This is a genomic window from Frigidibacter sp. MR17.24, assembly GCF_037095655.1.
Classification (GTDB): Bacteria; Pseudomonadota; Alphaproteobacteria; order Rhodobacterales; family Rhodobacteraceae; genus Frigidibacter.
The window spans coordinates 1,315,131-1,370,685 of record NZ_JBAWKE010000001.1; the positions used below are offsets into that span (position 1 = coordinate 1,315,131).

51 protein-coding genes, 3 pseudogenes and 1 other annotated feature (2 of these 55 only partly in view) are annotated in these 55,555 nt (G+C 69.1%); of the genes and pseudogenes, 20 read left to right on the forward strand and 34 right to left on the reverse strand.

The annotated features are described in order from the left end of the window. The 12 genes from V8J39_RS06185 to V8J39_RS06240 form a co-directional block, all read right to left on the reverse strand. On the reverse strand, window positions 1-703 hold the 5' portion of the coding sequence (locus tag V8J39_RS06185; protein ID WP_336459964.1) for a methyl-accepting chemotaxis protein. 662 nt of this gene lie to the left of the window's left edge; the window shows 703 of its 1,365 coding nt (coding positions 1-703); the start codon lies at window positions 701-703; the stop codon falls past the left edge of the window. Window positions 704-784: 81 nt separating this feature from the next. Continuing rightward, window positions 785-1,657, reverse strand: coding sequence for an ATPase (locus V8J39_RS06190; RefSeq protein WP_336459965.1), 873 nt, complete (start codon window positions 1,655-1,657; stop codon window positions 785-787). 39 nt (window positions 1,658-1,696) lie between these two features. Beyond that, on the reverse strand, window positions 1,697-2,629 hold the full coding sequence (locus V8J39_RS06195; RefSeq protein ID WP_336459966.1) for a DMT family transporter: 933 nt from the start codon (window positions 2,627-2,629) through the stop codon (window positions 1,697-1,699). 28 nt (window positions 2,630-2,657) lie between these two features. Next, complete coding sequence (locus V8J39_RS06200) at window positions 2,658-3,584, reverse strand: DMT family transporter (RefSeq protein ID WP_336459967.1); 927 nt, start codon at window positions 3,582-3,584, stop codon at window positions 2,658-2,660. A 396-nt stretch (window positions 3,585-3,980) separates the two neighbouring features. Then, window positions 3,981-5,057, reverse strand: a complete 1,077-nt coding sequence (locus V8J39_RS06205; RefSeq protein WP_336460214.1) for an ABC transporter ATP-binding protein — start codon at window positions 5,055-5,057, stop codon at window positions 3,981-3,983. Between the two features lie 26 nt (window positions 5,058-5,083). Further along, window positions 5,084-5,896: an ABC transporter permease gene (locus V8J39_RS06210; RefSeq protein WP_336459968.1), complete on the reverse strand. Its 813-nt coding sequence runs from the start codon at window positions 5,894-5,896 to the stop codon at window positions 5,084-5,086. A 13-nt stretch (window positions 5,897-5,909) separates the two neighbouring features. Then, window positions 5,910-6,806: an ABC transporter permease gene (locus V8J39_RS06215; protein WP_336459969.1), complete on the reverse strand. Its 897-nt coding sequence runs from the start codon at window positions 6,804-6,806 to the stop codon at window positions 5,910-5,912. A 216-nt stretch (window positions 6,807-7,022) separates the two neighbouring features. Further along, window positions 7,023-7,808 carry an iron ABC transporter ATP-binding protein gene (locus V8J39_RS06220; RefSeq protein WP_336459970.1) on the reverse strand — a complete coding sequence of 262 codons (786 nt, stop codon included), beginning with the start codon at window positions 7,806-7,808 and terminating at the stop codon, window positions 7,023-7,025. After that, a complete protein-coding gene (locus tag V8J39_RS06225) occupies window positions 7,805-8,788 on the reverse strand; it encodes an iron chelate uptake ABC transporter family permease subunit (protein WP_442902564.1) in 984 nt (327 codons plus the stop codon). Before V8J39_RS06225 ends, V8J39_RS06220 begins: the two co-directional genes overlap by 4 nt. Window positions 8,789-8,792: 4 nt before the next feature. After that, complete coding sequence (locus tag V8J39_RS06230) at window positions 8,793-9,761, reverse strand: ABC transporter permease (RefSeq protein ID WP_336459972.1); 969 nt, start codon at window positions 9,759-9,761, stop codon at window positions 8,793-8,795. A gap of 7 nt (window positions 9,762-9,768) precedes the next feature. Then, entirely contained in the window at window positions 9,769-10,668 is a 900-nt protein-coding gene (locus V8J39_RS06235) for a siderophore ABC transporter substrate-binding protein (RefSeq protein WP_336459973.1), read from the reverse strand. Window positions 10,669-10,876: 208 nt separating this feature from the next. Beyond that, window positions 10,877-11,674, reverse strand: coding sequence for a gamma-glutamyl-gamma-aminobutyrate hydrolase family protein (locus tag V8J39_RS06240; RefSeq protein WP_336459974.1), 798 nt, complete (start codon window positions 11,672-11,674; stop codon window positions 10,877-10,879). A gap of 218 nt (window positions 11,675-11,892) precedes the next feature. Between V8J39_RS06240 and pepN the strand changes: the two genes are divergently transcribed. From pepN to V8J39_RS06255, 3 genes are all read left to right on the forward strand, one after another. Continuing rightward, the gene (gene pepN / locus V8J39_RS06245) at window positions 11,893-14,493 is read left to right on the forward strand and encodes an aminopeptidase N (protein ID WP_336459975.1); all 2,601 of its coding nucleotides are present in this window, start codon (window positions 11,893-11,895) and stop codon (window positions 14,491-14,493) included. Window positions 14,494-14,620: 127 nt separating this feature from the next. Continuing rightward, window positions 14,621-15,505: a lysophospholipid acyltransferase family protein gene (locus tag V8J39_RS06250; RefSeq protein WP_336459976.1), complete on the forward strand. Its 885-nt coding sequence runs from the start codon at window positions 14,621-14,623 to the stop codon at window positions 15,503-15,505. A gap of 313 nt (window positions 15,506-15,818) precedes the next feature. Then, a complete protein-coding gene (locus V8J39_RS06255) occupies window positions 15,819-16,382 on the forward strand; it encodes a manganese efflux pump MntP (RefSeq protein ID WP_336459977.1) in 564 nt (187 codons plus the stop codon). 113 nt (window positions 16,383-16,495) lie between these two features. On the opposite strand, the gene V8J39_RS06260 is transcribed toward V8J39_RS06255, so the two are convergent. Further along, window positions 16,496-17,116 carry a transglycosylase SLT domain-containing protein gene (locus V8J39_RS06260; RefSeq protein WP_336459978.1) on the reverse strand — a complete coding sequence of 207 codons (621 nt, stop codon included), beginning with the start codon at window positions 17,114-17,116 and terminating at the stop codon, window positions 16,496-16,498. 280 nt (window positions 17,117-17,396) lie between these two features. Here V8J39_RS06260 and gatB point away from each other — a divergent pair, with 280 nt between their 5' ends. The 3 genes from gatB (at window position 17,397) to V8J39_RS06275 (ending at window position 20,598) form a co-directional block, all read left to right on the forward strand. Continuing rightward, on the forward strand, window positions 17,397-18,908 hold the full coding sequence (gene gatB / locus V8J39_RS06265) for an Asp-tRNA(Asn)/Glu-tRNA(Gln) amidotransferase subunit GatB (protein ID WP_336459979.1): 1,512 nt from the start codon (window positions 17,397-17,399) through the stop codon (window positions 18,906-18,908). A 240-nt stretch (window positions 18,909-19,148) separates the two neighbouring features. Further along, a complete protein-coding gene (locus tag V8J39_RS06270; RefSeq protein ID WP_336459980.1) occupies window positions 19,149-19,760 on the forward strand; it encodes a DUF4177 domain-containing protein in 612 nt (203 codons plus the stop codon). Between the two features lie 196 nt (window positions 19,761-19,956). After that, window positions 19,957-20,598 carry a J domain-containing protein gene (locus tag V8J39_RS06275; RefSeq protein WP_336459981.1) on the forward strand — a complete coding sequence of 214 codons (642 nt, stop codon included), beginning with the start codon at window positions 19,957-19,959 and terminating at the stop codon, window positions 20,596-20,598. Window positions 20,599-20,758: 160 nt separating this feature from the next. Here V8J39_RS06275 and V8J39_RS06280 read toward each other — a convergent pair whose 3' ends face one another. Beyond that, complete coding sequence (locus tag V8J39_RS06280; protein ID WP_336459982.1) at window positions 20,759-21,532, reverse strand: SDR family NAD(P)-dependent oxidoreductase; 774 nt, start codon at window positions 21,530-21,532, stop codon at window positions 20,759-20,761. Window positions 21,533-21,824: 292 nt separating this feature from the next. On the opposite strand from V8J39_RS06280, the gene cobS reads away from it, so the two are divergent. From cobS to V8J39_RS06310, 6 genes are all read left to right on the forward strand, one after another. Then, window positions 21,825-22,811: a cobaltochelatase subunit CobS gene (gene cobS / locus V8J39_RS06285; RefSeq protein ID WP_336459983.1), complete on the forward strand. Its 987-nt coding sequence runs from the start codon at window positions 21,825-21,827 to the stop codon at window positions 22,809-22,811. 90 nt (window positions 22,812-22,901) lie between these two features. Further along, the gene (cobT, locus tag V8J39_RS06290) at window positions 22,902-24,785 is read left to right on the forward strand and encodes a cobaltochelatase subunit CobT (RefSeq protein ID WP_336459984.1); all 1,884 of its coding nucleotides are present in this window, start codon (window positions 22,902-22,904) and stop codon (window positions 24,783-24,785) included. Then, entirely contained in the window at window positions 24,785-26,596 is a 1,812-nt protein-coding gene (locus V8J39_RS06295; RefSeq protein WP_336459985.1) for an aminopeptidase P family protein, read from the forward strand. Before cobT ends, V8J39_RS06295 begins: the two co-directional genes overlap by 1 nt. A gap of 64 nt (window positions 26,597-26,660) precedes the next feature. After that, a complete protein-coding gene (locus V8J39_RS06300; protein WP_336459986.1) occupies window positions 26,661-27,011 on the forward strand; it encodes a DUF427 domain-containing protein in 351 nt (116 codons plus the stop codon). 131 nt (window positions 27,012-27,142) lie between these two features. Further along, window positions 27,143-28,552, forward strand: coding sequence for an FAD-binding oxidoreductase (locus V8J39_RS06305; RefSeq protein ID WP_336459987.1), 1,410 nt, complete (start codon window positions 27,143-27,145; stop codon window positions 28,550-28,552). Then, complete coding sequence (locus V8J39_RS06310; RefSeq protein WP_336459988.1) at window positions 28,549-28,944, forward strand: YybH family protein; 396 nt, start codon at window positions 28,549-28,551, stop codon at window positions 28,942-28,944. Before V8J39_RS06305 ends, V8J39_RS06310 begins: the two co-directional genes overlap by 4 nt. Here V8J39_RS06310 and V8J39_RS06315 read toward each other — a convergent pair whose 3' ends face one another. The 4 genes from V8J39_RS06315 to V8J39_RS06330 form a co-directional block, all read right to left on the reverse strand. After that, window positions 28,945-29,253, reverse strand: a complete 309-nt coding sequence (locus V8J39_RS06315; RefSeq protein WP_336459989.1) for a J-domain-containing protein — start codon at window positions 29,251-29,253, stop codon at window positions 28,945-28,947. 366 nt (window positions 29,254-29,619) lie between these two features. After that, window positions 29,620-32,442 carry a methyl-accepting chemotaxis protein gene (locus V8J39_RS06320; protein WP_336459990.1) on the reverse strand — a complete coding sequence of 941 codons (2,823 nt, stop codon included), beginning with the start codon at window positions 32,440-32,442 and terminating at the stop codon, window positions 29,620-29,622. Between the two features lie 224 nt (window positions 32,443-32,666). Further along, the gene (locus V8J39_RS06325) at window positions 32,667-34,343 is read right to left on the reverse strand and encodes a hydantoinase B/oxoprolinase family protein (RefSeq protein WP_336459991.1); all 1,677 of its coding nucleotides are present in this window, start codon (window positions 34,341-34,343) and stop codon (window positions 32,667-32,669) included. Between the two features lies 1 nt (window position 34,344). Continuing rightward, the gene (locus V8J39_RS06330; protein WP_336459992.1) at window positions 34,345-36,438 is read right to left on the reverse strand and encodes a hydantoinase/oxoprolinase family protein; all 2,094 of its coding nucleotides are present in this window, start codon (window positions 36,436-36,438) and stop codon (window positions 34,345-34,347) included. 852 nt (window positions 36,439-37,290) lie between these two features. On the opposite strand from V8J39_RS06330, the gene V8J39_RS06335 reads away from it, so the two are divergent. The 3 genes and pseudogenes from V8J39_RS06335 to V8J39_RS06345 all read left to right on the forward strand — a co-directional run bounded on the left by V8J39_RS06335 (window position 37,291) and on the right by V8J39_RS06345 (window position 39,786). Beyond that, window positions 37,291-37,680 (forward strand): hypothetical protein, encoded by a 390-nt coding sequence (locus V8J39_RS06335; RefSeq protein WP_336459993.1) that lies wholly within the window; start codon window positions 37,291-37,293, stop codon window positions 37,678-37,680. A gap of 149 nt (window positions 37,681-37,829) precedes the next feature. Further along, window positions 37,830-38,372, forward strand: a pseudogene (locus V8J39_RS06340) (integrase core domain-containing protein); the annotation flags it as partial. A 149-nt stretch (window positions 38,373-38,521) separates the two neighbouring features. Continuing rightward, window positions 38,522-39,786: pseudogene (locus tag V8J39_RS06345) on the forward strand (IS3 family transposase). Then, window positions 38,845-38,955: a sequence feature (AL1L pseudoknot), on the forward strand. (Overlaps the previous pseudogene by 111 nt.) 36 nt (window positions 39,787-39,822) lie before the next feature. Here V8J39_RS06345 and V8J39_RS06350 read toward each other — a convergent pair. Both V8J39_RS06350 and V8J39_RS06355 read right to left on the reverse strand, forming a co-directional pair. Beyond that, on the reverse strand, window positions 39,823-40,161 hold the full coding sequence (locus V8J39_RS06350; RefSeq protein WP_336459994.1) for a disulfide bond formation protein B: 339 nt from the start codon (window positions 40,159-40,161) through the stop codon (window positions 39,823-39,825). Between the two features lie 3 nt (window positions 40,162-40,164). Next, entirely contained in the window at window positions 40,165-40,329 is a 165-nt protein-coding gene (locus V8J39_RS06355; protein WP_336459995.1) for a DUF2938 family protein, read from the reverse strand. A gap of 71 nt (window positions 40,330-40,400) precedes the next feature. Between V8J39_RS06355 and V8J39_RS06360 the strand changes: the two are divergent. Further along, a pseudogene (locus V8J39_RS06360) lies at window positions 40,401-41,376 on the forward strand (IS5 family transposase). A gap of 493 nt (window positions 41,377-41,869) precedes the next feature. Here V8J39_RS06360 and V8J39_RS06365 read toward each other — a convergent pair. Next, the gene (locus V8J39_RS06365; RefSeq protein ID WP_336459996.1) at window positions 41,870-42,064 is read right to left on the reverse strand and encodes a hypothetical protein; all 195 of its coding nucleotides are present in this window, start codon (window positions 42,062-42,064) and stop codon (window positions 41,870-41,872) included. Window positions 42,065-42,323: 259 nt separating this feature from the next. Between V8J39_RS06365 and V8J39_RS06370 the strand changes: the two genes are divergently transcribed. After that, the gene (locus tag V8J39_RS06370) at window positions 42,324-43,292 is read left to right on the forward strand and encodes a hypothetical protein (RefSeq protein ID WP_336459997.1); all 969 of its coding nucleotides are present in this window, start codon (window positions 42,324-42,326) and stop codon (window positions 43,290-43,292) included. 1 nt (window position 43,293) lies between these two features. Then, the gene (locus V8J39_RS06375; RefSeq protein ID WP_336459998.1) at window positions 43,294-43,872 is read left to right on the forward strand and encodes a hypothetical protein; all 579 of its coding nucleotides are present in this window, start codon (window positions 43,294-43,296) and stop codon (window positions 43,870-43,872) included. A 280-nt stretch (window positions 43,873-44,152) separates the two neighbouring features. Here V8J39_RS06375 and V8J39_RS06380 read toward each other — a convergent pair whose 3' ends face one another. From V8J39_RS06380 to V8J39_RS06390, 3 genes are all read right to left on the reverse strand, one after another. Next, window positions 44,153-44,590, reverse strand: coding sequence for a hypothetical protein (locus tag V8J39_RS06380; protein WP_336459999.1), 438 nt, complete (start codon window positions 44,588-44,590; stop codon window positions 44,153-44,155). A 144-nt stretch (window positions 44,591-44,734) separates the two neighbouring features. Then, window positions 44,735-45,031, reverse strand: a complete 297-nt coding sequence (locus V8J39_RS06385; RefSeq protein WP_336460000.1) for a hypothetical protein — start codon at window positions 45,029-45,031, stop codon at window positions 44,735-44,737. Between the two features lie 46 nt (window positions 45,032-45,077). After that, complete coding sequence (locus tag V8J39_RS06390; RefSeq protein WP_336460001.1) at window positions 45,078-45,299, reverse strand: hypothetical protein; 222 nt, start codon at window positions 45,297-45,299, stop codon at window positions 45,078-45,080. Between the two features lie 421 nt (window positions 45,300-45,720). Here V8J39_RS06390 and V8J39_RS06395 point away from each other — a divergent pair, with 421 nt between their 5' ends. Beyond that, entirely contained in the window at window positions 45,721-46,086 is a 366-nt protein-coding gene (locus V8J39_RS06395) for a hypothetical protein (RefSeq protein ID WP_336460002.1), read from the forward strand. Window positions 46,087-46,315: 229 nt separating this feature from the next. After that, on the forward strand, window positions 46,316-46,996 hold the full coding sequence (locus tag V8J39_RS06400; protein WP_336460003.1) for a VPLPA-CTERM sorting domain-containing protein: 681 nt from the start codon (window positions 46,316-46,318) through the stop codon (window positions 46,994-46,996). 157 nt (window positions 46,997-47,153) lie between these two features. Here the strand turns inward: V8J39_RS06400 and V8J39_RS06405 are convergent, their stop codons facing one another. The 10 genes from V8J39_RS06405 to V8J39_RS06450 all read right to left on the reverse strand — a co-directional run. Then, window positions 47,154-47,402, reverse strand: a complete 249-nt coding sequence (locus V8J39_RS06405; protein ID WP_336460004.1) for a hypothetical protein — start codon at window positions 47,400-47,402, stop codon at window positions 47,154-47,156. Between the two features lie 180 nt (window positions 47,403-47,582). Then, window positions 47,583-49,199, reverse strand: coding sequence for an SGNH/GDSL hydrolase family protein (locus V8J39_RS06410; protein WP_336460005.1), 1,617 nt, complete (start codon window positions 49,197-49,199; stop codon window positions 47,583-47,585). A 186-nt stretch (window positions 49,200-49,385) separates the two neighbouring features. Then, window positions 49,386-49,712 carry a hypothetical protein gene (locus V8J39_RS06415; protein WP_336460006.1) on the reverse strand — a complete coding sequence of 109 codons (327 nt, stop codon included), beginning with the start codon at window positions 49,710-49,712 and terminating at the stop codon, window positions 49,386-49,388. Between the two features lies 1 nt (window position 49,713). Further along, on the reverse strand, window positions 49,714-50,400 hold the full coding sequence (locus tag V8J39_RS06420) for a peptidoglycan-binding protein (RefSeq protein WP_336460007.1): 687 nt from the start codon (window positions 50,398-50,400) through the stop codon (window positions 49,714-49,716). A 33-nt stretch (window positions 50,401-50,433) separates the two neighbouring features. After that, entirely contained in the window at window positions 50,434-50,733 is a 300-nt protein-coding gene (locus tag V8J39_RS06425; protein WP_336460008.1) for a hypothetical protein, read from the reverse strand. Further along, a complete protein-coding gene (locus tag V8J39_RS06430; RefSeq protein ID WP_336460009.1) occupies window positions 50,705-51,145 on the reverse strand; it encodes a hypothetical protein in 441 nt (146 codons plus the stop codon). Before V8J39_RS06430 ends, V8J39_RS06425 begins: the two co-directional genes overlap by 29 nt. Window positions 51,146-51,174: 29 nt before the next feature. Beyond that, window positions 51,175-51,531: a hypothetical protein gene (locus V8J39_RS06435; protein ID WP_336460010.1), complete on the reverse strand. Its 357-nt coding sequence runs from the start codon at window positions 51,529-51,531 to the stop codon at window positions 51,175-51,177. After that, window positions 51,531-51,986, reverse strand: a complete 456-nt coding sequence (locus V8J39_RS06440; protein ID WP_336460011.1) for a hypothetical protein — start codon at window positions 51,984-51,986, stop codon at window positions 51,531-51,533. Before V8J39_RS06440 ends, V8J39_RS06435 begins: the two co-directional genes overlap by 1 nt. Beyond that, the gene (locus V8J39_RS06445; RefSeq protein WP_336460012.1) at window positions 51,983-52,525 is read right to left on the reverse strand and encodes a hypothetical protein; all 543 of its coding nucleotides are present in this window, start codon (window positions 52,523-52,525) and stop codon (window positions 51,983-51,985) included. Before V8J39_RS06445 ends, V8J39_RS06440 begins: the two co-directional genes overlap by 4 nt. Next, window positions 52,522-55,555, reverse strand: partial view of a phage tail protein gene (locus V8J39_RS06450; RefSeq protein ID WP_336460013.1) — the 3' portion only. Its footprint extends 122 nt past the window's final position; the window shows 3,034 of its 3,156 coding nt (coding positions 123-3,156); its start codon lies beyond the right edge, outside the window; the stop codon is at window positions 52,522-52,524. The genes V8J39_RS06445 and V8J39_RS06450 overlap by 4 nt, the downstream gene beginning before the upstream one ends.

Here is a 55,555-nt window from a genome sequence, read left to right on the forward strand (position 1 = left end):
CCGAGGTCTCGGCGGTGCCGATGGTCGCGGCCATCGACGCGACCTCGCCGTTCAGGCTGTCCATCATCTGCCGGATCGCCTCGGTCGCGGCCTTGGTCTGGACCGACAGCGCGCGCACCTCTTGCGCCACGACCGAGAAGCCGCGCCCCGCCTCGCCCGCGCGCGCGGCCTCGACGCTGGCGTTCAGCGCCAGCAGGTTGGTCTGCATCGCGATCGAGTTGATCCGGGCGATCGCCGAGGCGATGTCCTCGGAGGCGCGGGCGAGCCGTTCCGAGGCGGCGCGCACGTCCTGCATCCGTTCCATCGCCTCGCCGGTCGCCGCGACCGCCTGGCCCATCTGGCCGCGGGCGGCGCCGGCGGTGTCGCGCATCGACCGCGACAGCGCCCGGCAGTCGCCCGCCGTCGCGTCGATCGACTGCACCGATCCCGACACCGCCATGCAGGCCTCGGCCACGCCCTGGGACGAGCGGCTGATGTCCTGGCTCGAGAGCATCAGCGACCCGCAGGCGACCGCAAGCTCGTTGGACTGCATCGTCAGCTCGATCGCGCGGTTCAGCCGCCCCAGCCGCTCGTCGCGCCGCTCGGCCACGAGCCGGCGCAGCGCCACCGCGGCGCGGTCACCGCCCGCGGGCGCCACCGCCGCCGCGCCCTGTGCCAGCGCATCGAGGCAATCGAGCGCCTCGGCCGAGATCTCGTGCATCATCCGCGCATCCCCGTTGCCATGGATGCGGCCAGACTAGGCCGGCGCGGTTAACGAAGTCGGAAGTGCCGCCCCGGGGCGGCCTCAGCCGCGGGCCGGGCGGCGGTCGAGCGCGAGGGCCACGAGATCGGTGAAATCGGCCGCGTCGCGCAGCTGCGCGACCTCTTCGGCGGTGACCTTCACGCCCCAGTTCTCGGCCATCGCGGCATAGCGCGGCTGGCGGTGCTCCAGCGCCCGGGCATAGGTCCAGCGCACGAAGGCGTCGGGATCGACCGAGCCTTCGGACAGGCCGGTCTCGTCGAGATAGGCCGCCCAGGCGGCGGTCAGGAAGCCGGGCTGGTAGTACATCGGCTTCGGCGCGCGGTCGAAGCGGCGCACCAGCTCGCCGGTATGGGCCTGCGACCCCTCGATCCAGACCATCAGCGTGCGCGCCGACAGCGCGGTCAGCACCTCGTCCGCCGGGTCCCAGGGATCGACGACCTCACAGATCGAGCCGCCCGAGTCGCACACGAAGTTCGGATAGCCGTAGATCGCCTGCGCCCGGTCGATGAAATGGCCGGTGTCGAGCAGCGCCGCGATCTCGGCCCGGCGGTGCTGGTCCTGGCGCAGCCGGTACTCGGCCAGGCTGAGGCCGCCCTTCGCCGGGTCGCCGGGCTTGCCGAGATAGGTCGAGAGCGGCGCGAGGTTGTCGAAGGTGATGTTCGAGGCGATGTAGACCGAGTCGGTCATCAGAAGCTCGCGCAGCAGCGGCACCTTCATCGCCTCGCGCTTGAAGTTGTCGGCGATCAGCTCGCCCATGTAGCGGGTGCCGATGCGGTAGTCGATCGAGTAGTGGAACCACCCGCCCGCGGCGCGCAGCGCGTTCGACACATGGGTCTTGCCCAGGCCCGACATCCCGAACAGCAGCACCCGGCGATGGTCCGCGGCCTCCCAGTCCCGGCGGCTGTCGTAGATCATGCGTCGCGTCCCCTGCCGGCGTCGTCCTTCCCGCGTCTCCTAGCGGGCCGGGCGCACCGCGTCACGGGGTTTATCGCGCCCCCGCCCCGCGACCAGCCGGCCGTCGATCACCGCAAGCCCCGCCGCGATCAGGCAAAACCCGGCCCAGGCCCGCAGCGGCAGCGTCTCGCCGAACATCAGCGCGCCCATCAGGATCGCCACCGGCGCGACCAGCAGCGTCACGAGGCTGGTGTTGCCCGCCCCCGCCAGCGCGATCAGCCGGAAATAGAGCAGATAGGCCAGCCCCGTCGCCGTGGTCGAGAGATAGGCGATCGCCGCCCAGTCCCGCGGCGCGGCCGCGCCCAGATCGACGCCGCTGGCCAGCGCGAAGGGCGCGACCACCAGCGTGGCGCCGCTCAGCATCCCGGCCGCGGCCACCTCGGGCGCGCAGCCGGTGGCGCCGATGCGCGCGACGACGCCGGCGAAGGCATAGCTCAGCGCCGCGCCCAGCACCGCGAGCTGCCCGACCGAGGCCGGATCGAGCGCGGCGAGCCGGTGCAGCCCGATCACCGTCGCGACCCCGGCGAAGCCGAGGCCGACGCCCGCGGCCTTGCGCAGCCCCAGCCGCTCGTCGCGGAAGGCGATGGCGGCGACGGCCACGCCGAGGATCGCGGTCGAGGCGTTGAGGATCGCGGCCAGCCCGCTGTCGATCCGGGTCTGGCCCCAGACGATCAGCGCGAAGGGCACCGCGGTGTTCATCGCGCCCATCACCACGAACATCGCCCAAGCCTGCCAGCGGCGCGGCACCGGCAGGCCGCGCGCGACCACGACCGACCACATCACCAGCGCCCCCAGCCCGACCCGCAGCGCCACGGTGGGCGCGACGCCGAAGGCCGCGACCGCGATGCGGTTGCCGGGGAACGAGCCGCCCCAGATCAGGGCGAGGGCCAGGATCTGGATCCAGGCGGCGGGGGGGATGGGGCGTTCGGACATGGTGCCTTGTCTTTCGCAGCGGCCGCGCTCAGGCGCGACCCGGAAGCTGCGCATCCGGCGGCGCCGCCGCCCGGCGGCGGCGGCCGTCGACCAGCAGGTTCACCCAGTTGGCCGCGAAGATCACCGCGCCGCCCAGGATCACCATCGGGTCGAAGGGCTCGGCATAGAACAGCGCGCCGACCACGGCGATCAGCGGCAGGCGCAGGAAGTCCATCGGCGTCACCACCGAGGCGGGCGCGAGCGACAGCGCCGTGGTCAGCGACAAATGCGCGACCAGGCCGAAGATCGACACCAGCGGCAGCATCAGCCAGTCGCGCGGCGCCGGCCAGACCGGGTGGCCGGCCGCGACCACCAGCGCCAGCGCCATCACCGCCTGCAGCACCGACATCCAGAACAGGACCGAGATCACCGTGACCTGCCGCGTCAGCCGCTTGGTGGCGATGGCCGAACCCGCGAAGCCTAGCGCCGCGCCCAGCGCCCACAGGATCCCGGGCGAGATCCCGGCGCCGCCGAAGGGCCGCGCGACCAGCAGGATGCCGCAAAAGCCCAGCATCGCCGTGCCAAGCTTGACCGCCCCCAGCCGCTCGCCCAGCACCAGCGGCGCCAGCAGCGCGACGATGATCGGATAGGAGAATTCCACCGCGAACAGCTGCGCCAGCGGGATCAGGCCCAGCGCCTTCAGCCAGGCGCCCTGCCCCGCAAGGTGCACGCCGTTGCGCAGCACCTGCAGCCCCGGCGCGCGCAGGCGCAGCTCGTTCCCGCGCCCCAGCGCGACGGCGACGCCGCCGACGATCAGGATGCCCACGACCGAGCGCCAGAACAGGATGCCGAAGGTCGTCATCCCCTCGCTCACGCCGCGCGCCGACATCGCCATCGCCGAGAAGCCGAAGATCGCCCCGGCCATCCAGAGCGCGGCGAGATAGGGCCTCTCGCGGGACAGGGTCTGGGTCGTCACGGGGAACCTCCGGGGTCGCCGCGCGCGCCAAGCGCGCCCATGGGGGCGACAGTCCCGGCCATATCGCCCCCGCGCCGCCCCGGCAAGCGCAATGGCGACATTCCGTCGCGGCCCGGCCGCGCGCGGGGGGCAAGGCCGCGTCCGCATCCCCCCGAACCGCCCGCCCCCGGACAGATGGCCCGGCGCCCCGGCCACCGCGCAGGCTCCGGGGCGGGCCGCCGGTCCGGCCGGATCTGGCCAGCCGTCCGGTCCCGGGTCAGCTCCCCGGCCTGTCCAGTGGTCTGGCCCCGCGTCTGGGCTCCGCGTCTGGCAACCAGGCGGTCCCGGCGTCGGTGGCGGCGGGCGCGGGACCGGGCGCGGGATCGGGTCAGGCCGCCGGCCGGGCGCGGGCGGCGGTCAGCGGAACAGCACCAGCGCCGTCGGGCTCCAGGCGACGCGGGTGCGGGTGCCGATGTCCAGCACCGGCCGCCCCGGCGTGTTGCGCATCGAGATCCGCACCGGCTTGTCGACCCCGTCGAGGCGGACGTCGTAATAGGTCATGTCGCCGTAATAGACGACCTCCTCGACGCTGCCCGGGGTCTCGCGCTCGGGCGCGGCCTGACCGTCGTAAAGGATCGTCAGCGTCTCGGGGCGGAAGCCCACGGTCGCGGGCTCTCCGGTGACGGCGCCCGGGGCCTGGTCGGCGGCGATCTCGGTGCGGCCAAGGCCCTGCACATCGACGGCGATCCGGCCCGCGGCCTCGGTCACGACCTCGGCGGGCAGGAAGTTCATCACGCCGATGAAATTCGCCACGTCCTTGGTCGCCGGCCGGCGATAGAGCGTCTCGGGATCGGCGAGCTGGGCGATGCGGCCCTCGAACATCACCGCGATCCGGTCCGACATCACCAGCGCCTCCTCCTGGTCGTGGGTGACCAGGATGAAGGTGATGCCGACCTGGCGCTGCAGCTTGATCAGCTCGACCTGCATGTGCTCGCGCATCTTCTTGTCGAGCGCCGACAGCGGCTCGTCGAGAAGCAGCACCTTGGGCTTGAGGATCAGCGCGCGGGCCAGCGCCACCCGCTGGCGCTGCCCGCCCGACAGCGCATGCGCCGCCCGGTCGCCGTAGCCCTTCAGGCCGACCATCGCCAGCGCCTCCTCGACCCGGGCGGCCTTCTCGGCCTTCGAGCCGGGGTCGCGGCGCAGCCCGAAGGCCACGTTCTGCGCCACCGACATGTGCGGGAAGATGGCGTAGGACTGGAACACCATGTTGGTCGGGCGCTTGTTCGCCGGGATCTCGGTCGCGTCGCGCCCGTCGATCAGCACCGCCCCCGAGGAGATGTCCTCGAACCCGGCGATGGTGCGCAGCAGCGTGGTCTTGCCGCAGCCCGACGGCCCCAGCAGCGAGAAGAACTCGCCCGCCCGGATCGTCGCGCTGATGCCGCGCAGGGCGTGGTACTCGCCGTAATACTTGTTCACGTCCCGGAACTCGATCATCGTCGGACGGGTGGGTGCGGGCGTGATCACAGGAAGCCTCCGGTATCCTTGCCGCCGGTCTTCGCGATGCCGCGGCGGCGGTAATATTCGGCCAGTGTCAGAAGGATGATCGAGAACGCCACCAGAAGCGTGCCGAGCGCCATGATGACGGGGATGTTCTTGGGGAAACGCAGCATCGAATAGATGTAGACCGGCAGCGTCACCTGGTTGCCGGCGAGGAAGAAGGCGATGATGAACTCGTCGAGCGAGATGGTGAACGAGATCAGCAGCGCCGAGACGATGCCGGGCGTGACCAGCGGCAGGATCACCAGCCGGAAGGTCGACCACTTGCCCTCGCCCAGGTCATAGGCCGCCTCTTCCAGCGAGCGGTCGAGGCTGTTGAAGCTGGCGGTCAGGATCGCGATGGCGAAGGGGGTGCAGACCAGCGTGTGGCCCATGATCACCGTGCCGAGGTTGAGCGTGAAGCCCACCCCCAGCAGCACCATCAGCAGCGAGAGCGAGATCAGGATGTCGGGCAGCACCAGGGGCAGCATGATCAGCCCCATGATCGGGCCCTTGCCGCGGAAGTCGTAGCGGGTCGAGGCGCGGGCGGCGAAGATGCCCAGCACCGTGGCCGCCACCGCCGAGGTCACCGCCACGATCAGCGAATTGGTCAGCGCCGTGCGCAGCGTGGTGTCGGCGGCCATCGCCTCGAACCACTTGGTGGTGAAGCCGCGCAGCGGGAACGAGATGATCGTCGCGTCGTTGAACGCGAAGAGCGGCAGCAGGACGATCGGGGCATAGAGAAACACGAGGTAGAGGATCGCGTAGGTCTTCAGCCCGAAGCCGTTGGATTTCATCGCATGGCCCCCCTCAGCGCGCGTTCTTCTTCAGGAACCGGCGGTTGGCCAGCACGAAGGCGAGGCTCAGAAGCCCCACCGCCGCCATCGCGACGACCGCGAGCGCCGCGCCGAGCGGCCGGTTGTCGAGCCCCAGCATCCGGTTCTGGATCAGGTTCGCGATCATCGGGATCTTGCCGCCGCCGATCACCTCGGGGGTGACGTAGTCGCCCACGGTCGGGATCAGCACGATCAGCACCGCCGCCACCACCCCCGGCATCGCCAGCGGCAGCGTGACGCGCCAGAAGGTCATCAGCCGGCTTTCGCCCAGGTCCTGCCCCGCCTCGAGCAGCGAGCGGTCGATCTTTTCCAGCGCGACGAAGATCGGCAGGATCGCGAAGGGCGCATAGGCATGGGCCAGCGTGATGACGATGGAATTGACGTTGTAGAGCAGGAAGGACAGCGGATCGTCGATCAGGCCCAGCGTCTTCAGCCCGGAATTCACCACGCCGTTGTAGCCCAGGATCACCTTCCACAGGAACACCCGGATCAGGTAGCTGGTCCAGAACGGGATGGTGATCAGGAACAGCCACAGCGACTTGCGGTTGGGCGCGACGTGGAAGCTGACGTAATAGGCCACCGGGAAGGCCAGCAGCACCGTCACCGCCGTCACCAGCACCGAGACATAGAGCGAGCGTTCGAGGATCGCGGTATACAGCCGCTCGGCGAAGATCGCGCGGTAGTTCTCGAGCGTGAAGACCCACTCGACCGAGGCCGGGACGCTGCTGTCGGTGAGGAAGGAATAGATCACCATCAGCCCGAGCGGCGCCGCCAGCAGCGCCAGCCCCACGATCAGCGTCGGCGAGATCAGCGCGAGCCCCGCGGCATCCTCGCTGCGCCGGAAGCGCTCCCACCATCCCCGCTCGTGCATGCCGGCGCTCCTTGCTGACGTCCGCCCAATCTGCACGCGCGGGCTTGGCGGGATCAAGGGGCCAAGTGCCTTCCGCGGCGCGAGGTTTTCGGGCGCAGGAGGCAGGCGCCGGTTTCTTGGGCAGGCGGCGGCAGGGAAAGCGAGGGGGCGCCGCCCCCTCTTGGCCTGCGGCCAATTCACCCCCGGGATATTTGGACCAAGGCGAAAGCGGGCGGGTCAGAGGTGGTGAAGGACCATCGGGCGGCCGTTGATCACCGCCACCTCCAGTTCCATGTCGTAGAGCGGCCCGAGGATGGCGGGGGTCAGCACCTCGGCAGGCGGGCCCTCGGCGGCGACGCGGCCGTCCTTCATCGCGATCACGTGGTCGGCCCAGGCGGCGGCATAGTTCACCTCGTGCACCACGACGACGATGCTCTTGCCCTCGTCGCGCAGGCGCCCCAGTTCGCGCATCAGCGACCGGGCATGGGACATGTCGAGGTTGTTCAGCGGCTCGTCGAGCAGGATCCAGGGCGTCGACTGCGCGAAGGTCATCGCGAGGAAGGCGCGCTGGCGCTGGCCGCCCGACAGCTCGTCGAGGAAGCGGTGCGCCATCGGCGCGAGGCCGAAGCGCTCGATCGCGGCGGTGACGACCAGGTCGTCGTCGATCCGCGGCCGGCCGCGGTGGTGCGGCCAGCGGCCGAAGGCCACCAGCTCTGCCACCGTCAGCCGGCTGGCGAGCGGCGTGTCCTGGCCCAGGATCGCGACATGGCGCGCAAGCTCCGTCGTGTCGGTGTGCGTCACGTCGCGGCCGTCGATCTCGATCCGGCCGCGGTCGCAGGGCACCAGCCGGCCGACGAGGCGCAGCAGCGTCGACTTGCCCGCGCCGTTCGGCCCGATCAGCGCCGTGACCTTGCCCGCCGGGATCGCGAGGTCGATGTCGTGCAGGATCTGCGCCGTCCCGATCCGGTGGCACAGCCCCGCGATCGCGATCCCGCGCGCGGTGTCGGTTGCGGTCCGCGTCATCTGACCTTGCCCTTCAGCAGCAGGCCGAGGAACACGAGCCCCCCGGCGAATTCGATCACCACGCTCAGCGTGCCGGCCATGCCCAGCACCCGCTCGAACAGGAACTGCCCGCCCACGACCAGCACCCCGCCCGCGAGCGCGGCCCCCGGGATCAGCCGCGCGTGCCGGGCCGAGCCCGCGAGCCAGCGCCCGAGCCCCGCGGTGATCAGCCCCAGGAAGGCCACCGGCCCCACCAGCGCCGTCGAGACCGCGACCAGCACCGCCGTCAGCGACAGCGCCGCCACCATCAGCCGGTCGTGCAGCAGCCCCAGCGACACCGCCGGATCGCGCCCCAGCGCCAGCACGTCGAGCCGCCCGGCCAGCCGTTGCGCCGCCGCCATCGCCGCGATCGCCACCGGCGCGGCCCAGGCCAGCACCACCGGGTCGATGCGGCTGAAGCTTGCGAAGCTCGCGGCCTGGACCATCGCGAAGTCGTTGGGGTCCATCGCCCGCTGCACCAGCCCCCCGAGCGAGCGGAAGAGCACGCCGAGGATCACCCCGGTCAGGATCATCCGCGCGACATCGCCGCCCCCCGCCCGCGTCAGCAGCGTGCCGAACAGCGCCAGCGCCGCCGCGGTCATCACCACCGTCTCGGCCAGGAACTTCGGCCCCGCCGGCAGGCTGGCATAGCCCACCACACCCAGCGAGGCGATCAGCAGCACCTGCCCCAGCATGTAGAGCGCGTCGAACCCCATGATCTGCGGGGTCAGGATCCGGTTGCGGCTGACGGTCTGGAACAGCACCGTCGCGACCGAGACCGAGGCGCCGACGATCAGCATCCCCGCCAGCTTCTCGGCCCGGAGCTGCAGGATGAAGGCCCAGCCGCGCCCGAGGCCCAGCACCAGCCAGAGCGCGCAGACCACGACCAGCGCGGCCGCCGCCAGCCACAGCCCGGCCGGGCGCCCGGCCGGGGCGCGGCGGCGGTCGGCCCGGGCGGGCATCGCCTCAGCCAGCGCGTCGGACATGACCCGGCCTCCGCCACAGCAGCCACAGGAAGATGCCGGCGCCCAGCACGCCCAGCACCGACCCGACGGGCAGTTCGTAGGGATAGCGCACGAGCCGGCCCAGCAGGTCGCAGGCCAGCACCAGCGCGGCCCCGCCCAGCGCCGTCGCGGGCAGCGAGCGGCGCAGGTTGTCGCCCATCAGGCGCTGGGTGATGTTGGGCACGACGAGGCCGACGAAGGGCACCATCCCCACCGTCGCCACCACCATCGCCGTCACCACCGCCACGACGACAAGGCCCAGCCGCATCACCGCCTCGGGCTTCAGCCCCAGGCTGGTGGCGCGGTCCTCGCCGAGGCCCAGGATCGCGAAGCGGTCCGCCGCGAGAAACGCCAGCACCGCCGCCGCCCCCGCCACCCACAGAAGTTCGTAGCGCCCCGCGATCACGCCCGAGAACTCGCCGCTCATCAGCCAGACCGAGACGAACTGCAGCAGGTCCGTCTCCCAGCCGACGAAGGTCACGACCGCCTGCAGGATGCCCGCGAGGATCATCCCGACCAGCGGCACCAGCAGCACCTCGCGCGGCGGCAGCCGCCGCACGAGGCGCAGGAACAGCCAGGTCGAGGCCAGCGCCGCCGCCGAGGCCGCCAGCATCTGCATCCAGATCGGCGCGCCGGGGGCGCCGGCATTCACCGCCAGCAGGCCCAGCGCCGCGCCCTCGGCCGTCCCGGTCGTGCCGGGCTCGACGAAGCGGTTGCGCACCAGCTGCTGCATCACCACCCCCGCCACCGACAGCGCGGCGCCGGTCAGGATCACGGCCAGCGTGCGCGGCCAGCGCGACTGCGTCAGCACCAGCCAGCCCTCGGCCCCGCCCAGCGCCCCGGTCCCCAGCCCCGCCGCGCCGACGAGCAGGCTCGCCAGCGCCAGCGGGATCAGCGCGAGGCCGAAGAGATAGGCCGGGTTGCGGGGCATCGGGCGGTCAGGCGCCCTTGCCGAAGGCCGCGAGCATCTCGTCGAGCGTGCCCATCATCTGCCGGTAGCCGCCGCCGGCGATATAGAGCGGGCCCGGCGTCAGGTACACCACCTGCCCCGCCTTCGCGGCCTTGGTGCCCTTGATCAGCGCGTTGTCCAGCGTCGCCTGCGCGGTGCCGTCCTCGGCCTCGCGGCCGATCGCGACGGCCCGGTCGATGACCAGCAGCCAGTCGGGGTCGGTCTCGGCGATGAATTCCATCGAGATCGCGTCGCCATGGCCCGCGACCTCCAGCCCCGGATGCGCCTCGGTCAGGCCCAGCGTCTGGTTCAGCCAGCCAAAGCGCGACCCCGCGCCATAGGCCGACAGCTTCGGCCCGTTCGCCATCACGACGAGCGCCGAGCCCCGGCCCGCGGCCGCGGCCTCGACCTCGGCCAGCCTCGCGTCATAGGCATCGACCAGCTCGGCCGCGCGGTCCTCTTTGCCGAACAGCTCGCCATAGCTGCGGATCCGCGCCTCGGTGGCGGCGGCGACATCGGCGGGCATGGTCATGTCCACCACCGGCGCGATGCGCGACAGCGCGTCGAACTGCTCGGCCGAGCGGCCGCCGATGATGATCAGGTCGGGCTCGAGCGCGGCGACCGCCTCCAGGTTCGCCTCGAACAGCGTGCCCACCGCCTCGGCCTCGCCCGGCTGCAGGTAGGGGACGTAAAGCTTGTCGGGCACGCCCACCGGCTGCACGCCCAGCGCCTCGATCGTGTCGAGCGCGGCGATGTCGAAGACCACCACCCGCTCGGGCACGGCGTCGATCTCGACCGGGCCGCGCGCGGTCTGAAGGCTCATCGCCTGGGCAAGGCCGGGCAGCGTCAGCAGGGTGGCGAGGATGGTGGACGTCAGAAGGGGGCGCATCGCGGAAGCCTCCGGCGGCTGGGAAAGCGTGTGGCTCTCAATGGCTTCACGCGGGAACATCCCTTGGCCTAGCGCCCCGGGGGACCAAGGTCCAGCCGAAATCCGAACGAAACGCTCGGGAATTCACCCGATGGTGATGACGCCCGCGACCGCAGCCCCGAACGCCCCGCACAGGGCAGTGGCGGGGGCAGTGGCGGGCGCGGTCCGCTCAGGCCGACAGCCGCCGGTCGGCGCTGCGCACCGGGCAGTTGGCCCAGTCGCGGGCGGCGCGACCGAAGGCCTCGAACAGCGGGCGCGAGACCGGGTCGTTGGCGGCATTCCACTCGGGGTGCCACTGCACCGACAGGGTGAAGCCCGGCGCGTCCTTGACATAGATCGCCTCGGGCGTGCCGTCGGGGGCGAGGCCGTCGATGACGATGCGCGCCCCGGCCGCCTTGATCCCCTGCCCGTGCAGCGTGTTGGTCATCACCTCGCGCGCGCCCAGCAGCCGCTGGAACGGCCCGCCCTCGGTGAAGGTCACCTTGTGGCGCAGCGCGAACTTCTCCTCGATCGTGCCGTCGGGGGGCATGCGGTGGTTCATCCGGCCCGGCAGGTCGCGGATCTCGGGGTACAGCGTCCCCCCGAGCGCCACGTTGACCTCCTGAAAGCCGCGGCAGACCCCCAGGAACGGCTGCCCGCGCTCGACGCAGGCGCGGATCAGCGGCAGGGTGATCGCGTCGCGGGCGCGGTCGAAGGTGCCGTGGGCCTCGGTCTCCTCCTCGCCGTATTCCGAGGGGTGGACGTTGGGCCGCCCGCCGGTCAGCAGGAAGCCGTCGCAGGTCGCCAGCAGGTCCTCGACCGTCACCAGCCGCGGGTCCGAGGGGATCAGCAGCGGCAGGCCGCCGGCCACCTGGGCCACGGCCGTCGAGTTCATGATCCCGCCGGTATGGGCCGGATAGCTGTCATTGATGACAGCGGCATTGCTGATGATCCCGATCACGGGCCGTTTGCCGGGGCCACGGGACATCGCCGCCTCCTCATTCGCCAGATGTCGCATGGGCCCAACATATGGGGGCGCGCCCGGCAGAGAAAGGCCCCGGATGCACAGCATGCCGCGCATCTCGGCAGATGCCCGTTTGCGCGGCAGTCCGGTGCCGCAGCGGATGCGGTTGAAGCGGCGCGCGGCCGGACCTACCCTTTGGCGGCCGGTCGCCGCGACCGGCACCGCGCCGAAAAGGACATGCCATGCAAGCCGACACCGCCCCCGCCCACAGCGCCACCCGGCTTGCCGACTACCGGCCGTACCCCTGGAAGATCGAGCAGGTCGCGCTGACCTTCCGGCTGGCGGCGAAGACGACGCGGGTGCTGTCCACGATCCGCTTCGCGCCGAACCCCGGGGTTGCGGCGGGCGACCTCGTGCTGGACGGCGAGCGGCTGGGGATCGTGTCGCTGGCGATCGACGGCGCGGCGCTGGACCCGGCGACGATCGCGGTGACGCCGGCGGGGCTGACGGTGCCCGCCGACCGGCTGCCGGCCGACGGCTTCGTCTGGCAGGCCGAGGTCGAGATCGACCCCGCGGGCAACACCGCGCTGGAGGGGCTCTACATGTCGGGCGGCATGTTCTGCACCCAGTGCGAGGCCGAGGGCTTCCGCAAGATCACCTATTACCCCGACCGCCCCGACGTGATGGCGCCGTTCCGGGTCCGCATCGAAAGCGACCTGCCGGTGCTGCTGTCGAACGGCAACCCGGTCGCGGCGGGCCCGGGCTGGGCCGAGTGGGAAGACCCCTGGCCGAAGCCCGCCTATCTCTTCGCGCTGGTCGCGGGCGACCTGAAGGCGCATCCCGGCGCCTTCACCACCGCCTCGGGGCGCGAGGTCGCGCTCAACATCTGGGTGCGCCCGGCCGATATCGACCGCTGCGCCTGGGCGATGGAATCGCTGATCCGGTCGATGGACTGGGACGAGCGGGTCTATGGCCGCGAATATGACCTCGACGTCTTCAACATCGTCGCGGTCGACGACTTCAACATGGGCGCGATGGAGAACAAGGGGCTGAACATCTTCAACTCGAAGTGGGTCCTCGCCAGCCCCGAGACCGCGACCGACATGGATTTCGAGCGGATCGAGGGGATCATCGCGCACGAGTATTTCCACAACTGGACCGGCAACCGCATCACCTGCCGCGACTGGTTCCAGCTGTGCCTGAAGGAGGGGCTGACGGTCTTCCGCGACCAGCAGTTCACCGCCGACATGCGGTCCGCGCCGGTGAAGCGCATCGACGACGTGATGACGCTGCGCGCGCGCCAGTTCCGCGAGGACATGGGGCCGCTCGCCCATCCGGTCCGGCCCGACAGCTACATCGAGATCAACAACTTCTACACCGCCACCGTCTACGAGAAGGGCGCCGAGGTGATCGGCATGCTCAAGCGGCTGGTCGGCGACGAGGGCTATCGCCGCGCGCTGGACCTGTATTTCGACCGCCACGACGGCGACGCCGCGACGATCGAGGACTGGCTTGCGGTGTTCGAGGAGGCGACGGGCCGCGACCTTGCGCAGTTCAAGCGCTGGTACACCGATGCCGGAACCCCGCGGCTGGGCGTGCAGGAGGCCTATGACGCGGGCACTTACACCCTGACCTTCACCCAGAACACGAAGCCCACGCCGGGCCAGGACGACAAGCCGCCGCGGGTGATCCCGATCGCGCTCGGCCTGCTGAACCCCAATGGCGACGAGGTGCTGCCGACCCGGGTGCTGGAGATGACAGAGGCGACGCAGAGCTTCCGCTTCGACGGGCTTGCGGCGCGCCCCGTCCCCTCGATCCTGCGCGGCTTCTCGGCGCCGGTGGTGCTGGACCGGGCCCCGCCCCCCGGCGAGCGCGCCTTCCTGCTGGCGCATGACACCGACCCGTTCAACCGCTGGGAGGCGGGCCGGGCACTGGCGCGCGAGGTGCTGGTGACCATGATCGCCGAGGGCGCGGCCCCCGCCCCCGACCTGCTGGCGGGGCTCGAGGCGGTGGCGACGGACGCGACGCTCGACCCGGCGTTCCGCGCGCTGTGCCTGCGGCTGCCGGGCGAGGACGACCTGGCGCAGGCGCTGCACGACGCGGGCCGCACGCCCGACCCCGACGCGATCCACGCCGGCCGCGAGCGGCTGGCGCGGGCGCTGGCCGAGCGGCTGTCGCCGCGGCTGGGCGCGATGATCGCGGATCTCGCGGTCGGCGGCGACTTCCGCCCCGATGCCGACCAGGGCGGGCGGCGCGCGCTGCGCATGGCGCTTCTGGCGCTGCTGAGCCGGATCGACGGCGGGGCCGAGGCGGCGCGGATTCACGCGGCGGCGGCGACGATGACCGAAAGCCTCGGCTCGCTCGGCTGCCTGCTCGAGGCCGGGCGCGGCGCGCCCGAGCTTGCCGCCTTCCACGACCGCTGGGCCGGCAACCGGCAGGTGATCGACAAGTGGTTCCTGATCCAGCCGCTGCAGGCCCGGCCCGAGGCCGCGGTCGCGGTGGCCGAGCGGCTGGCCCGGCACGCCGATTTCGACTGGAAGAACCCCAACCGCTTCCGCAGCCTGATCGGCGGGCTGACCGGCAACCACGCGGGCTTCCACGCCGCCGACGGCGCGGGCTATCGGTTCCTTGCCGACTGGCTGATCCGCCTGGACGCGCTGAACCCGCAGACCGCGGCGCGGATGTCGACGGCCTTCGAGACCTGGACGCGCTATGACGCCGACCGCCGCGGCCAGGCCGCCGAGGCGCTGGCGCGGATCGCCGCCGCCCCCGGCCTCAGCCGCGACACCGCCGAGATGGTGGGGCGCATCCGCGCCGCCGGCGCCGATCCCGCAGGCACCTGACAGCCCCGCCGCCAGCCTTGCAAAACGGGTGCGGGATGCCGCCGATCGCGGCTTTCCGGCCGCAACCGACTGGCGGCGGGAACCTGCCTGTCATAATGCTGTTGTCACCTCGTGCTCGGAGTGCGCCATGAAAGACAAGATCGACCCGCTGATCGCAGAGCGCGCGCCCTGGATGTTTTCCGGCCGGCCGCACCACGAGCTTGCGCAGCGCGTGCTGACGTCGCTTCTTGGCTATCCGAAGACGCTCGCCATCGGCCGCAAGGTCGAATACGCGCCGACCGAGGTGATCATGGGCACCGTGGCCGAGGTCATCGCCAAGGACCTGCAGGTCTCGGGGATCGAGAACATTCCCCGCAACGGCCCGGCGCTGATCGTCGCCAACCACCCGACCGGCATCGCCGACGGTATCATGCTGTGGCACATCCTGCAGCCGATCCGGCCCGACCTGTTCATCTATGCCAACAGCGACATCCTGCGGATCCTGCCGCAGATGGAAAGCCTGATCCTGCCCGTCGAGTGGCGCCAGGAGAAGCGCACGCTGGCCAAGACCCGCGAGACGATGTCGCTGACGCGCGAGGCGATCGACAAGGGGCGGCTTGGCGTCATCTTCCCCTCGGGGCGGCTGGCCAAGCGCCGCGGCCTGCGGCTTTACGAACGCGAGTGGATGCCGTCCGCGGCGATGATCGCGCGCAAGTACGACCTGCCGGTGATCCCGCTCAACATCCGGTCGCGCAACTCGATCCTGTTCTACCTCTTCGACCTGATCCACCCGACGCTGCGCGACATCACCCTGTTCCACGAGATGCTGAACAAGGCCCGCCAGCCCTACCGGATCAACATCGGCCGCCCGATCATGCCCGACCGCCTGCCCGAGACCTCGCAGGACGGCATCGAGATGCTCAAGCGCGAGACGCTGGCCCTGGGCGAGCTGAACGGCCCCGGCATCTCGATGGTCGAGGTCAGCCGCAAGCTTCTGGCGCGGCGCGGCCGGCGCGCGGCGATCGGCGGCTGAAGCGGGGCCCGTCCGGCCCCGGCGGTCACTCGCTGACCGTCGGCTGACAAGAAGTTGCGACTGAGACGCAGGTTCACAAGCACCTGCAAAGATTGACAATTATTCCCGGCAATGCCAGATGGGCGGCATCGGGGAGTAGCGTCCGGCCAGGCTGGCCGGGGGCGCGTCAACACCGTCGCGGAGAGCGCTCCGCGTGGCGCGTCCAGCCGGTCCGCAGCTGCGGCCGGCCATGCGAGACCGTGGCGTTTTCGTGCTTCCTCCCGGGCGGGGGGCCGCCATGCGTCTGCCCTCTCGCCCGGACCGGAGAAGTCCCATGTCCCCGATCTCGATCGGCGTTCTTGCCATCGGCATGTCCATCGACGCGCTCATCGCCTCGCTCGGGCGCGGCGCGCAGGCGCGCGGCCGGCCGCGGCTGGGGGCGGCGCTGCGCACCGGCGCGGTCTTCGGCGCGGTCGAGGCGGTGACGCCGGTCGTCGGCTGGGCGCTGGGGGTGGCGGCGGCGGGCTTCGTCACCGCGGTCGACCACTGGATCGCCTTCGGGCTTCTGGCGCTGGTCGGGGGGCGGATGGTGATGGCGGCGATGGGCCCGCGCGAGGCCGAGGCGCCCGCCGCGCAGGGGCTGCTCGCGCTGATGGCGACGGCGCTCGGCACCTCGATCGACGCGGCGGCGGTGGGGGTGTCGCTGGCGTTCCTGGACGTCAACATCTGGATCGTGGCGCTGGCGATCGGGCTGGCGACGATGCTGATGTCGACGACGGGGATGCTGGCCGGCCGGCTTCTGGGCGCGCGCTTCGGCCGCTGGGCCGAGGGGCTGGGCGGGCTGGCGCTGGTCGGCCTCGGGATCGGGATCGTGATCGAGCATCTGACCGCCGCCTGACGCCCCGACCCGGTCCGCGCGCAGTCCCCCGACAGAAAAGACGCCGCGCGGCCTAGGGCCGGCGGCGGTGCTTGGGCGGGCAGCGCGGAAAGGGCCCGCCGTGCGGGCCCGCGTCAGGCGCGGCTGCCCGGCTTGACGCAGTAGCTTTGCTTGGAGGTCCAGGCGGCCATCGCCTTGACCTTGGTCGACGAGCGCATCGGCGCCCAGTCGCGGGCAAGGCCTTCCCAGCCCGGGGCGCCGTTGTCGACGATCGCGTTGTCGCGCGGCACCTGCCGGGCGGCGATCTTCACCGCGCAGCTGAGATTGGCCGCGCCGTCCTTCAGCCCCGAGGTCGAGGTCGCGTCGCAGGAATAGGCCCGCGCGGTCGAGGGCGCGATCTGCAGCAGGCCGATCCAGGCGCCGCCGCCGCCCGAAGCCTTCGGGTTCCAGGTGCTTTCGAACTGCGCCAGCGCCGAGAACAGCCCCGACCAGAACGCCTGCCGCTCCTCGAGCGAGGCCTCCGCGTAGTTCGGGCAGAAGGTCTCGATATCGGCGGGCACCGTGGTGGCCAGCACCGCGCCGTCGCTTGCCAGGGCCGAGATCGCCGCCTGCGTCCACTCCGCCGCCTCGGGCCGGTGATCCCAGCGCATCGCCGGGGGCTCGTCGAAGCCGTCGCCGGTCTGCATGCAGCCCGACAGGGCCGTGGCGGCGACGAGAAGAGCGGGAGCGCTGAGGCAGGCGAGTGTCTGTCGCATCGGGTCCGGAGGCTTGCACCGGATCCGCGCCCGGCGGAGGGTTTCTGGACGGCGGGGGAGATTCTGACAATTCGCGAAAATCCGCCTCGGCGGATCCTCGCCCCTTCGGCGAAATCTCGCCGAAAAGCGAAAACCGCATTCATCGGATGGAAACCCTTTCGTCCATCATGGCGCGCGGGCCACGGTGGGCCCACGGCGGACGGCACCCGGATGGGCCGCGGCAGTTGCCGAGCGCGCGCCTGCGCCGTATGAGGGCGGGAACGACGAAAGCGAGGCCCCGATGCTCGATCTGACCTATACCGCCCCCACCCCGAAGGTGATCTCGGGTGCCAAGGAAGACTGGGAACTGGTGATCGGCCTTGAGGTGCATGCCCAGGTCGCCTCGAACGCGAAGCTGTTCTCGGGCGCCTCGACCGCCTTCGGCGCCGAGCCCAACGCCAACGTGGCCTTCGTCGACGCGGCGATGCCCGGGATGCTGCCGGTGATCAACGAGTTCTGCGTGGCCCAGGCGGTGCGGACGGGCCTCGGGATCAAGGCCGGGATCAACCTGCGCTCGGCCTTCGACCGCAAGAACTACTTCTACCCCGACCTGCCGCAGGGCTATCAGATCAGCCAGCTCTACCACCCGATCGTCGGCGAGGGCGAGGTGATCGTCGAGATGGGCCCGGGCGTCGCGCGGCGCGTGCGCATCGAGCGCATCCACCTGGAGCAGGACGCGGGCAAGTCGATCCACGACATGGACCCGGCGATGAGCTTCGTCGACCTCAACCGCACCGGCGTCGCGCTGATGGAGATCGTCAGCCGCCCCGACATCCGCGGCCCCGAAGAGGCGGCGGCCTATGTCGCCAAGCTGCGCCAGATCATGCGCTATCTCGGCACCTGCGACGGCAACATGCAGAACGGCAACCTGCGCGCCGACGTCAACGTCTCGGTCTGCCGCCCCGGCGACTACGAGAAATTCATCGCGACCGGCGACTTCGGCGTGCTGGGCACGCGCTGCGAGATCAAGAACATGAACTCGCTGCGCTTCATCCAGGCCGCGATCGACTACGAGGCGCGCCGCCAGATCGCCATCGTCGAGGACGGCGGCAAGGTGGTGCAGGAAACCCGCCTCTATGATCCCGACAAGGGCGAGACGCGCTCGATGCGGTCGAAGGAAGAGGCGCATGACTACCGCTACTTCCCCTGCCCCGACCTGCTGCCGCTGGAGATCGAGCAGGCCTGGGTCGACGACATCGCCGCGACCATGCCCGAGCTGCCCGACGCGCGGAAGGCGCGCTACATGGGCGATTTCGGCCTGACCGACTACGATGCGAGCGTCCTGACCGCCGAGAAGGAGAACGCCGCCTTCTTCGAGGCCGTGGCCGAGGGCCGCGACGGCAAGCAGGCCGCGAACTGGGTGATCAACGAGCTGTTCGGCCGCCTGAACAAGGAGGGGCTGTCGATCGAGACCTCGCCGCTGTCGGCGGCGCAGCTGGGCGGCATCCTCGACCTGATGGCGGCGGGCGACCTGTCGGGCAAGATGGCCAAGGACCTGTTCGAGATCCTGTGGACCGAGGGCGGCGACGCGGCCGAGGTCGCGGCGGCGCGCGGCATGAAGCAGGTCACCGACACCGGCGCGATCGAGGGCATGGTCGACGAGATCATCGCCGCGAACCCCGCGCAGGTCGAGAAGGCCAAGCAGAACCCCAAGCTCGCGGGCTGGTTCACCGGCCAGGTGCTGAAGGCCTCGGGCGGCAAGGCCAACCCGGCCGCGGTGCAGGCGATCGTCGCGGCGAAGCTGGGGCTCTAGCCCCGGCCAGCCCGGCCGCGCGCCGTCGCCCCCGGCGCCGTCCCTCTTCCACGGCCCCCCGTTCGCGCCCCCCCCTTTCGCGGCGCAGCCCCGGCACCGGCGGGCCGGCACCGATCGGCCGGGTCCGGGAGGGCGCGTCCGATCACGAAGCTGTCGGCGGCTTTGTCTTGCGCTCGCCCCCCTCGGCGGGCGACAACCTTGCGCGAAGGATCGCGAACCAGCGCGACGGAAAGAGGGCACATGCAGCGATACGAATACAAGGTGGTGCCGGCGCCGGCCCGGGGCGAGAAGGTGCGCGGGCTGAAGACCACGGCCGACCGGTTCGCCCATGTGCTGACAGAGCTGATGAACACCGAGGCCGCGCAGGGCTGGGAATACGTCCGGTCGGACACCCTGCCCTGCGAGGAGCGCACCGGCCTGACCGGGCGCACCACGACCTACCAGAACCTGCTGACCTTCCGCCGCCCGGTGGTTCAGGCCGCAACCCAGACCGCGGCCCAAACCGGCGCGGCCACCGTGCCGCCTGCCGTCGCGGCGCCGGTTGCGGGGCCCGCGCGCGTGCCGGCGCCCGCCAATGACGGCACCGACTCGGGCGAGGCGGTGGCCGGCGGCACCAGCGCCGCGGCCGCGGCCCGCACCCTGGGGCTGGTGAGCGCGCTTAAGGCCCGCGCCCAGACCGCGCGGCCGGTCCAGCCCGCCGCCGCGGGCGGCCAGGGCCAGGCCGCGACCAAGCCCGAAGCCAAGCCCGATGCGAAGCCCGCCGCCGGCGCCGCGCCGGGGCTGGGGACCGCCGCGGGCGGCGAGGGCAGCGCCCGCGCGCCCGCGCTGGGACCGGCCCCCCGCGGCGAGTGACGGCGGCGCGTGACGGGCGCGAGTGAGAGCGCGCGCGCAGGGTGCCGCGGCGGATGCGGCCGGGCCGGCGGCATCCTGCTGCAGCTGCGAAGAAAGTGCAGCTGCGGCGGATCGCCCCCCTTCACCTGCGCGCGAAAAACCCTAAAATCGCGGTCCCGACTCGAACAGGGCTGGCAGTGACAGGGCAGGCAGCGGCATGAGCAAGAACGACCCCTTCGGCTTTGATCTGCGCGTCTCTTCCGACAAGAAGAAGCGCACCAAGGGCCGGCGCGGCATGTCCGGCGCCATCGACACATCGACCCGGGTCTGCGACCACCCGGGCTGCGAGGAACAGGGCCAGTACCGGGCCCCGAAGTCGCCCGACCAGCTCGACGAGTTCTTCTGGTTCTGCAAGGACCACGCCCGCGAGTACAACCTGAAATGGAACTTCTTCCAGGGCTCGACCGAGGACGAGTTCCAGAAGTTCATCGACAAGGACCGGGTCTGGGGCCGCGAGACCAAGCCCTTCGCCAAGATGGGCGAGGAGGACCGCGCCTGGGCGCGGCTCGGCATCGACGACCCGCACCAGATCCTGGGCGAGAACGCGACCCAGAACCCCGGCCGGGGCCCCACCTCGGGCGCGACACGCAAGCTGCCGCCGACCGAGCGCAAGGCGATCGAGATCCTCGACGCCCGCGACAACTGGACCAAGGCCGAGATCCGCAAGCAGTACAAGTCGCTGGTCAAGGACCTGCACCCCGACATGAACGGCGGCGACCGCTCGGACGAGGATCGGCTGCAGGAAGTGGTCTGGGCCTGGGACCAGATCAAGGAAAGCCGCAACTTCCGCGACAGCTGACCGGAGCGGGCAGCGAGCGGGCCGCGAGGTTTGGCGGCGGCGCGACCCGGGGTATCCGGCGCGCCGGCGGCGCGGGCGGACGGGGGCGCTGCCCCCGGGGCCGTGCCGGCCCTCCCCCGGGATATTTCGACAAAGTCGAGGAGCGGGGCGCGGACCGGCTTCAGGCCTGGGCGGGCTGGCCGTTCGATGCGGAGAGGCCGCCGTCGACGGCGAGGTTGACGCCGTTGACGAAGCGCGCGTCCGGCGAGGCGAGGAAGGCCACGACGCCGGCGATGTCCTCGGGCTCGGCCGGGCGGCCGAGGGGGATGCGCTCGACGAATTTCGCAACGAGCTCCGCGTCCTCGAACATGTCCTCGGTCAGGTCGGAGCGGGTGAAGGAGGGGTTGACCGCGTTGACGCGGATGCCCGAGGTCCCGGCATCGAGCGCGAGCGCGCGGGTGAGATTGGTGACCCCGCCCTTGGCCGCGTTGTAGGCGAACATCCCCCAGTCGCCGCCCGTCCCCGAGACCGAGGAGACGTTGACGACATTCCCGCCCGAGGCCCGCAGCGCCTCCCAGGCGGCGCGGGTCACGAGATAGGTGCCGGTGAGATCGGTCTGGATCACCTTCTGCCAGTCCTCGGGCGCGACCTCGTCGATCCGGCCCATCACCGCGATGCCGGCATTGTTGACCAGCACGTCGATGCCGCCGAAGCGGGCGGTCGCGGCCTCGACGATCGCGCGGGCATCCGCCGGCACGCCGATGTCGGCGGCGACGGCGAGGCTGCGCGCGGGGTCGTAGGCGGCGGCGGCGCGGTCGAGCTTGGCGCGGTCGCGCCCGACCAGCACGACATTCGCGCCCTCGTCGGCGAAGCGGCGCGCGATGCCGGCGCCGATGCCCGAGGAGGCGCCGGTGACGATCACGGTGCGGTCGGCGAAGCGGGTCGTCGGGGTCATGCGGGTGTTCCTTCCGTGTAGGCTTGCGTGCGGGCGGCGGGTTGCGCCGCGTCGCGGCATCAACGTGCCGCCCCGCCCGGACGTTCCCCGCACCGGACCGCCGCTTTTGCAGGGCCCCGCCCTTGCACCCCCGCCGCGAATGTTCCATCAATCCCGGGTGCGCCGCCCGGCCCCGGGGCGGCGAAGTCAGCGCCGTGCAGGTCCGGACCCCCGGCCCGGGCGCGGCGCCGGGGCGGCAAACCGCAAGGACCGGCGCCGCATCGGCGGGACGCCGGTCAGAAGGATCTGGACGATGGCTGACGGAACGCTGGACGTGAACGCGAAACCGACCGAGGAGATCTCGGTCCGCGAGGTCTTCGGGATCGACACCGACATGAAGGTGAAGGGCTTCGCCGAGCGCACCGAGCGCGTGCCGGACTTCGACCCGACCTACAAGTTCGACCCCGACACCACGCTCGCCATCCTCGCGGGCTTCGCCTACAACCGCCGGGTCATGATCCAGGGCTATCACGGCACCGGCAAGTCGACCCATATCGAGCAGGTCGCGGCGCGGCTGAACTGGCCCTGCGTGCGCGTCAACCTCGACAGCCACGTCAGCCGGATCGACCTGATCGGCAAGGACGCGATCAAGCTGGTGGACGGCAAGCAGGTGACGGTGTTCCACGAGGGCATCCTGCCCTGGGCGCTGCGCAACCCGACCGCGATCGTCTTCGACGAATACGACGCCGGCCGCGCCGACGTGATGTTCGTGATCCAGCGCGTGCTGGAGGCCGAGGGCAAGCTCACGCTGCTGGACCAGAACGAGGTCATCAGCCCGAACCCGTCGTTCCGGCTGTTCGCCACCGCCAACACCGTGGGCCTCGGCGACACCACCGGGCTTTACCACGGTACCCAGCAGATCAACCAGGGCCAGATGGACCGCTGGTCGCTGGTGGCCACGCTGAACTACCTGTCCCACGATGCCGAGGCGGCGATCGTGCTGGCCAAGAACCCGCATTACAACACCGAGAAGGGCCGCAAGGAGATCAACCAGATGGTCACCGTTGCGGACATGACCCGCACGGCCTTCATGAACGGCGACCTCTCGACCGTGATGTCGCCGCGCACGGTCATCGCCTGGGCGCAGAACGCGCGGATCTTCTCGAACCTCGGCTATGCCTTCCGGCTGACCTTCCTCAACAAGTGCGACGAGCTCGAGCGCCAGACCGTGGCCGAGTTCTACCAGCGCTGCTTCGGCGAGGAACTGCCCGAAAGCGCGGCCTCGCAGAGCATCAAGTGACACGCCGGGGGGCCGCGGCCCCCCGGAGCCCCGCCTTCGGGGCGGCAAGACACTGGGCCCGGCCCTCGGGCCGATAAGGACCCGCGAGCGATGTCGAAACCCTCCGACAACCCGGCAGATCCCTTCAAGAAGGCGCTGGCCGAGGCCGCCAAGACCATGGCCGACGCGCCCGACCTGACCGTCAGCTATTCGGTCGACCCCTCGGGGATGGCCGGCGACACCATGCGCCTGCCGCAGGTCAGCCGCCGGATGACCCGCGACGAGGTGCTGCTGGCGCGCGGCACCGCCGACAGCCTCGCGCTGCGCCACCGCTATCACGACCCCAAGGTCTCGGGTCGCTACGCGCCGCAGGGCCAGATGGCGCGCGACCTGTTCGAGGCGATGGAGCACGCCCGCTGCGAGGCGGTGGGCGCGCGCGACATGCCGGGCACGCTGGGCAACATCGACGCCAAGATCGGCCATGACGCCGAGCGCAAGGGCTATGGCCAGATCCGCAGCCAGACCGACGCGCCGCTGGCGGCCGCCGCGGGCTATCTCGTGCGCCATCTCGCCACCGGCCGGCCGCTGCCGCCGGCGGCCGAAAACGTGATGGAGCTGTGGCGCCCGTTCATCGAGCAACAGGCGCAGGGCGCGCTGGACGACATCAACGCGGCCCTCGCCGACCAGACCGCCTTCGCGCGGCTGGCGCGCCGGATGATCGCCGACCTCGGCTATGGCGACCAGCTGGGCGACGACCCCGACACCGAGGACGAGGACGCCGGCGACGACGCGACCGAGGAGCAGGAACCGGAATCGGGCGACAGCCAGAACCGCGACCAGGACCAGGACGACCAGTCCGAGGCCGCCCCCGAGCAGAGCCAGGAGCAGCAGCAGGACACCGCCGAGGCGCAGGTCAGCTCGGACGATCTGGCCGACCAGCAGGAGGGCGAGGAGGCCGAGCTGCCCGAGGGCGACGCGCCGATGGAGCCGCCGCCCCCTGCCCCGCATTCCGACGCCGACCCCAACTATGCCGTCTACACCACCCAGTACGACGAGGAGATCCACGCGGCCGACCTTGCCGAACCGGCCGAGCTGGAGCGGCTGCGCGCCTATCTCGACCAGCAGCTCGAGCCGCTGAAGGGCGCGGTGTCGCGGCTGGCCAACAAGCTGCAGCGCCGGCTGCAGGCCCAGCAGAACCGCAGCTGGGAATTCGACCGCGAGGAGGGCACGCTGGACGCCGGCCGCCTGGCGCGCGTCGTGGCCAACCCGACGACGCCGCTGTCGTTCAAGGTCGAGAAGGACACCGAGTTCCGCGACACCGTGGTGACGCTTCTGCTGGACAACTCCGGCTCGATGCGCGGGCGCCCGATCTCGATCGCGGCGATCTGCGCCGACGTGCTGGCGCGGACGCTGGAGCGCTGCCAGGTCAAGGTCGAGATCCTGGGCTTCACCACCCGCGCCTGGAAGGGCGGGCAGAGCCGCGAGTCCTGGCTGGGCGCGGGCCGCCCGCAGCAGCCGGGCCGGCTGAACGACCTGCGCCACATCATCTACAAGTCGGCCGACGCGCCCTGGCGGCGGGTGCGGTCGAACCTTGGGCTGATGATGAAAGAGGGCCTGCTGAAGGAGAACATCGACGGCGAGGCGCTGGAATGGGCGCACAAGCGGATGCTGGGCCGGCACGAGGCGCGCAAGATCCTGATGGTGATCTCGGACGGGGCGCCGGTGGACGACTCGACCCTGTCGGTCAACCCGGCGAACTACCTGGAAAAGCACCTGCGCGACGTGATCGCCATGGTCGAGAAGCGCCGCGCGGTCGAGCTGATCGCCATCGGCATCGGCCATGACGTCACCCGCTACTACCAGCGCGCGGTGACGATCACCGATGTCGAGCAGCTGGCCGGCGCGATGACCGAGCAGCTGGCCTCGCTGTTCGACAGCGACCCGCGCAAGCGCGCGCGCGTCGTCGGCATGACCCGTGCGGCGGGGATGCGCTGATGTTCCAGTCCTTCGATGCCCCGACCAGCCCCCAGGACGGCCCGCCGCGGCTTGCCGCGCTGCGCGCCGAGCTTGAGCGGCGCGAGCTTGACGGCTTTCTCGTGCCGCGCGCCGACGCCTGGCAGGGCGAATATGTCAGCGCCCGCGACGAAAGGCTGTCCTGGCTGACCGGTTTCACCGGCTCGGCCGGGTTCGCCATCGTGCTGCCGTCGGTGGCGGGCGTCTTCATCGACGGCCGCTACCGGGTGCAGGTGAAGGCGCAGGTGGATCTGGCGCATTTCACCCCGGTGCCCTGGCCCGAGACCCTGCCCGGCCCTTGGCTGAAGGGTCAGCTTCCGGGCGGCGGCGTCATCGGCTTCGACCCTTGGCTGCACACCCCGAAGGAGATCGCCGACATCGAGGCCGCGCTGGCCGGATCGGCGATCCGGCTGCTGCCGGTCGCGAATGCGGTCGACGCGATCTGGCAGGACCAGCCCGCGCCGGCACGCGGCAAGGTCGCGCTGCAACCGATTGAATTCGCCGGCGAAACTGCCGAGGATAAACTCACGCGGATCGCGGCCGTCCTGAAGGCCGCGGGCCAGGCCGCCTGCGTGATCACGCTGCCGGATTCGATCTCGTGGCTGCTGAACATCCGCGGGTCGGACATCCCGAAGAACCCGGTGGTGCAGGCCTTCGCCATCCTGTCGGAGCGCGGCACGCTCGACCTGTTCATCGATCCCGCCAAGGTCGAGGGGCTGGCGCTGCCGAAAGCCGTGCGCCTGCACGCGCCCGACAGCTTCGCCATGGCGCTGCGCGGCCTTGACGGGCCGGTGCGGGTCGATCCGGCCTCGGCCCCCTGCCAGGTGCTCGAAGAGCTGAAGCACGGCGGCTTCGGCGGCCGCGGCATCGCGGTCGCGCGGGCCGAGGACCCCTGCCTGCTGCCGAAGGCGCGCAAGAACCCGGCCGAGATCGCCGCCACCACCGAGGCGCACCTGCGCGACGGCGCGGCGATGTGCGAGTTCCTGGCCTGGCTGGATGCCGAGGCGCCGGGCGGCGGGCTGACCGAGATCGCCGTGGTCAAGGCGCTGGAAGGCTTCCGCCGCGCGACCAACGCGCTGAAGGACATCAGCTTCGACACGATCTGCGGCGCGGGCCCGAACGGCGCCATCGTGCACTACCGGGTGACCGAGGGCACCGACCGCGCGGTGACGCCGGGCGAGCTGCTGCTGGTGGATTCGGGCGGCCAGTATGTCGACGGCACCACCGACATCACCCGCACCATCGCCGTGGGCGCGATCGGCGACGCGGAACGGCACGCCTTCACCCTGGTCCTGCAGGGCATGATCGCGGTGTCGCGCCTGCGCTGGCCCAAGGGGCGCGCCGGTCGCGATCTCGAGGCCGTGGCGCGCTATCCGCTGTGGCTGAACGGCATGGATTACGACCACGGCACCGGCCATGGCGTCGGCGCCTATCTCTCGGTGCACGAGGGGCCGGCGCGGCTGAGCCGGGTGTCGGACGTGCCGCTCGAACCCGGGATGATCCTGTCGAACGAGCCGGGATACTACCGCGAGGGCGGCTTCGGCATCCGGATCGAGAACCTGCTGACCGTGGTGCCCGCCCCCGAGCTGCCGGGTCAGGACGCGCGCGAGATGCTGGCCTTCGAGACCCTGACCTGGGTGCCGATCGACCGCAGGCTGGTGCTGCCGGCGATGCTGTCGGCGGCCGAGCGCGACTGGCTCGACGCCTATCATGCCGCCGTGGCCGAGAAGATCGCGCCGCGCCTGTCCGAGGCCGCGCGCGGCTGGCTTGCCACGGCCACCGCGCCGCTCTGACGCGAAATCGTCATCTTGTGATTGCAAGGTTCCGGTCTCTCCCCCCGGAGCCAAGGAGACTGCCATGTTCACCACCCTGACCGAACCCGCGATCCGCCGCCTGCCGGGCACCTGGGTCGTCCGCGCCGCCGGCGCCGTTCTGGGCGAGACCGACGCCGCGCTGGAACTGACCGAGGCCAACGGCCTCGTGCAGGTCTTCTTCCCCGAGGCCGATCTCGCGCTTGCGTTTTTCGAACGCAACGCCCGCAGGGCGCCGTCTGCTTTCAGCGAAAGCGTGCAGTATTTCGACATCATCGCCAGCAACGGCGCGATGACCGACGCGGCCTGGGTCCACGAGGCGCCGGTCGGCCGGGCCGAGCGTCTGGCCGGCCACATCGCCTTCGACACGATGCGCGTCGCGGTCGAGCGGATCTGACGCGGGCCCGGGCCCCGCTGCCGGTGGGCGGCTTCGGGCGGCGGTTTCGGGCTGACGCCGAGAGAGCTGCGCCCGGCCCCTTTCGCCCGGCGCGGCCCGCAGGTAGGGTGCGCGCCTGACCGGAGGACCCCATGCCCATCGACACCGCCCTGCCCGAACTCGCCGCCATCCTGGGCGACCGGATCAGCACCTCCCGCGGCGACCGCGAGCAGCACGGCGCATCCGAGAGCTATTTCCCGCTGACCCCGCCCGAGGCGGTGGCCTGGCCCGAGACCACGGCCGAGGTCGCGGCGATCGTGAAGATCTGCGCCGCCCACGGCCTGCCGGTGGTGCCCTGGGGTGCGGGCACCTCGCTCGAGGGGCAGGCGCAGGCGGTCAGGGGCGGCGTCGTGCTGAACATGACCCGCATGGACAAGGTCATCGAGATCCACTCCGAGGACATGCAGGCGCGCATCCAGCCCGGCATCACCCGCGAGGCACTGAACGCGCAGCTGCGCGACACCGGCCTGTTCTTCCCGATCGACCCCGGCGCCAACGCGACGCTGGGCGGCATGGCCGCGACCCGCGCCTCGGGCACCACGGCGGTGAAATACGGCACGATGCGCGACAACGTGCTGGCGGCCGAGGTCGTTCTGGCTGACGGCCGGGTGATCCGCACCGGCTCGGGCGCGCGCAAGTCCTCGGCCGGCTACGATCTCACCGGGCTGTTCGTCGGCTCGGAGGCGACGCTGGGCATCTTCACCGAGCTGACGCTGCGCCTGCACGGCCAGCCCGAGGCGGTGACGGCCGCGGTCTGCGCCTTCGACAGCCTCGCCGCAGCGGTCGAGACGGTGATCGCGACGATCCAGATGGGCATCGACGTCGCCCGGATCGAGTTCGTGGACGAGGCGACGGCGGCGGCCTTCAACCAGTCCGCCGGCACCGATCTGCCCGAGAAGCCGCACCTGATGGTCGAATTCCACGGCACGCCCGCGGCGGTCAAGGAACAGGCCGAGCGCTTCGGCGAGATCGTGACCGAGATGGGCGGCGCCGATTTCGCCTGGGCCGAGCGGCCCGAGGACCGCACCAGGCTGTGGAAGATGCGCCACGGCGCCTACCCGGCCTGCCTCGCGCTGCGGCCGGGGTCGATGGCGGTGGTGACCGACATCTGCGTACCGATCTCGCGCCTGGCCGAAGCCGTGGCCGAGACCCGCGCCGACATCGCCGAGGCGGGGCTGATCGGGCCGATCCTCGGCCATGTCGGCGACGGCAATTTCCACGCGATCCTGCTGGTCGACCGCGAGGACCCCGAGGAACTGTCGCGCGCCAAGTGGATCGCGGCGCGGCTGGCGGCGCGGGCGCATCGCTTCGGCGGCACGATGACCGGCGAGCATGGCGTGGGCATCGGCAAGCGCGGGCTGATGGCCGACGAGCACGGCGCGGGCTGGCAGGTGATGGCGGCGATCAAGCAGGCGCTGGATCCGCTGGGCGTGCTGAACCCGGGCAAGATCGTGCCCGAACCTGCGGTCGAGGCCGAGGCCGGAATCGGGGCCGGGGCATGAGCTTCACCGGACCCGAGGATTTCGCCCGGCAGTTCGCCACTGCCTGGGGCGCGCGCGACGTGGCCGCGCTGGTGACGCTGTTCTCCGAGGATGCCGACCTGCTGACCCTGACCGGCGCCTGGGCCGAGGGCCGGGAAGAGATCGGCAACGTTCTGGCCGGAGAGCTGGCGGGCGCCTTCGCCCGCGCCAAGCTGGTGACCGGCAAGGCCAAGGTCCGCGCCGTCGGCACCGGGGCCGCGGTGGTGATGCAGCGCTTCGTGCTGTCGGGGATCCGCAATCCCGACGGCTCGGACGCGGGCCGGATCGGCACGGTGCTGAGCGCGATCGTCGCGCCGGTGACCGGCACCTCCGGCTGGGAGGTGCGGCAGGCGACCTTCAGCGTCGAGAGCTGATCACCGACGATACGCCTGCTTCGCAAGGTCGATGCGGATCTCGAGCATCGAGATCTCGCGCAGGATCTCGCCGCGGCGGGTGCGGTCGCCCTCGGCCCGAAGCTCGGCGCGCAGGGCCGCGAGCGTCTTCGACAGGGTGACGAATTCCGGTACCGCGCCGGCCTCGCGCAGCAGCCGGTCAAGCAGCGCGCTTTCGGGATCGGCGACCTCGGGCAGCGGGCGGCCGGCCCCGGGCAGGTTGTCGAACGCCCCCTCGGCCTCGGCCTTGGCGATGCGCGCGTTGATCAGGTCGATGAGCGGATGGTCCATGCCTGCAGTCTGCCGCCCGCGCGCGACCGGCGCAACCACCGCGTGACGGCCCGGCTGCGCGGGCGCCAACCCTGGGCGCGGATGTTGTCCGGCACGGCCACCGGGGCGGATCCGGACGGCGCCCTTGGCGACGTGGCGTCGATACGCATGGGTCGAAGCCGATGTGCACGCACCGGCCGGGTTCAGCGCGGCATCGACGGGCGCGTCTTGCCGTGGGTCCGCCCGACATGGCGGGGCGACACCGGCCGATCGCAGGCGGATCGCCCCGTCGGGCCGCCGGATGACCTGCCGCCTGTCCGTGGCCCTGCGCGCTCCGGCCTTCCGGGGACAGGCGACGCCAGCCGCCTTGGCCGCCGTCGCACCGGGTCAGGCGGCGCGGCGCGGCGGCGCGGGACCGGGGCTGGTCGCGGGTCCCTTGGGGACCGCGAAGCGGTTCACCGCCTGCGACAGCTGCCCCGCCTCCTGCACCAGCATCCCGCAGGCGGCGGCGGTTTCCTCGAACATCGCGACATTGCGCTGGGCAGCGGCGTCCAGTTCGCCGACCGAGGTGTTGATCTCGCCGATGCCCGCGGATTGTTCCGCCGCAGTGGCAGAGATCCGCGCCACATGGTCCGAGATCTCGGTCACCGCGGTCACGATGGTCTCGAGCGCGGAGCCGACCTGGCGCACCGAGGTGACGCCGTTCTGCACATGGCCGCGCGAGTCGGCGATCAGGCGGTTGATCTCGGCCGCGGCCTCGGCGGCGCGCAGCGCCAGTGCCCGCACCTCGGAGGCGACGACCGCGAAGCCGCGCCCGGCCTCGCCGGCCCGCGCGGCCTCGACGCCCGCGTTCAGCGCCAGCAGATTGGTCTGGAAGGCGATGTCGTCGAGCACCGAGGTGATGCGCCCGATCTGCATCGACGAGCTTTCGATGCTGCCCATCGCGCTCATGGCGTCGGTCATGATCGTTCGGCTGGTCTCGGCGCTCTGGCGGGCCGAGGCGACGCGCAGGTTCGCCTGCCGCGCGCCCTCGGCCGAGGAGGAGACGGCGGCGGTCAGCTGGTCGAGCGCCGCCGCCGTCTGCTCGAGCGTCGCGGCCTCGGCTTCGGTCCGGCGCGACAGCTCGGCCGAGGTCTGCGAGATCCCGATCGAGGAGCTGCCGATCACCGTGGCCGAGGCGGCCAGCCCGCCGATCACGCCGCCCAGCGTCTCGATCGCCTGGTTGAAATCGCGCCGCAGCTGGTCGTAGGCGGCGGGAAAGGCGCGGTCGATGCGATGGGTGAGATCGCCGCGCGACAGGTGGCCAAGCCCCAGCGCCAGCGCGCTCACCACCTGCGCCTGCACCTCGGCCTCGGCGGCGCGGCGCTCCTCGGCCTCGCGCCGGCCGGCCTCGGTGCGGGCGGCCTCGGCGCGGTCGCGCGCCGCCGCCTCCTCGGCCTGGGCGCGGTCGCGCGCGCGCTCGGCGGCCTCGCGCCGGCGGGTCTCCTCTGCCTCGGAGGCGAGGCGCGCGCGTTCGGCCAGCTCGCGCGCGCGCTCCTCGGCCTGCAGGCGCTGCCGCTCAAGCGCGTTCTCGCGAAACACCCGCAGCGCCGCCGCGAGCCGCCCAAGCTCGCCATGTGCCGGCAATCCGGTGACCGGCGACAGCTCGCCCTGCGCCAGCCGCTCGGTCACCCGGATCGTGCGGTTCAGCGGCCGCACGATCATCGCCCAGGCCAGGAGCGGCGCCACCGCCAGCAGCGCCAGCGCCCCCGCCCCCAGCAGCCCCATCCGCGCCCGGGCCGCACCGACCATCGCCCCGATCTCGGCCGAGGTGGCCGCGATCGCCGCCCGGCTGCGCGCGCTGTCCTCGCCGATGCGGCGGGTGATCTCCAGCACCGCGACCGTCGCCTGCCGCCCCTCGAGCGCGGCCTTGTCGGCAGCCGCCAGCGCCGCGCGGCGGCTGGCCGCGACGCCGCTTGCCGGATCGGCCAGCGCGAGCATCTCCGCGACCTGCGCCACCAGCGCCGGATCCTCGCCCGCGACCCGGTCGCCGAGGGCGGCGGCGGCGGCGGCGAGCGATTGCGCCCGCCGCCCCAGCGTCGCCGCATCCGGCGCCAGCGCCACCTGCAGCGCCGCGGCGAAGACGTGCTTGGCCGCGGCATCGAGCGCGGCGATGTCGCGCAGCCGAAGCGCCTGCCCCTCGAGCAGGCGGCTCAGCGTTCCGCGGCCGAGCGCGCGCGTGCCCGCCCCGCGCGTCGCGAGGTCGGTCCCGAGATCCCCGAGCGCCGCCGAGAGGGCGGCATCGGCCTCGGCGCGCAGGTCGAGAAGGCGGGCCGGCGCAGGTAGAGAGGCAGGCGCAGGCAGGGGGGAAGGCGCAGGCAGGCGGGACGGATCGGGCGGGCCCACGCGGCCCTCGGCGGTGAACGCCCGCGCGAGCCCGGCACGCGCCGCCCCGAGAGGCCCGGCGGCGGCGGCGGTCGCCGGCGCCTCGGCCAGCCGCGGCACAAGCGCCGCGAGCGCGGCATCGGCGGCGCGTGCCGGCGCGGCCAGCGCCGCGCGCAGCACCGGATCGTTGGTCCCGGCCGCGGCGAGCGCGAGGCCGCCGAGCAGGTTCAGCTCGGCCCGCGCCCGCAGCGCGGTGCCCAACAGCGCGACATCGGTGTCGAGGATCCGGCCAAGCCCGGAATCGAGTTCGGCGATCACGGCGCCGCCCTCGGCCAGCATCTCGTCGCGCGCGCGGGCAGAGGCGGCGGCCAGCGCGGCATCGACCTCGGCCTCGAGCGCGGCGGCATGCTCGACCGCGGTGGCGATCGCGGCATGGCTGTCGAATTCCGCCGCCCGCGCCGCCGCCAGCTCGGCCAGCCCCTGCCCGGCCGCGCGCAGCGCCGCGTCGAGCGCGGCACGACGCTCGGGCGAGAGCGCCGCGATCCGGGCCCGCGCCTGTGCCAGCGTCGCCTCGAGCGCCGGGCCCAGCGCCGCAAGCTCGGCCCGGGTCTGCAGCGCCAGCAGGTCGATCAGGCGGCCGCGCAGCTCGGCCGCGGCGAGGCTGACGGCGGCGCTGCTTTCGAGCTGCGGCAGCCGGTCCTCGGTGAACTCGGCCAGCCCCGTGGCGATGGTCTGGAACACCATCCAGCCGATCACCGTCGCCGCGAGCGCCGTCGCGCCAAGCGCCGCGAGGATCGTGGCGATCCGGGTGAGGATGCTGCCGGAGAGGCCGCGAAGGACGGACATGCGCGTTCCCCCCCCTCAGCCGTGCCGGGCGCGGGGGGCGGCGATGCCGGCGACGGGGCCCCGCGCCGCGGCCCGGACCGTCGGCGCGGCAGCCATGCCGGCCGCCTTGGGCATTGCGAACATCTCCGTCCCATCCTCGCGGTTGCGCGCCCCGCAAGGCTTGGCACCGAAAGATGGTGAAATGGTTGATGCCGCCCGCCCCCGGCGGCGGCCGGCTGGCCGCCCTAGCCGAACAGCCGCTTCGCCGTCTCGGCGTCATAGCGGCCGAGACGGACGTCCTCGGCCACCAGCGCCGGGTCGCGCTCGGACGCGGGGCCGTAGCCACCGCCGCCCGGGGTGCGGACATGGACCCGGTCGCCCGCGCTCAGCGCGATGTCCTGCGCCTTGGAGAGGTGCTCGGGCACGAAGCTGTGGCCGCCTTGCGTGACCACGACCCGGTTCACGCCGCCATCCTCGCCGCCCAGCGCGCCCTGCGGCCCGAAGCGGCCGTGGTCCATCACGAAGCTTGCCCGCGCGGTGCCGCGCAGCAGCTCGACCTCGTAGTCGAGGCCGAAGCCGCCGCGGTGCCGCCCCGCCCCGCCCGACCCCTCGTGCAGGGCATAGCGGTGGTAGAGGATCGGGAACTGCTGTTCCATGATCTCGACCGGGGGCGATTTCGAGATGCCGATGGTCGAGCAGCCGTTCGAGATGCCGTCGCCGCCGGCATAGCCGCCGTAGCCGCCGCCCGAGATCTGGTACATGACGTAGCTGCGCCCCTCTTCGGGCACCTCGCCGCCCAGCGCGAAATTGCCCGAGGACCCGGCCGGCGCGGCGGTGACGACGTCGGGCAAGGGGCCGACGAGGGCGGCGAAGACCGCCTCGGCGATGCGCTGGCTGACCTCGGCCGCGCAGCCCGACACCGGGCGCGGATAGCGCGCGTCGAGGAAGGTGCCCTCGGGGCGCAGGATCCGCAGCGGCTCGAACGCGCCGGCCGAGATCGGCACCTCGGGGAAGATGTGGCGCATCGCGAGGTAGACCGAGGATTGCGTCGTCGCCCAGACCGAGTTCATCGGCCCCGTGCAGGGCGGGGACGAGCCGGAGAAGTCGAACACCAGACCCGTGTCGTCCGAGGTCACCGACAGGCGGATCTCGAGCGGCCGGTTCACCACCCCGTCGCTGTCGACGAAGGCCTGCGCGGTGTAGGTGCCGTGCGGGATGCGCGCGACCGAGGCGCGCATCTGGCGCGCGGCGCGGGCGCGCAGCTCGGCGATCGCCTCGCGCACGGTGGCGTCGCCGTAGCGGTCCAGAAGCCGCCCCAGCCGCGCCTCGCCGACATAGAGGGCCGCGGCCTGCGCCTTGACGTCGCCGATGCGCTGGTCGGCCACGCGGATGTTCGAGCAGATGATCGCGTAGATCTCCGCGTCCATCTCGCCCTGCTTGAACAGCCGCACCGGCGGCAGGCGCAGGCCCTCCTGCTCGACCGCCGTGGCCGAGGCCGAGAAGCCCCCCGGCACCGCGCCGCCGGTGTCGGGCCAGTGGCCGGTGTTCGACAGCCAGCAGAAGATCTCGCCGTCGCGCCAGACCGGCATGGCGAAGCGCACGTCCATCAGGTGGGTGCCGCCGAGATAGGGGTCGTTGACGATGTAGATGTCGCCCGGCTTCGGCGCCGCGGCGCGGCCGTCGCGGATCATCTCGATCAGAGTCGCGGTCGAGAACTGCATCGTGCCGACGAAGACCGGCAGGCCCTGCGAGCCCTGCGCGATCAGGCTGCCGTCGGTGGCGGAATAGATCCCGTCCGAGCGGTCGTTGGCCTCGGCGATCACCGGCGAGAAGGCCGCGCGCGAGAAGCTCAGGTCCATCTCGTCGCAGACCTGCTGCAGGCCGGACTGGATCACCGAGAGCGTGATCGGATCGATCGCCATGTCAGGCCCCTTCCATCTGCATCTGCGCCGCGTCCGCCGCCGCCGCGGGGGCGAGCGTCACGATCAGGTTGCCGTCCGCGTCCTGATGCGCCTCGCAGCCCGGCTCCATCACCAGCGTGCAGTCCATCTGCTCGACGATCGCGGGTCCGGCGATGACCGCGTCGGCAGGCAGGTGGTCGCGCCAGTAGACCGGCGTGTCGACCCAGCCGTCGAACCAGACCGGGCGGGTCGCGGTCTGCGCCTGCGCGAGCGTGGCCTTGCGCCCCGAGGCGTCGATCAGCCGCGACAGGTCGATCTCGGGCCGGCGGCCGATGACCGAGGTGGCGAGGTTCACCACCGCCGGGCGGATTTCCGGCAGGCGGACCTGGAAGCGGCGGAAATAGGCCTCTTCGAACAGGCTGCGCAGCGCCTCGCGCGTGGGCGTCGCGGTCGGGACCGGGACGCGCAGCAGGTGGGTTTGGCCGATGAACTGCATCTCGACCGAATGGCTCAGGCGCAGCGCCTCGATCTCGACCCGCTCGCGGGCGATGGCGGCCCGGCCGGCCTCGGCCTGCTCGGCGAAGATCGCGTGCAGCGCGTCGATGTCGACGGCGTCCAGCGGCCGGTTCACGGTCTGCACGAAGTCGTGGCGCAGGTCGGCCACGACGCAGCCCAGCGCGTTGGTGATCCCGGGCCGCGCCGGCACCAGCACCCGCGGCACGCCGAGTTCGCGCGCGATGGCGCAGGCATGCAGCGGCCCGGCGCCGCCGAAGGCGAAAAGCGCGAAGTCGCGCGGGTCCTCGCCAAGCGAGATCGACACCATCCGCACCGCGTCGGCCATCTTCGCCGTGGCGATGCGCAACACCGCCGCCGCCGCCGCCTCGGGCGCAAGCCCCAGCCGCGCGCCGAGATGCTCGGCGAAGGCCGCGCGGATCGTGTCGATCGACACCCCGCCCGCCATGGTGTTCAGCTTGCCCGGGTCCATCCGGCCCAGCAGCATGTTGGCGTCCGAGATCGTCGGCCGGGTGCCGCCCTTGCCGTAGCAGATCGGCCCCGGGGTCGAGCCCGCGCTGTCCGGGCCCACCTGCAGCAGCCCCGCCGCGTCGATCCGCGCGATCGAGCCGCCCCCGGCCCCCACCGTGCGCACGTCGACCATCGGCACGTGGATCGGCATCGCGTATTCGATCTCGATCTCGTGGCTGACGGCCGGGTCGGCGCCGCGGATCATCGCCACGTCGGTCGAGGTGCCGCCCATGTCGTAGGTCAGCAGGTCCGGGATCCCCGCCCGCCGCCCGGTATAGGCCGCCGCCATCACCCCCGAGGCCGGCCCCGACATCACCGTCTTCGCCGCCTCCTCGGCCACGATCCGGGCCGACACCATGCCGCCGTTGCCGTTCATCACCAGAAGGTCGCGGTCATATCCCCGCTCGGCCAGCCGGTCGGCCAGCCGCTCGACATAGCGGCGCAGCAGCGGCTGGACCGAAGCGTTGACCGCCGCCGTCACCCCGCGTTCGAACTCGCGGCTTTCCGACAGCAGCGCATGGCCCAGCGTGATGTTGCCGTTGGGCCATTCCTCGCGCGCGATCTCGCCCGCGCGGATCTCGTGCGCGGGGTTGGCATAGGCGTGCAGGAAGTGGATCACCAGCGCCTCGCAGCCCGCGGCCACCAGCCGGCGCAGCCGGTCGCGCAGCGCGTCCTCGTCCAGCGGGCGGTAGACCGCGCCCGTGGCCATCATCCGCTCGGGCACCTCGAGGCGCAGGTCGCGCGGGATCAGCGGGCGGAACTGGCCCTTCATGCCATAGGCCTGCGGCCGGGTGCGGCGGCCGAGTTCCAGCACGTCGCGGAAGCCCTCGGTGGTGATCAGTCCGGTGCGGCAGAGCTGGCGTTCCAGCACCGCGTTGGTGGTGGTGGTGGTGCCGTGCACGATCAGGTCCAGCGCCGCGGCATCGACCCCCGCCGCGTCAAGCGCGGCCAGCACGCCATGCGCCTGATTGTCGAGCGTCGTGGGCACCTTGGCCAGCCTCACCTGCCCGCTGCGGCTGTCGTAATGCACGAGGTCGGTGAAGGTGCCGCCGACGTCGATCCCGGCGAAGGCCCCGGTTGCGCGCGCGCTCATGCCGCGGCCTCCGGGCGGGCGCGGCGCGGGCCGGGGATCGAGGCTGCGGGGCGGTGAGGCGACATGCGGCGGCCCTTCCCTGAAGTGGCTGGCGGCGGAACTTCCGTTTGCACGCAAACGATGAGGATCACGCTACGGAGCGCTGGCCGGGCTTGTCAACGCCGACGCGCCGCCCGGCCCGCCGCGCCCGGGCGCGGCCGTCGAAGCGCCCAAGACGCGGGCGTCTGGGCCACTGGTGCCGCCGCGGTGGCGCCCGTGCGGGCCGCTTCGGCCGCAAGTCGCCGGGCCGGTGCGCCGCTTGCGCTGGACGTCGAAGGTTTTGCCATCCAATCGCCCTCCGATGCCGCCGTCCTGCAGGCCATGTGCTGCGCCGGGTCATGATGACGCGGGAAACTGGCCCGTGTCCGCGCCACCGTCCCGGGACGGTGGCGCGGACACGGACAGCCTCGGGGCAATCCTGCAGTGCCCCGGGCGCTGGCGGGCTCGGTCGGCCGCAGCACGCCGCTCGCCAACCGCAACGCCAGACGGGGCTGGCGTGACCGGGACGTTGCAGCGCGTGGGTCACATCCGCGAGGATGCGCGGGGCCACCGCGCTGGCGCTGAAGCGATGGAACGGCCCGACGGTGCCCCCGGCCGCGGCGCGGGCTGGCGGGCGCCCTGCCCCAGGCCGGCAGCCTTGGGACGTTCCCCAACGCGCAACGGCCCCGGCGAGATCCGAGCGCCTGCACACAGTCGGGCTACGCGCCCGGGCCGGGACCATTTCCGCAGGGCGGATCGTTTGTTGTTCGAAGCATCGCAGATCCCGACCACGACGGCGGGTTCCGGTGATCGAAGATCGAAGGAGGACCTTACATGAAAACCGCCAGCAAATTCCTGACCGGCGTCGCCGCCCTCTCGCTCATGACCGGCGCGGCCTTCGCGCAGTCGATGACCACCAAGGCCGACGGCAGCGACGATCCCAGCGGCTTCGTGCGGGACGCCAAGTCCGAGGCGACCGAGATGCCCACGAACATGATCGAAGGCGATGCCCTGCTGGGCAAGACCGTCATGACCTCTGACGGCGAGGTCGTCGGCGTCGTCGACGGTGTCGCCGAAGAAGCCGACAACCGCCAGCGGATCTACGTGAACCGCAGCGAGGCGATGGGCGGCGGCATCTTCTCGGTCGTGGTGCCGGAGAACTACGTGCCCGAGGACACGATCGAGCTCGGCATGTCGATGGAAGACGTCAAGAAGCCGATGTGAACGACCACGACGGTTGCGTCGGGAAGCCCGGCCGGAGCGATCCGGCCGGGCTTTTTCCATGCGCCGGCTGGGCGCGCATGGCGATCCTGGTTGGGCCATCGTGACTGGGTCATCGTGGCTGGGATCCAAGCCGACGCGGGGTTGGCCGGGTGTCAGATGGTCGCCGCTTCCGGGTGCTGTGCGTCATCGACGACTTCAGCCGGGAATGCCTGGCCGCGGTCGTGGACACCTCGCTGTCAGGGCAGCGCGTTGGCTGTGAGCTCGACAGCATCGCTCGGATGCGCGGCCATCCATGCATGATGGTCAGCGATCGACGAGGATCAGAAAACGATCCGGGGGATCGTTTTCCTCAGGAGGGGCACGGCGTTGACCTCGAACGCCATCCTCAAATGGCAGAAGGACCGCAAGGTCGAGTGGCACGACATCGCTCCGGGAAAGCCCATGCAGAACGCGCGCGGCGGCCCCGAACCGGTGGCGGCTCGCCGCTCGCCGTCGAGAGCTTCAATGGCCGCCCGCGAGACGGGTGCCGCAACGGGCACCTGTTCGCCAACCTGTGCCACGCTCGGGAGCTAATCTCGGCCCGGCGCGACGACTGCAACCATCACCGTCCCCACACGAGCCTCGACGGGCTCACCCCGTGGGAGTATCCCCAAGGGGCAGTAGAGGACCAAACCCTGAACAGAACGAACTAAAGAACGCGGACTCTAAAGGGAGCATGTCAGCGAGCCGGCATCTGGCCGCCCACTCTGGATGCGATCCTCACGGCGTTGTTGCTCTACTCGGCTGACTGAACCGCCCCATGTTTGCCGGAGGCTCCAACTCCTGAGTAGGATGGAGCATCATGAGCAAGACGACGAACAAGTTTTCCCCCGAAGTGCGCGAGCGTGCCGTGCGCCTGGTTCTCGACAATCAGGGTCAGCATGGATCGCGCAGGCAGGCGGTCATGTCGATTTCCGCGAAGATCGGCTGTGCACCCCAGACCCTGAACGAGTGGGTCAAGAAAGCCGAGGTCGACAGCGGCAAGCGTGCTGGCATCCCGACCGACATGGCAGAGAAGATGCAGGCGCGGGAGCGGGAGAACCGGGAGCTGCGCCAAGCCAACGAGATCCTGCGCAAGGCGAGCGCACATTTTGCGATGCTCGAAGGCACTGCGTCACTGCTTCGAGCAGTGCCTGAGAGGCTCGACCGCCGGTCGAAGTGATGGTCGGGTTCATCGACGATCAGCGAGGGGAGCACGGGGTCGAGCCGATCTGCAAGGTTCTGCCGATCGCCCCATCCACCTACTAAGATCACCTGGCGAAGCGGGCCGATCCGGCCCGGTTGTCAGATCGAGCCCGACGCGACGCAGTCCTGCGGCCCGAGATCGAGCGCATCTTCGAGGAGAACTGGCGTGTCTACGGCGTGCGTAAGGTCTGGCATCAACTGCATCGGGAGGGTTTCACCGTCGCCCGTTGCACCGTGGCTCGGCTGATGAAGGGCATGGGTATTCAAGGCATCATCCGGGGCAAGCCGCACAAGACGACCACCCCCGACAAGAAGGCCCCGTGCCCGCTGGACAAGGTGAATCGGCAGTTCCGCGTGCCCGCGCCTGACATGCTCTGGGTCAGCGATTTCACTTACGTCGCCACCTGGAGGGGGTTCGTCTATGTCGCTTTCGTCATCGACGCCTACGCGCGCCGCATCGTTGGCTGGCGGGCGAGCCAAACAGCGCACGCAGGCTTCGTTCTCGATGCCCTCGAACAGGCTGTCCACGATCGCCGCCCAGTCAAGGGCGCGGGGCTCGTCCACCATTCCGACCGCGGGTCGCAATACCTGTCTATTCGCTACACCGAGCGGTTGGGTGAGGCCGGCATCGAACCATCCGTGGGCAGTGTCGGCGACAGCTACGACAACGCGTTGGCGGAAACGATCAACGGTCTCTTCAAGGCCGAGGTCATCCATCGCCGTGGCCCGTGGCGCAACTTCGAGGCCGTCGAATATGCCACCCTTGAATGGGTGGACTGGTTCAACAACCGCCGCCTGCTCGAGCCGATCGGGAACATCCCGCCGGCGGAAGCCGAGGCAAACTTCTACGCCGCGCTGGAAACTGAAGACATGGCCGCGTAACTAACCGAAATCAGCCTCCGGCAGACCCGGCGCGGTTCAGATCCGACGGTAAAGCTCGTCCACGCCGAGGCTGCCCACCGGATCCGAGGTGCAGGAACTCGGACCTGCGAAGACGCCTTGCTCGACCCCGACATGGTAGCCGGCAAGCATCGCCGAGCCGACGGCGATCAGGCTGCCGATCACCGCCAGGCTGCCTCGCCGCGTGATGATCGCCACTATCCCGACGAGCAAAGCCGCGACATGGACCCAGCGCTGGTCCATGCACAGGTGGCAGGGTGGGATGCCGCCCAGATACTGGAACCCGAGTGCGCCGAGCAGGAGGGCCGCGGAGCCCGCCGCGGCTGCTCCGACCCGTGATCTGAGTCCAAGACGCATGACTTAGGCCACGAGGCGCGCGAGCAGATATTGCGCGATGGCGAAGACGACATGCGCGATCAGGACGTAGGTGATCATCGCGCCGGCATTGGGCAGCTTGCGCGCGAAGATGCCGCCGCCCATGCCGGGCATCAGGATCATCAGCCCGGCGAGCGTGCTGATGATCACGCCGATCGGCGTTGTTGCACTTATCAGTGAGGCGGATTCACGTCGTGAATCCTGCACGTTAGCTTCGGGCCATGCCGAAGCCCTCTTCCCCTCGCTATCGCACGACGAACTGGCCCGACTATAATGCCGCTCTGCGCCGCCGCGGATCGCTCTCGATCTGGTTCGACCCGACGATGGCTTGGCATGCCGCGAAGACCGGCAAGCGCGGCCATCCAGAGACCTTCTCCGACTGCGGAGGAGCGGAAAACAGTCCGGGGGACTGTTTTCCCGACGCAGGCGATTCAGACCTGCCTGACGCTGAAGGTGTTGTTCGGCTTGCCGCTCCGGCAAACGGTGGGGCTGGTCGCCAGCCTGATCGAGATGGCAGGATTGGACTGGCCTGTGCCGGACCATTCCACGCTCTGCCGCCGCCAGGCGCGGCTTGCGGTGCAGATCCCCTATCGCCGCCCGGACGGCCCCGTGACCCTGCTCGTTGATAGCACCGGCATCAAGTTCCGCGGCGATGGAGAGTGGCAGGCACGCAAGCATGGTGCGTCGCGCCGCAGGCAATGGCGCAAGGTCCATATCGGCGTGGATGCTCAGACCGGAGACGTCCGGGCCGTCGAGTTCACGTCCAGTCGGCAAGGCGACAGCCCGCTGCTTCCAGCCCTTCTGGCGCAGATCCCCGAGGATACTGAGATCGGTTCGGTCACGGCCGACGGTGCCTATGACACCAGACGATGCCATGTCGCGATCAACGAGCGAGGGGCCGAAGCGCGCATCCCGATCCGCAAGAACGGTCGCGCCTGGAAGGAGGACTGCCAGGCCGCCTGCGTCCGAAACAACATCTTGAACGAGACACGGCGCTTGGGGCGAGCCAGCTGGAAGCGTTCGGTTGGCTACCACATCCGAAGTCGGGTCGAGGCGCGAATGAATTGTCTCAAGGCCTTCGGCGACCGCATCGCTTCCCGCGACCCGGATCGGCCGACCACAGAGATCCAGATCCGCATCGCCATCATGAACAGATACAACACCCTCGGCACCGCCGAGATCACTGCCGTGAGCTGAAGACCGAGCGGGAAAGGGACAGATCGGCCTTCAGCCGATTAGAGCAACAACGCCGACGGCGGCGACCGAGTTCGAACTGCATCAGAAGACGGTTCTGGCGCGCATCAAGGCTGCCGGCGTGGCGACCTTGCAGCTCGACGGGCGATCCGCCGGCCAGATCTGGATGCGCCCGGACATCGAGCATCTCCTCTGATGAGGAACAGGCAGCTCCCTCGGGAACAGGTGTCTCGAGTTGGTTGTCAGGAAAATACGTCGTGATTACAGCCGAATAGGGCCGCGTGACGCATGATCGCACCTTTCGCGCTTGACAGGGGTGTGCGCGAAAAGTGCCAAACCGTGCACTCTTATGCCTTCTCTGCAGCAGTATATTGGTGAATGGCGAGCCGTGGAGAAGGCCCAGCGGCCATAGATTTCAGACGCTTGCGCTGGCAACTATGGGAATTCCGCCCCATGTAATTTCAATGGCTTGCAAGGCAGTCTGGAAACCGACCGCTCAATCCAGTCGAGCCTTTAGCGCCTCGAGCCCCGTGATCGCCGCGTCATAAGAATCGAGCGCCTTCGGGTGGTCATCTCGCTGTCGGCGATAGAAGAGCAGCCAGGCATCGAGCTGGTCGAGCGGATAGGTGTTCGACCAGATCTTGCCGGTCAGGGTGAAGGTGCCGGCCGCGGCATCGTGAGTGACTTGCATGGCGATAGAGCTAGCCTCTCGGACACGGGCAGGCAACATGACGAACTCCGAGCCATCCGGCGCAGCCACCAGATCCACAATATGCGAAACAACAAGATCGATCAGAGCCGGTTGCACTGAACCGAGCCGTGCGTGGGCGGGCGCCGGGGAGCGAACACGAATCTCTTGGCTAGGTAAAAGCAGGCGTTAGGGTACCGGCCGCGGCTGGTGCAGTTGTGTCCGGGCGTGACGCACAAGATCTATACCCGGACCAATATACATGGCACTTCCCTCAACACATCGATGGGTCACCATCGGGCGCCTTCACGTCAGGAACCATGCTAGAGCACCCGAGACAGCACCTCAGCACCGCATCGATGATCTCTTTGCTGCCCTTCGGGCTGTAGAAGGGCAACCGGAAGGGCGTCGAAACTACTTAAGCGACGATAAGAGAATGTGGACGTCGCACGTTCAACAAGACGACAACTATGTCTATCTGATGATTGAGGTTGGCGACAAACGGATTGCGGATCCTTCCTTTTTCGACTTTCAAGCGAACACATCCAGAACTGGCATCAAACTTGCGACAGAGGGTGGTCACTTTTGCGCTCATGTATTGATTGCCAGGCAACCAGATCGACGGAACAAGTACCTGATCCTTTGCGAGAAGGTGCCAGGTGTGCAGTTCTATTCTCTGACGGCGCACCTTAACTGGCTCCTGCGAGGATTCCCGAAATCCATCGAAATCGACGGCGCGGAAAGAGCCTATACCGGAAAGGTGGTTATTGAGGGCCAACAATCTCGAACCCTGCAGGACGCCATCGATCAAGGATCACTCCAAGATGTAGAGCTTGTTGGCCACAAAACCCTTGACGCGGGTGCTGACGAAGACAGTCCCGTGCGAGAAGAGACCCGCCAAATTCGGTGGTCGATCAAACGCAGGGTGTCCCGCGAAGAGGCTGTCAAAGTTTTCAGCGATGCGTTTACCAAATTGCGCGGATGGACGCCTGTCGAGGGAGAGGAACGTCACCTGCTTGTCCGAATCAAATCCAAGGACAATCAAATCAAGACCTCGGAGATAACATCAGATGCAGAAGCGGCAGATGAGGCGGCACGCGAGGCATTGGAATCGACTTTTTACCTTAACGAGATTATAAAAGATTTCGACGAAGACCTCACACAAAGCTACTCGGACCTTCGGCAGGATGTTTTGAACAAGATGCGCGCGCTGGCTGTACGAGGAGAATAACATGGCGATTTCAAGAGGAATGGTGATCTCGAATGTCATCCACCTCCTCACACCATTCTCCTTCTTCCGCCTGAAAAGCGACGACATTAAGCTGTACCAGTGGCACTTCCCGACTGTCTTAGCCGCAATAATTGTTGCGGCGATCTACATCCTAGACCCAAGTTACCTCAAGTTTAATCTGTCGATGGCGGTTAGCAGCACAACAAACTTGATGGGTGTACTGATTGGCTTCTACATTGCAGCGCTTGCCGCAGTGACGAGTTTTCCTAACGTTGGCTTAGATGGCCCGATGAAGGGCAGCGTGCCCGTTATCCGGGAGAGGTATAAGAAAGTTTTTTCCAGCATATCCCGACGCAGATTTCTTTCGATCCTGCTCGGCTACTGTGCCTTCATCGCGATCTTAGTTTATGTCATGGGCTCCGTCGCTTCGGCTGTGACACTCGGTCCTGCGATCGATGACAGCGTCTCCGAATTCCTAAAGCTCGGCTGGTGGTTTGTTTACACTTGGGTTCTCAGCAGTCTCCTGACCGTCACGCTTCTTTGCCTCCATTACTTAATTGATCGCATGCACCGAGATTAGGTTAGTTCAGCGAAGGTAGGTCTGTGCCCCCTTGACTTAGAGCCGCTCAGCTACAGCGACCCTCTCACACAGACCTGGTGCCATATAGCGGGGAGACTGAACCTCCGACATCCTCGGTGTAAACGAAGCCGCCGAGGCGCAACCTGTTGTAATCTGGCGAAACGAGCACTTTGTAGGCGGCCCCAGATGTGCGTTTTCGCCATCTGTTCCGGTTCTTGTCAGTTCAATGAACTTTGGAGAGCTTCGTTAGTCCCTCTGAGACCCCGACGCGGCGAACCGGCTAACCGAGGAAGCTCAGGACCGCTTCCTTGATGGCTAGCGAGCCCATCACAAAGAGCACTCCAGAGATGACTACGGCCAAAATCCCCGTGAAGTGGAACGCTCGCTTGATCCAAGGGTAAATTTCCCACCGCATGCCAGCGACATAGCGGGCAGCCGTTGCAGCGTTGGCATAGTGGGTAAAGTACGCGCATACGCCGGCAACAACTGCCGCGACCAAGCCCCACGCGTAGAGCATTAGTGCTTCGGCAACACCACGCACTGTGTCTGGAGATTCACCTGCAGTCTCGGCTACGCTGGACAGCGAAGAGAGCACAGCAACCGCTGCCCCGCCATTGATCAGAACCAGCATGGCTATGATCTTGTCCGCTGCGTCCCGAGCCGCCGAGTTGTTGGCCTGAAACTCCTGATTCCACGCCGCTCTTTCCTGTTCGTCCATCCCTGCCTCCTCACATCCAGCCGTATTAGAGACAGTCCGCGCCGGAATGCAAATCCATCCGCAAGCACCTGAAATCCCCGGATAGTCCGCTGCGAAAATCCCCGGACAGGTCGTGAACGGATCGCGAATGTTGCGGGGCTGCCTTCAACCTTTTCCACGAGAAACCGCCTCCGCCCAGCGTCCCAGTACACGCACACACGCGCCGGCCTGCCCCTCCGCCCGCAGCGCGAGCTGGTCAGCTGGTCGCGGCCTTGAGCTGTGCCTGCAACGCCCAAGCCCCGCGATCCCCTTGTCATACGAGTTGCCCGACTTCGGGTGTTCGTCCCGCTGGCGACGGTAAAACGCAAGCCAGGCGTCGAGCTGGTCGAGAGGATAGGTGTTCGACCACATCTTCCCGGTCAAGGTGAAGGTGCCAGCCGCGGTGTTGTGGGTGACTTTCATGGCGGCTCGATACCGCGCGCCTGGAACGGCGCCAAGCCCCCTGGCCCTAAACCTCGATCACCGGCAGCCCCACCACCTCGCGCGCTGGCCGCAGGCCCATCGACCCGCCCACCACACCGGTCAGCGCGATCATGTCCACTGCGCCACGCCGGCCACACACCGAACACCGCGCCCGCCGCAGCACCTCGTCACGGTGCAGCCAGCGCGACATGGCGACCGTGGCGCGGTGGCCGCAGGCGCAGGTGATCAGGGCATAGCTCGGGCGCATGGGCCGTGATCGCGCGGCTCGGGGCGAGTCGGCAAGAGATGTTCTCAGATTGTTCGCGCCGCAGCCGCGATCGAACTAAACAGAATCGTTTGCACAACAATTGTTGCGTGCAACATTCAGTTTGCTCGCAGAGGGAGCCTGTCATTTGAGTTAGTGCTGGTAGCGCAAAGGTCGCCGAGGCGGTGGAGCCTCCCTATTGCTAGGTGCTTTTCGGCGCGATGGCCATTGGTTCATTGCTGGCCATCGCAGCCGCAGCGGCGCCGATCGCGGCGTGTACCGAGGAGCCCTCTGTTGCGCGGCGCGTGACCGACGGCGGCAATGGGGAAATCATACCGCCGCCGGGCGCAGCCGATGAGGACACATCAGCCGCAGTTCAACTTATGCGATAGCGCTTGGATCCATGCTGCCTGCAAAATAACCCATGGTGGAATCATTTTTAACGACCCAAGGTTCCGACGCATGTCCCCACAAGGAGGGTGACGCCGTGCCGCGATACCGGGTTTCGTTTCAGATTGGGCACAGGCCAGCATCCGAGCAGGTCCGCAAGGACATCTACGCGGCAGCGCTCGTCCTGTCCGACCAGGGCTGGCAGATGCAGACGCCGACGTCTGTCACCTTCGAGAGCGCCTTCGACATCGACCTGATTGCGGAGGTGATGCGCGACCAGGTTCGTCCCGATCTCGATACGGTGACGATCCGCAGCTCCGAGCTGGAGATGCGTCGGATCGTCGGGCGCCGCGACGACTTGGGGGAAGCCGTCGGTGCCCCAGCAATCAGGGTCGTGTGACTGCTCTCACGTCAGGTCGATGGTCCCGGCGACAGCCATAGTCAGGAGAGCCGCCGCCGGTGTGCGGAAATGCCGAGAAAAGCACGTGCGCGACGTCTCTGTATCGCTCAGACGGCCGCAACCAACGCGAAGCCTCCGCCACATTTTCGCCCTGTTCACATTTTGCCCCACTGTAAAAAGCCAATCGAATCGAACAAGGCTAGAACTGATGTATTTTTAGAAGGTTACGATGAAGACTTTTGGTATAGCGATAGCGGCAGCCGCCCTGATCGGCGCGGGGTCAGCCAGTGCAGCAACTCTCACATTCACTGGCTTGTCCGGAGAAGGCGGACGATTCCGAAACGCGCCATTCTATGAGGCGGGGTTCCGTGTCGGAAATGCACCATCAAGCTACGGCACAGGAGGAGCAAACCAAGCGCTGTATTTACTCTCCGACGGTGCCGACTTCCCTCGCGAGGTCATGATCACGAATGAAGCGGGTCGCCTGTTCTCTGTTTTCAGCTTCGACCTCGCCCAAGGGCCTCAATATGGGATCATCTCAGGCGGCGAATCGTGGGGGCCATACACCCCGGCAAAGTTTAACAATGTGCGCTTGACCGGCTTCCTAAACGGTCAAGTCGTCTCGACGGTCTACCTTGCCTCTTGGGTCGAGCCTGGCACAAACTCCTACCCACGCACGTTCACCGCGATCGACCTTGGCAATGCCTTCCGCGATATTGATGCCTTTGAGATCGCTGCAATTACCCCGTGGAATTCTCCCGGCGCAGACGGAATCACGTGCATCGATTTCCCATGTTCAACATTCCATATCGATAATGTGCAACTCGCGCCCGTACCATTGCCTGCCGCTGGATTGCTTCTGGTAGGTGGTCTGGCTGCTATCGCAGCGCTGCGTCGGCGGAGGACATAATGCGAATAGCCCCACCGCTCATTGCCGTGGGGCTACTGTGTTCATGCCGTCATCGGATCACTTTTAAAAGGAGTGAACTTCTGCTGCGTGATGCCGGTCGGGCTACTAACGACCTCCCCGTAGTGCGGCGGAGAGGCCAGCGATACTGGAGACGGGCTCAGGTAATACCCGACAGAGCTGGCGACTTGTCCCCGCGCTGATGGGCCAGAACGATCTGGGTAAAATTGTCAGCGATGGCCGCAGCGGTCGCGACACTGTACCCGATCTCCATCATCCGAAATTGGAGGTCTTCTCTGGACATCTTCGACAGCTCGATAGCTGCCTCGCGGTAGGTCGGGGTCAGACGCTCGTCCACGCTTTCGCCGGGGATGTACGTGTGGCGGTCTCCCAAGACATAGCGGCTCATGCTGCAAGCTCCGTAGATGTTGTGACAGCGGCGTGCAGGTCCCAGTAGCGATCCTCAATGAGGGCGTAGGGGGCGATGCGCGGGTGCGACTGGATAACGGCGGCTAAGAAACGCGCCTCCCCCGCAGTACAGCGGAGGAGGCCAGCGATGCGGGTGGCGAGGTGTTCGGTGGTCATGATGTCACAGGTGCTCCAGCATGGTCGCGCTCACATAGCCAAAGATGCTCCCGGTATTCGCGGTCCACGACAGCCGAACGGTGCCGTCGGCGGGGACGGTGATGGGCGCGAATACCCCCATGTTGGACGCCGCGCTCGTTGCGCCGTCTATCACCAGCTGCTCCCCGCCCGTGAGAGTGTAGAGACCCTTGCGATCCGTTGCAGACGAGGCTCGGGTGGCCACTGCAGTCACCCGCACCGTGTCGCCCGGGCAGAGGTGCCGCCAGGTGATCTCGTTTGTGAAGCCGGGTGCCGCCGCCAGGTACCCACCGAGCAGCTCGGCGAGCTGCAGCCGCGTGTCGGCGATACGTGCAAAAGCGCCGGTCCCGCCGCCACCCGTATCCGAGCTGACGCCCTCGCTCGGCGGGCTGCCCCCAACGCGCGCGCCGTAGTGCATCCAGCCGTCGAATTCGGACGTCAGGTCGAACGCCCCTGCCCCCATGCCTTCGTCGCCGTACAGGCTGATGACTTTTTGGTATTGCAGCGACGAGCTGGGGACCATCGTCACGCGGTTGGTTCCGCCGTATCCGAAGCGGTATACCCTGCCGCTTCGGGTGGTGGGCTCCGTTTGACCCAGGGCACGCGCTGCAATCCTGGCCAAGAGCTGCCTACCGTAGAGATCGACGTTTGCGGTTGTCAGGTGGATGCCATCCGCGAGCATGATGTCCTGTAGCGGAGCAGACCACGGGTACATGTCGAAGAAATACTGCCCTTCAGCGATATGTTCCGGATAGGCGGCTTCGGCCTTCGGGATGAAGATGTTTTCGTTGTACGGGAGCGAGCCGTTTGCCTCGGTGGACGGGTCAGACGTTACCGCCGGGGCGTCCGAGTAGTACCGCTTGTGCGGGATGCTGATGATCTGCTTTGACGCCGCAAGATCAAGCTCCGCGATGAAGCCGTCGTAGCCGGTGGAAATAGCCGTCGCGCCTCCCGGGTACGGGCGGTTATCGGAGATGTCGTTGCCCCCGGCCACCGCAGACAGCAGGACATCAGATCCCGGGAAGTCGGTTCGGGCCGTGGCTGCCTGCGCAGTGATGGCGGAGATGGTCGCTCCATCGATCGCGTAACTGCGGAAGGTGACTGGGGTCGTGAAGCCGACCGCCGCCATATACGGCTCCATCCAAGCGGATTTCGTAGCGGTGTTTTGTCCGAATGCACGGGCCGGCAGGCTGTCGCCGAGCACGACAAGGCTGGACTGGGTGAGGAGCTCGGGCATGGCGACGAACTCACCGCCCGCCGCCTCCCCCACCGTCGCCAGCGCGATGCCGGAGATCGTGCGGCCCTCGCCGTCCGTGCCCGAGGCCATGACCGCGACGGCTGCGCCAGCGGCCGCCCCGCCCGGAACGATGAACGTCCGCGTTACGGTGCCGGTGGTGCCCGAGCCCGAGAGCGTGACGGGGGTGCCGCCCACCGAGACCGAGGCGCTGGTCAGCGTCCAGCCCGCGGGGCCGGTCATCGTCAGCGTCACCGTGTCGCCGGGGAGCGGCGACAAGCTCGACAGGAGGATGGTGATGCCGGCGAGAGCGCCACCACCGGGGCGTGGGCGCGGGCGATGACGCCCTCCGAAGGGATGACGGGCCATGGGGTTCTCCTTAGTGATTTGGCTGGTGTCAGTTGTCGAGCGTGCCGCCGCCCGGTCTCGGGCGCGGTCTGGGTCGTTTGCTCATGTTCAGGTCCTCTTCAGCGGGCCAGCGCGGCGCGGGCCTATGGCGCTACTTGCGCCGGATGATCAGCCGCCAGACAGGCAGCCGCAGGACTGGGCCGCGCTTCACAGCGGCTTCTTCGCCTTCCAGCGCCCGTATAGCGTCAGGAGGCCGCCGACGGCGGTTGCCACTGCGGTCGAGATCGAGACGGCGAGGTCAGGGTCCAGCACATCAGCCGACACGCCCAGCGCGCTCAGGATCGGCGCGGTGATGGCGATGATCGCGCCCCACGTGACGCGCGAGCGATACCAGGGCTCGGCGTTGGTCGCGTGCGCGACGATGGGGGCGACCTTGGCCACCACTGCCTCGGTGGTCGAGCTGATGGGCGTGGCGCCGGTTTCGGCCAGAGCGGAGGCTACGCGGTCGCGCAGCACGTTGGTGATCGTGGTCATGTCAGTCTCCGAGGTTGAGGATGGCGCGCCACGTCGCCGGGCCGACGATCCCGTCTGGGGCGAGGCCGTGCGCGGCCTGGAAATCGATTACGGCCATCTCGGTCTGCGGGCCGAATGCCCCGTCGGCTGGGATACGCAGCGCGGATTGAAGCTGGGCGACCGGAACACCGGTGCTGCCGCGCCGCACGGTGCGCGGGATCGAGGGGGCGATGGCGGAGAGGTATTCCTGCGCCAGCGCAGCGATGTCGTCGGCCCGGTCGGTGCCGTTGATGACCCGCCGTGCGCCGCGGAAGTCGCAGGCGGTGGCCGAGACGTAGAGCGGCAGGGCTTTGCCGGTAAACCAGCCTTCCATCGAGCCCTGCACGAGGATCTGCGCCGAGATCTCCGGCTCCATCACCCGATCGGGATCGGTGGTCAGGTCCATGTCGAGCTTCTGGCCGGCGAGGATGTAGTTGCGCTGCCACGTCAACTGGACAAAGCCACGCCCCCACCAAGGCGCATAGCGCAGGCCGTCGCGATAGGCCGCCGCCTTGCTGCCGAGGAAATAGGCCTCCTTGACCGGCTCCAGCGATCCTGCCGTCTCCCACGCAGCGGTGGCGAGCAGATAGGCGGTCTGGACCGGCAGGCAGCCGAAGTCGTCCGCCGTCTGGCGGATCAGGGCCGTCTGGCCCCGCGTCATGTCGGGCATTTCAGGCTCCGAAAGGTGAGGGATGTGGGGAGGTCAGCGGTCCCGGCGGTCGCGCAGGATCTGCGTGTCTTGGTGGATGGCGTTCAGCAGGCGCTCGGCCTCGTCATGCCGCTCTGCGCTGGCCTTGGCCTCGTCTTCCAGCCGGCGCCGGATCGCTCTTGCCTCTTCCAGGGTGAAATCGACCAAAGAAGGAGGCGGAAGCGGGACGCCGACCTCAACCGGTGTTTTCTTCGTCCCTCGCCATGCCGCACCGATGGCAGTGAGGATCACCCCGAGAAATCCAGCAAGGCCGGCCCACGCCACTTCATCCAGCCCGTTTAGCATGTCCAACATCGGCACCCGTCCTGTAGGCTGCGAGAAGATCGAAGGCGCAGAGGACGGCGTAGACCCCCACGCCCGTGGTGAGGCCTTGCTGTGTTCCTTGCAGGTAGGGGATGGCGAACATCAGGGAAAGGCATCCGAAGACGCCGGACCCGACGATGGCCCCGGCCATGCGCAGGAATGGCGATCGCCTCCATGCGCCGTTGATGTAGAGGCCCGCCATCCGCATCGCCGCGACCCACGAGAGCGGCATGGCGATTGCGGCCTCGTCGAGCCCGGCGTCGGTGAAGCCTTGGAACGAGGGGCTGGCCACAAGCGTGTCGCCCGGCAGCGCCAAAGTCAGCGCGAAGGCCAGAAGGGCGCACGAGGTCAGCCACTCCAGCGCGCGGCCGTGCTGGAGAAGTACGTCGGAAATGCGGGTCATGTCTCTCGCTCAGTCAGTGGTCGTGAAGTTCAGACGCGCCGCCAGACGCCGATCAACAGCAGCGCCAGCCAGATGCCCTGCACCGCCGCGGCGGTCGCCAGCCCCTCCGCCAGCGCGCCGGTGATCAGCGCGGCGCCCGCGGTGACAAAGGCGGTGTCCATGAGCCCGTCGCCCGCCGGGCTGCGCTGGACCGCCCATTCCCAGCCCGCGCCATAGATCAACGCAACGATGATCGGCACGGCCAGCGGCGGCGCGCCGAGGGCGAGGAGCAGGATCGCCGCGGTCACCCCGACGACAGCGGCGTGACCTGCCTGATTGCAGAGCCAGGCGTAGGCGTCGCGCTCCTGCGCGTCGGGGATCAGCAGCCCACGGAAGAAGGCAAGCATCAGAGGGCAGCACCGGCGGCGAACAGCGCATCGACCTGCTCATCGGTAAGCCCAGCAGCCGCTTGCAGCGCAGGCATGAACGGGTCCAGCCGCTCGATTGTCCGCGCTCCGGCGAAGCGGATCCGCGCGAAGGGCTGCTCGGCCTCGGGCAGCGCAGAGATCGCGGTCAGCGCCAGCACGGGCAGCTCACCCCTCGCGACCCACGCCTCGGCCTCGGCTGTGGTCATGAGCCCCAAACCGGCCGCAGCCATGGCGAACTGCAGGTCGGTGAGCGACATGGCCGCGCGTTGCTCCTCAATGGAGAGCACTGGAGCCTCAGGAGGCAGCTCCAGAGGTGCATCTGATCCATCCACCGCTGAAAACAGCGGGTCTTCTGCGGTCACATGATAGGGCAGACCATTAACCGTGATGACATAGCTGCCGTCCTCACGACGGAAATCGGCGAGAATTGTCATGCGATCCTCCAGCAGAGCATGTACCCGGAAGTGAAGTCGGTGAAAGCTCGGACCTGTGTCCCGCCCGCGGCAACTCCGGCCGAACCGCCGCTGCGGAACCCATAGCCATTGGTGGGGAGGGCAAACGAAAAGTATGCCCACGTGCCACCAGCTGGGAGCGTGAGCAATCCGCCGTCGGCGAATATCGCCTGCCAGTTCCCCGGCCCCGCCCCTGAGGTGGGAATGAATACACCCAACGCAGTGCGCGCAGCGGCGGCAGAGCTGACGGCGACGAACGCCTCTGCAAATGTCGAGATGGATGCGGGCACCCATCTGCCCGAGGTCTGGTCGACACGCGCAATATCGATCCATCCGTCGTTCGCGAGCTTGCGCTGCCGCAAGACGCTATTGGACTCATCGAACCATAGTTGGTTCGGGAAGGTGGTCGATGGCGAAGCCCCCCCGCTGCTGAGTGAGACAAGCGCATCCAACGCCTGGTTTATGTCCAGCCGCGCCGCGGGCATCAACTGGTTCGAGATGCTGAAGTCATGCTGGCTCATTGGACCCTGCCATATCCCTTTGCGATGTAGTCGATGGTGCCTGGGCTGGTGCTGACCGCCCCAGCGCTGTTGCGCACGGTGACTGTGAAGCCTGCGGCGGCCCGCGCCGTCACCGCAGCCCGGTCCCCTACGGCGCCGACGAAGTTCAGCCCCACCGTCGGCGGCTGCCGGAAGGCGGCGGGAAATGCGACGGTGAGCGTGCCGGTCACAGCGATGTCGTCGCCGTCCTCGACACGATCAGGCATGTCGATCCGGGCGCTGAGGCTGCGGATGATCGGCGTGGCGGCCGGGTCTCGGCTGGTCAGCAACGCACGGAACCGCAGCGCACGTGCGGTGACGTCGGCAGCCACGAGGTCCTGCCATTCGGTCCACACGGCGCCACCCCCAGGGTCGCCGTTCGATTGGCTCACCTGCAGCCGGACCGAGGTTGTGTCGACAGACGCAGCGTCCCCGTCAAATGGCGTGGTCAGGCTGTCCCACATGCCACCCTGATCATCCCAGGTGCCGTCAGTGACATTGAGGTATTGGACCTCTGCCGAAACCGAGACGCGCGACGTGTAGACCTCGCCCAGGTCGATCACCTCGGCAAACTCGTAGCTGCCCACGGAGACAAGGCCTCCACCGAAGTCCCACAGGCCGCCGATCTCGTCCCATTCGAGCTCCTGGTCATCCCAAGTCCCGTTTGTCGCAAGCTGGATGTACGTGCCGATGTCGTCAGAGGTGACAGCGACCCCCGACTGCGCTCCGGAGAATGCCGGGGCCTCTTGGATCACCTCAACCACATTGAGCGCCGACACCGCGGCGAGATCGACGCTGACAGCGCGAACCGCCGCCGCGGCACTGACGTTGCCGGATTTGTCGACTGCTTTGATCCAGTAGGTCCCGGAGGCCGCTGCGATCGAGGTGCTGGTAGCCGGGCGCGGCACCTTAGGGACGATATCCATCGCATCCTGATAGGTCGCGCCCGCGAGCTTCGGGCTGTAGCGGATCTTGTAATGGGACAGGTCGAGGTCAGCGACAGCATCCCAGCTCAGGTGCAGCGTCCCGCCGACGACATTGGCCGCGAAGCCCGTCACATTGGCCGGCGGCAGCGAAAACACCCCGGAATACCAGTCGAGGACTTCGGACCAGTCAGACCCGAAGCCCAAAGCACTGCGGGCCTTGGCGCGGACGTCGAAGTACCCGTCGCCCGGCAGAACCACCTCAAACCGGGGCGACTGCCCCAGACCCGCGGCAACCCACCGCGAACTGGCCGCATCGCGATACGCGACCTCGAATTCGAGCAACTGGTCATCCGTCGACGACAGGTCGATGATCATCACGCTGACCACCTGTTCGTTCACCACGCGCAGCTCGCTCGTCAGCGAGATCCCCGGAGCATCCGGCCGCACTGCCGACAGCCTGGTGTTGTTCGCCACCATTTCGCGCTCGTCGGCATCCCAGGCGAAAACGCTGGCACTGATCTCCCGCAGCGTCATCGATACTCGCAGGTCGCCCGCGTCCCCATCGACGAAGAAGCGCCAGCCCTGAACCTCGAATTCCTTCGCGGCCCAGCCGTAGCGATCGACGGTCAGGCTCACGATATCCCCGACCTGGCAGGCAAGTGCCCTGAGGCCAAAGTCGGCGCTGACGGTGATCTGCTCGCGCGCCCGATAGAGCGTGATCTTGGCGAGGCGCTGTGCCGCCGCAGAGGATCGAGTGAACGGCAGGTCTAGGTTCAGCGCCGCCGGCACGCCGCCATCTTCGGCGAGGAACAGATCGCTGCTGACCGCAGGATAGTCGACCGTCACCCCCGCCTGGCCAGCATCGTTGAAGGTGCCCTGGACGCTGTTGACCGCCTCGCCCATCGAGCCGCGTGTCTGGACGCTGATGGCGGAGCGAAGATCGTCGAGCCCCAGGTCGAGGATCGGCGCCGAGTAATAGCCGGGGCGCAGCTGCCACTCGCCTCCGCCATAGAAGAGGGTGCCCGCGCAACAGGTCATCATCTGCTGGATCACGTCGCCGATCGATGCGTCCGCGTTGATCACGCCATTGGCCGCGTAGCGCGCGATCTGGCCCCCGCCGGCGACGGTGACGGCCTCGGCACAGAGATAGGCCGCGACAGAGAACGCAGTGTCATTGACATCGGGGTCACCGAGACCGTGCGAGCCGACGATGTAATCGCGGATGCAGAGGGCCGCGTTCTCGCTCCACTGAGTCTGACCGTTCGTCGGATTGTAGACCTTGCGCCCACGGATCCCGGCGGTGATAAGGGGAACCCCGTTCGGAAACACGTCGGCATCATAGTCGAACCGAACGTAAAGGTAGGCGATCCCCTGACCGCGGAAGTTTCCATCGAGACCCGGCACCTCTGACAGAAGCGCACCATCCGCCGCCTGCGTCGGGCTGCCGAGATGAGAAAAGATGCGGATCCGGTGCCGCCACTTTCCGCCGACGAGCCCGTTCGCTGCGATCCGGCGCTTAATGATCGCATAGCTGCCATCGTTCATGCCGGTGAAGGCATTCTCGCCGTCGGCCGATTGCGGCTGGCTTCGGTTTTCGACGCGCGCGCCGACTTCCAGGTACCGTTCCGCCACCTTGGAGACCCGCGTCTCCACGTAGACTAATTCGCGCACCTCGACGTAATTGTTGTTGTCGCCGCCGCCACCTTCGCCACCGCCGCCAATGCGTCGGCGCGTGACTTTGATCCGGTAGATGTCGTACTCGTACTGCCATGCGCTGTTGCTGGTTAGCTCGACAGGCTCGTCATCGATGTAGATTTGCTCGACCGCGTCGATCTCGTGGCCCGCCAAGCAGATGATCTGGTGCAGGTAGCGGTTGTCGCTCCCCGTCGTCGCCATGAAGGTGACCGTGCCGCCCTTCCGAGCTCGCCCATAGACAATCTGATGCGGCCCAGCAGCCTCGCGCTCATTGACCAGAAGACCCTGCGAGCCCTGATCCCCCAGGCCCTTGATCTTCGGCTTCGGGGTGAGCGCGGAGAGCGCCCAGCTCGTCACCGCAGAAACAGCCAGCGACACGCCGACCCCGATC

Excerpts from the sequence above, each read along its gene's own strand:
- V8J39_RS06190 (WP_336459965.1), bottom strand. The coding sequence starts at position 1,657 with ATGATCTACGACAGCCGCCGGGACTGGGAGGCCGCGGACCATCGCCGG.
- V8J39_RS06195 (WP_336459966.1), bottom strand. The coding sequence starts at position 2,629 with ATGTCCGAACGCCCCATCCCCCCCGCCGCCTGGATCCAGATCCTGGCC.
- V8J39_RS06205 (WP_336460214.1), bottom strand. The coding sequence starts at position 5,057 with ATGATCGAGTTCCGGGACGTGAACAAGTATTACGGCGAGTACCACGCC.
- V8J39_RS06210 (WP_336459968.1), bottom strand. The coding sequence starts at position 5,896 with ATGAAATCCAACGGCTTCGGGCTGAAGACCTACGCGATCCTCTACCTC.
- V8J39_RS06215 (WP_336459969.1), bottom strand. The coding sequence starts at position 6,806 with ATGCACGAGCGGGGATGGTGGGAGCGCTTCCGGCGCAGCGAGGATGCC.
- V8J39_RS06220 (WP_336459970.1), bottom strand. The coding sequence starts at position 7,808 with ATGACGCGGACCGCAACCGACACCGCGCGCGGGATCGCGATCGCGGGG.
- V8J39_RS06225 (WP_442902564.1), bottom strand. The coding sequence starts at position 8,788 with ATGCCCGCCCGGGCCGACCGCCGCCGCGCCCCGGCCGGGCGCCCGGCC.
- V8J39_RS06230 (WP_336459972.1), bottom strand. The coding sequence starts at position 9,761 with ATGCCCCGCAACCCGGCCTATCTCTTCGGCCTCGCGCTGATCCCGCTG.
- V8J39_RS06235 (WP_336459973.1), bottom strand. The coding sequence starts at position 10,668 with ATGCGCCCCCTTCTGACGTCCACCATCCTCGCCACCCTGCTGACGCTG.
- V8J39_RS06240 (WP_336459974.1), bottom strand. The coding sequence starts at position 11,674 with ATGTCCCGTGGCCCCGGCAAACGGCCCGTGATCGGGATCATCAGCAAT.
- pepN (WP_336459975.1), top strand. The coding sequence starts at position 11,893 with ATGCAAGCCGACACCGCCCCCGCCCACAGCGCCACCCGGCTTGCCGAC.
- V8J39_RS06250 (WP_336459976.1), top strand. The coding sequence starts at position 14,621 with ATGAAAGACAAGATCGACCCGCTGATCGCAGAGCGCGCGCCCTGGATG.
- V8J39_RS06255 (WP_336459977.1), top strand. The coding sequence starts at position 15,819 with ATGTCCCCGATCTCGATCGGCGTTCTTGCCATCGGCATGTCCATCGAC.
- V8J39_RS06260 (WP_336459978.1), bottom strand. The coding sequence starts at position 17,116 with ATGCGACAGACACTCGCCTGCCTCAGCGCTCCCGCTCTTCTCGTCGCC.
- gatB (WP_336459979.1), top strand. The coding sequence starts at position 17,397 with ATGCTCGATCTGACCTATACCGCCCCCACCCCGAAGGTGATCTCGGGT.
- V8J39_RS06270 (WP_336459980.1), top strand. The coding sequence starts at position 19,149 with ATGCAGCGATACGAATACAAGGTGGTGCCGGCGCCGGCCCGGGGCGAG.
- V8J39_RS06275 (WP_336459981.1), top strand. The coding sequence starts at position 19,957 with ATGAGCAAGAACGACCCCTTCGGCTTTGATCTGCGCGTCTCTTCCGAC.
- V8J39_RS06280 (WP_336459982.1), bottom strand. The coding sequence starts at position 21,532 with ATGACCCCGACGACCCGCTTCGCCGACCGCACCGTGATCGTCACCGGC.
- cobS (WP_336459983.1), top strand. The coding sequence starts at position 21,825 with ATGGCTGACGGAACGCTGGACGTGAACGCGAAACCGACCGAGGAGATC.
- cobT (WP_336459984.1), top strand. The coding sequence starts at position 22,902 with ATGTCGAAACCCTCCGACAACCCGGCAGATCCCTTCAAGAAGGCGCTG.
- V8J39_RS06295 (WP_336459985.1), top strand. The coding sequence starts at position 24,785 with ATGTTCCAGTCCTTCGATGCCCCGACCAGCCCCCAGGACGGCCCGCCG.
- V8J39_RS06300 (WP_336459986.1), top strand. The coding sequence starts at position 26,661 with ATGTTCACCACCCTGACCGAACCCGCGATCCGCCGCCTGCCGGGCACC.
- V8J39_RS06305 (WP_336459987.1), top strand. The coding sequence starts at position 27,143 with ATGCCCATCGACACCGCCCTGCCCGAACTCGCCGCCATCCTGGGCGAC.
- V8J39_RS06310 (WP_336459988.1), top strand. The coding sequence starts at position 28,549 with ATGAGCTTCACCGGACCCGAGGATTTCGCCCGGCAGTTCGCCACTGCC.
- V8J39_RS06315 (WP_336459989.1), bottom strand. The coding sequence starts at position 29,253 with ATGGACCATCCGCTCATCGACCTGATCAACGCGCGCATCGCCAAGGCC.
- V8J39_RS06320 (WP_336459990.1), bottom strand. The coding sequence starts at position 32,442 with ATGTCCGTCCTTCGCGGCCTCTCCGGCAGCATCCTCACCCGGATCGCC.
- V8J39_RS06325 (WP_336459991.1), bottom strand. The coding sequence starts at position 34,343 with ATGGCGATCGATCCGATCACGCTCTCGGTGATCCAGTCCGGCCTGCAG.
- V8J39_RS06330 (WP_336459992.1), bottom strand. The coding sequence starts at position 36,438 with ATGAGCGCGCGCGCAACCGGGGCCTTCGCCGGGATCGACGTCGGCGGC.
- V8J39_RS06335 (WP_336459993.1), top strand. The coding sequence starts at position 37,291 with ATGAAAACCGCCAGCAAATTCCTGACCGGCGTCGCCGCCCTCTCGCTC.
- V8J39_RS06350 (WP_336459994.1), bottom strand. The coding sequence starts at position 40,161 with ATGCGTCTTGGACTCAGATCACGGGTCGGAGCAGCCGCGGCGGGCTCC.
- V8J39_RS06365 (WP_336459996.1), bottom strand. The coding sequence starts at position 42,064 with ATGCAAGTCACTCACGATGCCGCGGCCGGCACCTTCACCCTGACCGGC.
- V8J39_RS06370 (WP_336459997.1), top strand. The coding sequence starts at position 42,324 with ATGGCACTTCCCTCAACACATCGATGGGTCACCATCGGGCGCCTTCAC.
- V8J39_RS06375 (WP_336459998.1), top strand. The coding sequence starts at position 43,294 with ATGGCGATTTCAAGAGGAATGGTGATCTCGAATGTCATCCACCTCCTC.
- V8J39_RS06380 (WP_336459999.1), bottom strand. The coding sequence starts at position 44,590 with ATGGACGAACAGGAAAGAGCGGCGTGGAATCAGGAGTTTCAGGCCAAC.
- V8J39_RS06385 (WP_336460000.1), bottom strand. The coding sequence starts at position 45,031 with ATGAAAGTCACCCACAACACCGCGGCTGGCACCTTCACCTTGACCGGG.
- V8J39_RS06390 (WP_336460001.1), bottom strand. The coding sequence starts at position 45,299 with ATGCGCCCGAGCTATGCCCTGATCACCTGCGCCTGCGGCCACCGCGCC.
- V8J39_RS06395 (WP_336460002.1), top strand. The coding sequence starts at position 45,721 with ATGGTGGAATCATTTTTAACGACCCAAGGTTCCGACGCATGTCCCCAC.
- V8J39_RS06400 (WP_336460003.1), top strand. The coding sequence starts at position 46,316 with ATGAAGACTTTTGGTATAGCGATAGCGGCAGCCGCCCTGATCGGCGCG.
- V8J39_RS06405 (WP_336460004.1), bottom strand. The coding sequence starts at position 47,402 with ATGAGCCGCTATGTCTTGGGAGACCGCCACACGTACATCCCCGGCGAA.
- V8J39_RS06410 (WP_336460005.1), bottom strand. The coding sequence starts at position 49,199 with ATGGCCCGTCATCCCTTCGGAGGGCGTCATCGCCCGCGCCCACGCCCC.
- V8J39_RS06415 (WP_336460006.1), bottom strand. The coding sequence starts at position 49,712 with ATGACCACGATCACCAACGTGCTGCGCGACCGCGTAGCCTCCGCTCTG.
- V8J39_RS06420 (WP_336460007.1), bottom strand. The coding sequence starts at position 50,400 with ATGCCCGACATGACGCGGGGCCAGACGGCCCTGATCCGCCAGACGGCG.
- V8J39_RS06425 (WP_336460008.1), bottom strand. The coding sequence starts at position 50,733 with ATGTTGGACATGCTAAACGGGCTGGATGAAGTGGCGTGGGCCGGCCTT.
- V8J39_RS06430 (WP_336460009.1), bottom strand. The coding sequence starts at position 51,145 with ATGACCCGCATTTCCGACGTACTTCTCCAGCACGGCCGCGCGCTGGAG.
- V8J39_RS06435 (WP_336460010.1), bottom strand. The coding sequence starts at position 51,531 with ATGCTTGCCTTCTTCCGTGGGCTGCTGATCCCCGACGCGCAGGAGCGC.
- V8J39_RS06440 (WP_336460011.1), bottom strand. The coding sequence starts at position 51,986 with ATGACAATTCTCGCCGATTTCCGTCGTGAGGACGGCAGCTATGTCATC.
- V8J39_RS06445 (WP_336460012.1), bottom strand. The coding sequence starts at position 52,525 with ATGAGCCAGCATGACTTCAGCATCTCGAACCAGTTGATGCCCGCGGCG.